Genomic DNA, 56,705 nt, shown 5'->3' with positions numbered 1-56,705 from the left:
GATGATCGGAGCGGGCAGGGAATTGATCCGCACCGCTTGGTATCTGACAGCGCTTCCGGGACTGGCGATCGTCTTTACCGTGCTGGCGCTGAACCTGATCGGTGACGGCCTCAACGACGCGCTCAACCCGCGCTTCTCACAGGAGCGATAGAGATGGCGGCTCCTTTGCTCAGGATCGACAATCTGACGGTTCGCTTCCCGACCGCCGAGCCGGTCAGCCGGCTGAGCTTCGAGGTCGGTGAGGGCGAGACGCTGGCGATCGTTGGTGAATCAGGCTCCGGCAAGTCGCTGACCGCGCTCGCCCTGATGCAGCTTCTGCCGCGCTCGGCGAAAATACCCAATGGCAGGATCGAATTCGCCGGCAAGGATCTGCTCGGTCTCGACCAGAAGGCTATGCGGAGCCTGCGCGGACGCGAGATCGCCATGATCTTCCAGGAGCCGATGACGTCGCTCAATCCGGTGCTGACCATCGGCCGGCAGATCACCGAGGTGCTGACGCTGCACGAAGGCATACGCGGCAAGGCAGCGCGGAACCGTGCCATCGAGCTTCTCAATCTGGTTCGCATTCCCGATCCGCAGCGGCGCATCGATGACTATCCGCACCAGCTTTCCGGCGGCATGCGCCAGCGCATCATGATTGCCATCGCCGTCGCCTGCCGGCCGCGCCTGCTGATTGCCGACGAACCGACGACGGCGCTCGACGTGACCATCCAGGCGCAGGTGCTCGACCTGCTCGATACGCTGCGCCGCGAACTGTCGATGGCTGTCATGCTCATCACCCACGATCTTGGTGTCGTCGCACAATGGGCCGACAAGGTCGTCGTCATGTATGCCGGCCGCAAGGTTGAGCAGGCGCTGCCGGACGCACTGTTCAGAACACCCCTTCACCCCTATACGCGCGGCCTGCTGGCGGCGTCGCCGCGGCTGAAGACCAATCTCCACTACCGCGACGCCAGGCTGACGGAGATTCCCGGCAGTATCGTCTCGGCCGCCGGCGAAAAAGGCTGCCCGTTCCGCCCGCGCTGCGCGGTGGCGCGCGACAGCTGCGCCCATTTCGTACCCGACCTCGTCGAGGTGAGCGAGGATCGTCTAGTCGCCTGCCCCTACAGCTTCATTCCGGAGGTTGCGCATGGCGCTGCTCTCGGTCTCTGACCTTTCCACCCATTTCCACGCCCAGGGCGGCACGCTGCGGGCCGTCGATGGCGTATCCCTCGAAGTCGGACGCGGCGAGACGGTTGGTCTCGTCGGCGAAAGCGGTTGCGGAAAATCGACGCTAGGCAAGACCATCATGCGGCTGGTCGACCCGACTAGCGGCAGGATCGAGTTCAACGGCACCGACATCACCGTTCTCGACGCGCGCCGGCTGAAGGCGGCGCGCCGTAATATCCAGATGATCTTCCAGGATCCGTTCGCATCGCTCAATCCGCGCCACACGATCGGCGACATCCTGACAGCACCACTGAAGGTCCATGGCATCGGCAACACGGCCGAGCGGCGCACCATCGTCGAGGACATCATCGAGCGTGTCGGTCTGCCGAGGGATTCGCTTGGCCGCTACCCGCATGAATTTTCCGGCGGGCAACGCCAGCGCATCGGCATCGCCCGGGCGCTGATCCTCAATCCGGAACTGGTTGTGTGCGACGAGCCGGTGTCGGCGCTCGACCTTTCGATCCAGGCGCAGATTCTGAACCTGCTGGTCGACATGAAACGTCAGCTCGGCCTGTCCTATCTCTTCATTTCGCACGATCTATCAGTCGTTCGCTATTTCGCCGACCGGGTGCTGGTTATGTATCTCGGACGCATTGTCGAAAGCGCCGACAATGCGGCGCTGTGGACCTCGCCAAAGCATCCCTACACGCGCGCGCTGATGGATGCCGTGCCGGACCCGGCGCGCCGACGTCAGGCCGCGCCGATCCATGGCGATCTGCCAAGCCCGCAGAACATCCCCAGCGGCTGCCGTTTCCATACCCGCTGCCCGCTGGCGACCGATCTGTGCCGTTCGCAGGAACCGGCGTTCCGGGCGATCTCGCCGGGACACCATGTCGCCTGCCACTACGCCGAACCAACCATCAACTGAAATTCAACGGAGCAGAAAAATGTCCGACTACCGCTATCTTGGCCGCAGCGCCCTGAAGGTTTCGCCGCTCAGCCTGGGCACGATGATGTTCGGCGGGCCGACCGAGGAGACGGTCGCGCATCGCATCATCGACAAGGCGCGCGAGCAAGGCATCAACTTCATCGACACCGCCGACGTCTACCACAACGGCAAGTCCGAGGAAGTCGTCGGTCGCGGCATCAAGGCGACGCGCGATCATTGGGTCGTGGCGACCAAGTTCGTCAACTCGCATGACAAGGGGCCTAATCTCGGCGGCCATTCGCGCAAATGGGTGATCCAGACGGTCGAGAACAGCCTGCGGCGCCTGGGAACAGACTATATCGACCTGTTCTACTTCCACCGCGCCGTCTTCGATGCGCCGCTGGAAGAGCCGGTGCGGGCGATCGCCGACCTGATCCGCCAGGGCAAGCTGCGCTATTTCGGCGTCTCCAACTTTCGTGGCTGGCGCATCGCCGAAGTCGCGCATCTGGCCGATGAACTCGGCATCGACCGGCCGGTAGCCAGCCAGCCGCTCTATAACATCGTCAACCGCACCGCCGAGGCCGAACAGCTGCCGGCGGCCGCCTATTACGGTCTTGGCGTCGTCTCCTACAGCCCGCTGGCGCGCGGCGTGCTGACCGGCAAATACGAGCCGAACCAGGCGCCTGCCGCCGACACGCGGGCCGGCCGTGGCGACAAGCGCATCGCCGAGACCGAGTGGCGCCCGGAATCGATCGAGATCGCCAGGCAGATCGCGGCGCACGCAAAGTCGCGCGGCGTCTCGGCCGCCGATTTCGCGCTGGCCTGGGTGTTGAACAACCGGCTGATCACGGCGGCGATCGCCGGCCCGCGTACCGAGGAACAGTGGGACAGCTATGCGAAGGCATTGGACTTCAGGCTGAGCGCCGAGGACGAGGCCTTTGTCGACCGCCTCGTCACTGCCGGTCATGCCTCAACGCATGGGTTCAATGATCCGAGCCATCCGGTCGAAGGCCGCGTGCCGCGTTCGGAGCCGGCCGCGCCGATCCCGCTGACACGGCCTCTGCGCGCCGCCTGACGGTCGCCGACGAAATGGCGGGGCCGGCGGCCCCGCCCGCGTTTCCAATTGCTTTGGACAGATGAGAGAGCCCATGAATTTCCACGTCGAACGGCTGCGCCAGAACATCGTCGTGCTTTCGGGCAACACCCACAGGCCGTCGAAGTCGCGGACGCTGGCGCATCATCTCGGCGAGGCGCTGCGCGAAAGATTGTCTGTCACAGTAAATTTCCTCGATCTTGTCGATGCCGGCCGTGGCCTGGGTGCTGCGTTTACGCGAAGGGAATTGACGCCGGAGGCGCTGAATGTGGTAAACGCGGTCGAACAGGCCGACGCGCTGATCGTCACGACGCCGGTCTACAACGGCTCCTATGCTGGCCTGTTCAAGCATCTGTTCGACCTCATCGATCCACTGGCGCTCATCGATCGGCCGGTCCTGATCGGCGCGACGGGTGGTGGCCAGCGCCACGCGCTGGTAGTCGAACATCAGCTTCGCCCGCTGTTTGGCTTTTACTCCGCCCTGACGGTGCCGAGCGCCGTCTATGGCAGTGACAGCGACTTTGCCGGCGGCAAGCTCGTAGATTCGCTGGTTCTGGTGCGGGCCGGGCAGGCCGTGGATCAATTCGTTGCCCTGCTTTCAGCGCGCCAGCCAAAGAGCCAACCGGTCCGGGCGGCTTCGGGCTGACGGATAAAGTGCCAAGGCAAGTGCCTGATAGGCGATATATAGCCAAGGCGCGGCCCTTAAGCACTCCGCGTTTTGCGCCTGAATAATCCCGCGGGCGACAGCGTGCCGTCTAAATCCGAATTCTTTTTTAAGCGCGAGCTGATTTTAAGAATTCCATTGCTATCTAAGTCTATAATATCAGTGGACTTTAATCCAACGCTCTTTGAATAGGGCGGGCAGTCGAGGGGTTTGCCCTCTGTTCAAAAGGATTAAGGCTCCATGCGAAAACTTATTTCCGCCGCCCTTGTCGGGCTTGCCATAGCGGCGACATCCGCTGCAGCGCATGCCGACGACAAGAAAGTCGTCATCGCCTACCAGACCGGTGCCAATCCCTACAATCTCGGTATTGCCAATGGCGATCTTGCCAAGAAAACCGGCTGGAACATCGAATACCGCCGCTTCAATTCCGGTGCTGACATCTTTGCTGCCATCGCATCCGGCGACGTCCAGATCGGCGATGTCGGATCAAGCCCGTTCGCCGCAGCCGTCAGCAGGGGCATCGACGTGAAGGCCTTCTACATCTCCTCGGTCTCCCGTGACGGAGAAGCCCTGGTGGTGCGGCCCGATATCAAGTCGCCGGCCGACCTGCGGGGCAAGAAGCTCGCGGCCGCGCCGGTATCGACGGATCATTACCAGCTTCTCGCCGTCCTCAAGCAGGAAGGCATTTCGGAGAAAGAAACCCAGGTCATCGCCATTCCGCAGCCCGAAATCGTCGCTGCCTGGAAGCGCGGCGACATTGACGGGGCCTTCGTCTGGGATCCGGCACTCTCTGAACTCAAAAAGGACGGCAAGGTTCTGCTCACAGCCGGCCAGGTCGCCGACCGTGGCGCGCCGACCTTCAGCGCGCTGGTCGTGACCGGCGATTTCGCCAAGGCCAATCCCGACTTCCTCGGCCAGTATGTCCGGCTGATCGACGGCTACAACACCGCCTACCTGAGCAACCCGGCCGCATGGGGACCGGACTCCGAGAGCGCCAAGCTGATCGCCAAATTGCAGGGCGGCACGGCGGCCGAGAATTCGGAGCAGTTGAAGACAACAGTGGTTCCGCCGCTCGACGAGCAGGTGTCCGACAAATGGCTGGGCGGTGGTGAGAAGAGCGCCGTTGCGAAAATCCTCAAGGACACTGCGGGCTTCCTGAAGGACCAGCACAAGATCACCGCCATCAAGGACAGCTACGCCGCGTTCGCCGATCCGGAATACGCAGACGCTGCCAAGGCCTCCAACTAGAAATCACCTGACGACATTCAGGTTCTGGCTGGCGGAATTCTCGCCAGCCAGACTGCTTGGAGGCCCACCATGCTTCGAATCCGCGATGCCAGCGTGACTTTTCCGGCCTCGGATGGCCAGGACGTACACGCGCTTGATCACGTCTCGCTCGATATCGCTCCAGATTCCATCGTTGTCGCGGTTGGTGCTTCCGGATGCGGCAAGTCGACATTGCTCAACGCGATCGCCGGCTTCCTGCCGCTCACCGAAGGCACGATCACACTGGACGGAAAAGAAATTGTCGCGCCCGGCGGCGATCGTGGCGTCGTCTTCCAGAAAGATACCTTGCTGCCCTGGGCCAATGTGCTGGACAATGTCGCTCTCGGCCTGAAATACCGGGGCGTGCGGCGCGGTGAACGCCATGAGCGATCGAGGCGTCTGCTGGAACTGGTCGGGCTCGCCGATTTCGCCGAAAAGCCGCCCTATGAACTGTCCGGCGGCATGCGCCAGCGCGTCGGCATCGCGCGGGCGCTGGCCACCGATCCGAAGATCCTGCTGATGGACGAGCCGTTCGGCGCCCTCGACAGCCTGACGCGCGAGACGATGCAGCAGCTTCTGGCCTCGGTCTGGGCCAAGACCGGCAAGCAGATCCTGTTCATTACCCATTCGATCGAGGAAGCCCTCACGCTCGGCACCACCATCGTTGTGATGTCGCCTCGACCAGGCCGCATCGTTGCCCGGTTCGACGCCGACTTCGTTCGCGACTTCGCTGAGAGCGGCGACATCGGGCCGATCCAGTCCCACCCGCGTTTCATCGAACTGCGGCAGGAAATCCGCTCGCTCATCCACCAGCCGGAAGGCGCCCGCACAGGAACCTTGCAATGACGCTCGCCGCCAATTCCGGAACCTCTTTTTCGTCTTCGATAGCTCAGCGCGCGCCGTCTCCCAAGACGCGCCGGTCCGCTTCGACAAGCACGCTCGGCATCAGCCTGGTCACCCTGGCGTCGCTCATCGCCTTGTGGTTTTTGGCCACGCGCTTCGGCTGGGCGTCGCCGCTGTTCCTGCCGTCGCCCGCCGAGGTACTGACCCAGTTCAGCGCCGTCTGGGCCGATGGCTATGCCAACGGTACGCTCCTCGAGCACACACTCGCCAGCCTCGGCCGCATCGCCGCGGCGCTCGGTGTCGGCATTTTCCTGGGCATTCCGCTCGGCCTGCTGATGGGACTCAATCGCTGGGTCAAGGGCATCTTCAGCGTTCCGATCGATCTCTACTGGGGTCTGCCGCCTTTGGCCTACCTGCCGCTGCTGATCATCTGGCTGGGCATCGGCGAAACGTCCAAGATCGTGCTCCTGTCGCTGTCGACCTTCGCCCCGATCTGTTTTGCCGCACAGGCCGGCGTCCGGTCGGTGCCGGCCGAACGCATCAATGCCGCGCTGTCGCTCGGTGCGAGCCGGCTGCAACTTTTCACCAGCATCATCCTGCCGTCCGCGTTGCCGGAAATCATGACCGGCCTGAAGATTGCCATCGGCGCCGGATTGTCCACGCTGGTAGCGGCCGAGCTGATCGCGGCCCAGTCGGGCCTCGGCTACATGATCATGTCGGCGGCCAATTTCCTCGCCACCGACGTCGTCTTCGTCGGCCTCATCGTCATCGCCATTCTTGCCTTCGCCTTTACCAGCGGCATGCGCTGGCTGGAGCATCGCCTCATCCCCTGGAAGGGCAAGATCTGACGCTTGCCTAGACATTCCGCAATCGCTGAAGGAAACAATCCGATGTCCAGCAACACCCGTCCGCTCGACCTCTACTGGTATCTGCCGACCCATGGCGATGGACCGTATCTCGGCACGGACGAGCGGCACCGCCCGGCAACCTTCGGCTATCTCAGGGAGATCGCCCAGGCTGCGGACCGGCTTGGCTTCAAGGGCGTGCTCCTGCCGACAGGAACGCGTTGCGAAGACGCCTGGATCGTGGCGGCCGGGCTGATCCCGCTCACCGAACGGCTGAGGTTCCTCGTGGCACTTCGGCCGGGCAGCGGAACACCGGCGCTGTTTGCGCGTCATGCGGCCACTCTGGACCGCATTTCCGGTGGTCGTGTCCTGCTCAATGTCGTCACTGGAGCCGACCCGGCCGATCTCGCCGGCGACGGCAACAAGCTCAGTCATGACGAGCGCTATGCACAGACCGACGAGTTCCTGACGATCTGGCGGCGGATCCTTTCGGGTGAGCCGGCGGATTTCGACGGCAAATATCTTTCCGCCCACGGCACCGACATTTCCTTCCCGCCGGTTCAGCGGCCGCATCCGCCACTCTGGTTCGGAGGCTCTTCGGATGCCGGCATCGCGATCGCCGCCAAGCACGTGGATACCTATCTGAGCTGGGGTGAACCGGTGGACCAGCTTGCCGAAAAGATCGCCCGCGTCAGGGAAGCCGCAGCGGCGCAAGGCCGCATGATGCGCTTCGGGCTTCGCGTTCACCTGATCGTACGCGAAACGGAGGATGAGGCGTGGGCGGCGGCCGACCGGCTGATCAGCCACGTCACCGACGACCTGATCGCCGAAGCCCAGAAGGGATTTGTCCACATTTCGGAATCCGTCGGCCAAAAGCGCATGTCGGCGCTCCATCAGGGCCGACGCGACCGGCTGGTCGTCGGCCCGAACCTGTGGGCGGGACCGGGGCTGGTGCGCGGCGGTGCGGGACGGCCCTGGTCGGCAATCCCGACAATGTTGCCGCGCGCATTCGCGAGTATCAGGAGATCGGCATCGAAACCATCATCGCGTCCGGCTATCCGCATCTGGAAGAGGCGTTCAACGTCGCTGAATTGCTTTTCCCCAAACTCGGCCTGAATGGCGAAGCCGCACCCCAGGAGCGCAGCTGGGACGTCGAGTTCGGACGCCCCAAAGTCACCGCGTCCGCTTCGTGACGACCTGCCGACAGCGTCGGCCAGGGCGATGTCATGTGGCTTCGCGGCGGCGATCGGAGCGAGGCTGCGGCCAGGTCCAATGACACGGCTTTCGGGAAGTCGACCGAGAGCAAGTAGCGTCCTGGCTAACCGCCGGATAAAGTTAGGATAGGCCATATCCGGCCGCTCAAGCGAGCTCGGCTGGCGTTATCCCAGGGAGCCCTCCTGGGATAACTGCTATTGGGGCCGCGGCCGGCCCTCCGACGGCCTCAGGCGGTAACGAGATCGCTCACATCGGCCCCGGCACCATCTTGGTCGGCTGCTCCGGCATCGGGAATGCATAATTGTCGCATTTCACGTCCGGGTTCGTCGGGCTGAACATTCCGAGCGGGTTGTCCTTGAACAGCCAGGCGTGAAGGTCGTAGTGGTGGAACTCCTTCGGGATGAGCGGATAATGCCCCTCCATCGGCCCCTGGAATGTCTGGCCGAAGAGCTTCGGCGGCTCCTTGGTGTCGGGCGTCAAGGGCACGAGCCATTCCGCGCCGACCAGGCGCAATTCGCCGCCGACCGGCTCATAGATCAGCACATTGGGGCGCGTCGGATCCGCGGTCGGGCCGACAGTCGTGACGTTGACGAAATGGATGCCCATCGCGCCCTTCGGGTAGTCCATCGCCCCCTCTACCTTTTCGCCGCTGTAGAAGACGCATCCTACCGTCGATAGATAAAGCTCGCGAATGGCAACCTTGTAGTCTTCATACCTGGACAGCGATTTACGCAGGGCATCGATCTCGGCTTTGTCGGGTTCGGCCGCCCGAGGAGTGGCGGCGTTCAGACACGCGTCAACGAGACCTGCCAAGGTGAGGATACCGACACGCCTGAGGTGAGTTGTTTTCATCATGCATTCCTCCCAGATTTTTTTCTTCTGGCCGTGCAGGACCGAGGCGGCAGTGATGCTGGACGCGCGGCCGTAATTGATCGCCTCATCCCGGTTGGGACTGCGCCGATGCTAATCCTTTCCGCTGATCGGGAGAATTAACCCTGACGACCTAGGCCCGAGAGAGCCGACGGTGCGGAGACGGACGGTCGGGCCCACTTTGGACCCCATGCACTAGCGCCGGCGCAGCAGGCTCCTCATCCGGTTGCGCAGCAGGCGCGCCATGTTGCGGGTTTCGCGGTAGAGGTGAAGCTGCGACGCCGCCTGGCGGGCGGGGCGGTCGGCGTCCGGCGTCAGCCCGATCACCAGCGTGCCCATCGGCTTGCGTTCGCTCCACAGCCGGCTCATCACCGGATGGTCGGGCACCGCGCAGGAATCGGTCATCATGATGTTGGGGTCGTCGAGATGCTGCCTGGTCACCTCGATCATCAGCAGCGTGCCCGGCGAATAGGCAGCGAGCGTCTCGTCATAGGCGGTCTTCCAGGTGTAGGCGACGCCGGCCTCGACGAAGACGACCAGGCAGGCGATGGTGCGGCCGTCGAGCGTCAGCGAATGGATGCGGCAGAGATCCTGCTCGGCCAGCCGGTGCACCGCCTCGCGGGCGAAGGCGGCGCGGTAGCGGTCGATGGCCATGGCGGTGCGTTCGCGGCCTTTCCAGCCGGCAGCCTCCAGCGTCAGGAAATTTTCGATGGCGTGGCGGATCTCGTCAGGCCCGCGCGCCACGACATGCTCCAGCCGGCCGAGGTCGGCGAGGCGGCGTTTCAGGCGGCGGAACTCGCGATAATGGTGCGCGCGCAGCGAAGCTTTCAAATATTCCTCGCCATCGAGCTCGCTTTCGAGCACCTGGCGCTCGGCCTTGCCGGTGGTGACCAGCGTTAGGCCGCGCATTTCGGCGACGCTGGCGAGCAGGCTCGCCACCGGGCCATCCAGCCTTATGTCGGGCAGGACGAAGACCTTCGGCAGCTTGAGATGAGGCCTCGACAGCATCGCGAAGAAATCCTCGATGACGCCGATCGGATCGTCGCGGTCGACCAGGGGCGTGCCGATCGGGCCGAACGGGCTCGACCAGGTGCGCATGACTGGAACCCCGAGCGGCACCACCGGCCGCTCGACCGAGAACGGCACCAGCAGGCGCAGCCGGTTGCGATACTGGTCACCGTCGCGGATGACGGCCAGCCGCACCTCGCGGTCCTCCAGCCTGGGCATGGCCGGCGCCAGGAAGCGCGGATTGAAGAAGACGTTGGGCTCGATCGTGCGGGTGCAGAGATAGTCGAGCTCCTCGACCAGGTCGAAGCCGGCGGAGGCCGGATAGATGGCAAGCTTGCGCTCGGGCCGGTTGTTGGCGAGGATCTCGACATGGGCGGGGTCGGCTTCGCGGGCAAGCCCGGCAAGGCCGGACACCATGGCGCCGGCCGGGCCGCCGCTGGTTTCCTCGAGCAAGGGGACGGCAGCCATCAGGCGGCTCCTTTGGCGGGCACGAAAATGACCATGACGATGCCGAGCTTGCGCCAGACCGTGAAGGACAGCGCGCCGGCCTCGAAGATCATGGCGAAGACGGTGGCCATCGCTGCGCCCCACAGACCGAAAAGCGGGATCAGCACGACGCTAAGCGCGATGTTGAAGGCCAGCGTCATGGCATAGACAGCGGCACAGATATTCTGGTTGCCGCTCATGGTGAGCAGGCTTTCGCAAGGGCCGACGGCGGCCCGCGCGACGACGCCGAGCACCAGCAGGAACAGCAGCGGATAGCCGGCGGAAAATTCCGGGCCGAACAGGGTCAGCATCGGCTCGCCCAAGGCCAGCACCAGCAGCGCCATCGCCAGCGACGGCCAGAAAGTCCACGACACGGTTTCGCGGGCGAAGGCGGCGAGCTTTTGCGGCTCGCCATGGGTGAACTGCGCATAGCGCTGGGCGACGCCGGCCTTGACCGCGAAATAGACGAAATGCACCAGCGCCAGCGTCTTGACCGTGGCGAAATAGACGGCGACGTCGTTGGGATCGAGATAGGCGCCGACCATCAGCACGTCGGCATTGGTGAGCAGGAAGAAGAAGCTCTCGACCAGGAAGATCGGCAGCGAGACGATGAACCATTGGCCGAAATGCAATTTCATCGGTCCGGCTGGAATTCTTTTGTCGATGCGCGACGTCACGCCGATAAGCTGGCCGAGCGTGGTGGCGTAGGTGGCGGCGATGGCGGCGAAGATCGCCGTTCTGGCGTCCGGCGCATAGCCCGCCAGCAGCATCAGCGCCATGAACGCCAGGATCAGCAGCGGCCGCACCAGAAAGGTCGGCGACAGCGCAAACAGCGCCCAGGAATTGGCCCGCGCCAGCCCTTGCAGAAGGTCGGACATGGCGATCATCGGCAGGCAGATGATGCCGAGGATGAATGGCACGACATAGTAGTCTTCGATAAAGGGCGACAGTAGCCAGACGCCGAGCGCGCCGAGGCCGGCGATCAGCGTCGAGGCAACCAGCACGAACAGCCGGCTGGCCCGCACGATGCCGCGCAGTTCGGCCAGCATGCCGCGCTCGCGATATTCGGGAATGAAGCGGATGATCGAGGTGTGGAAGCCGAGGCAGGCGAGATTGCCGACGATGACCATCGTCACCCACACGAGCACGAAAATGCCGTATTCGAACGACCCCATCCAGCGCGCCATCAAAACCTGGCTGACGAAGGCGATGACGGCGCTGACGATGCGGACCGAAAAGGCGATCAGCGACATGCGACCGGCCTCGCCGCGCGCGCCGGCGCTGAACAGGACGGCATCGATCAGGCCAAGCAGCGGCCTGATGCGCAGCGCAAGGCGCTGCGGCAGGAACCGCCCGGCTGTCGTCGCCGCGGAAAAGCGCACCCCGATCAAACTCCGTTTTCCGCCAATTTACAGGATGTTGGTGTAGCGGAGACACATTAAGAAACGGTTGGGTGAGCTTTCCTTCGCCCCGTCTCTATACGGGGAGAAGGTGCCGGCAGGCGGATGAGGGGCGGCGCGCTGCTCATATTCATCATTCGCGCAACCCTTTACCCCGCTCGGTAGTGTCTCAGTTTGAAATACGCGGAAGCGCCTATCCCGTTTGCCCCATATGCGAAAACGCCTATATGCTTAGCGGAAAGCATGGCAGCAACAATGGTCTACACTGTCATCTGGTATGGAAGACAGGGCATCGTCGACAAGGTGATCTTCGACGACGAGAAGGCCGCGAAAGATCATGCAACCTCCATGTTCCAAACCCGAAAGGGTGACGATGGAATCGTGTCCGTTGAAGTTCGTAAGGACAACGGCGCTGTCGTTTTTAGCCATGCGGAGAACTAGGAGTGCCCACCGGACCTAAGGCCAGAAGCGCCCCGCCGACGTGATCGGCAACGCCGTCCGCGTCCTGCGCATTGCGACAGGCGAGAAAGCTGACGATGTGATTGACGACGGCAAGGACCCCACTGCCAAGGCCCTTGGCGCAGAGCGGAAAGAAGCGGCCGAGAATATGACGCCAGAGCGTCGCGCTGAGATCGCCAAAAAGGCTGCGGAAAAGCGTTGGGCAATCAGAAATAGCGCTTGCGTGTTAATAATTTAAACCATACGGTATGGTAAGATTCGTTAGCACGGAGCTATCCACATGCCCCAAATGATTCCGACGCGCGTTCTCCGGGAAGAATGGGAGGTTCTACCGCGCCTTGAGTACCTGCAGCTTGAAAGGGCCAAGCTTCTCGTTGCTCGGAACATAGCCGTCGGCCCGGCGGCTGATGCGACCCTATTTTTCCCAGCCAATGCAGCCGGGACGTTCTCTTATCACTATGGCACCTTCTCGCTTCGGAATGAGTTTGTCGGAGCCGATTGGGTTCTTGACCGGACAAATGGTGTCGAAACAATCCGGAATGAGGCAAGGCGCATCAAGATCGTCTTTGCGAACGTCGACATCGCCTGCAGCGATCACCATGACCCGAAGCCGCGTTCCAGCAAGGGAGCTGGCGCGGAGCGCCTTTGCGCGGGCAATGACCTGTTTGGTGGCCTGCCTAGCTATGCTCCGGTCCATCAAGCCGACGAGAAAGGCTGGACTGTATACTACTTGATGGTTGCTCCGGACGGGGCGGCCGAATTGAGTTGTCCCGTTGTGAAGGGCGGTCGATTTACGCATTTTGTGGAGCGGCTTTTCCTCTCGGATGGCAGTGATCTGGATGCAGAGCCGAAGCTGTCGTTTGATAGCGATGATGTCGCCGATGATTTCGACCCGAAGGTTGCTCGCAAGAAGTAATCGTCATGGCATTCAATCCGAAAAGGCTCGTCCTCGCTCGGAAACGACGGCGGATGACAGGTAAAGGACTCGCTGAAGCTGCGGGGTTGTCCCCGATTACCGTTTCGCGCATCGAAAACGGAGAAAACGAACCCGACGAGATGAGCATCGGCAAGCTTGCCACCGCGCTGGACTACCCGGCAACCTTTTTCCACCTGGATGACCCTGACGAGCTTGATACGACAGCCGTTAGCTTTCGCAGTCTTTCAAAAATGAGCGCGAAGGAACGGGATGCGGCGATCAACGCAGGACGCCTGGGTTTGGAACTTAGTGATTGGCTTGAAGAGCAATTCAGCCTGCCCGACACCAACCTTCTCGACTTAAGCTATGAAACAGACCCGGAAGTGGCCGCCCGCGCTCTGCGCGGGTATTGGAATCTCGGCGAGAAACCAATCGGCAATATGCTTGGCCTGCTAGAGGTCCACGGCGTGAGGGTTTTCTCTCTGTCGGAAGCAACTAGCTCTGTCGATGCCTTTTCGTTCTGGCGCGACGAGAGGCCTTATATCTTTTTGAACAATTACAAGACGCCAGAGCATAGCATTTTCGATTCTGCCCATGAGCTATGTCATCTGGTGATGCACAGGCACGCTGGTGCGCAACGGTCACGTCTTGCCGAACGCGAGGCAAACCAATTCGCTTCGGCATTCTTGATGCCGGAACACGACGTGCGTTCACGTGTGCCCCGATTCATTACCGTAGATATTATCCTCCGTGCGAAAGCCCGCTGGCGCGTATCTGCGATGGCGATGGCGTATAGGCTTCATTCATTGAGCCTGCTCACGGAGTGGCAATACAAATCAGCCTGCATTGAACTAGGCCGCCGTGGCTATCGAACCGGTGAGCCGAACGGCATCGAGCGCGAAACGTCGGCGGTTTGGCGAAAGATTCTCGCTCATCTTTGGAGCGAGCGCATGACGAAACATGAGATCGCAGCATTGCTGCATCTGCCGCCAGACGAACTAGAGGGATTGATTTGGGGTTTGGCAGGACCGGTCGTTCGACCAGACCGCGACGATATTCTCGCGCCGCTGCGCATCATATGATGTGAGCGCCCGGCGCGAGGCTGTGCGCGACGAAACTCCCGGCCATCGACCTGATCGATGGCGACGGACTATGCGACCTGCTGAAGGACCAGAAGATCGGCGTGCAGGTGAAGATGGTTGAGGAAATGACTGTGGACGAAGCCGCCTTCGCGGGATTTTGGCGGGTCAAGCCTGCGGGACAGCGCCCCCTCTCTGGCCTGGCCTTCGAAGCCCTACAAGCCAAGCAATTGGCTTTTTGTCCGCTGCGCGGACCGCTTCTCACTCCGCTCGGGTGGGTAGGGAGATTGGCCAACCGCGGACGTCCCCGCTGCCCCTCATCCGCCCGTCGGGCACCTTCTCCCCGTAGAACGGGGAGAAGGAAGAGCCCCGTTTACATCCCCTTCATCGCATCACATGAAACATTCGGGTTCATGTCCGCGAACGCGCCGGTCGGGTTGCCCTTCCAGGCCCAGACATGCAGCTCGTAGAACGGGCCGAGGCCATAGCGGTTGGGCGCGCTGTTGAAGTTGAACAGACGTCCGTCGAGCGAGGCCGGGCCTTTCGAGGTGATGTATTCGACCGCCACCAGCTGCAATTTGCCGTCGGCCATCGGCTCGTACATCACGGCTTCGGGCTTGGCGACATCGACCGCGTCATCCTTGAGGTAGCCGGGATTGACGTAGTGGATGCCCATGGCGCCGCCGGTGATGCCGCTGGCGCAGGGAATGGGCGCATAGCCCTCGGCGGTTGCCGCCGCCACATTCTCGAAGCGGCTGTTGGCCGCGCGTACCATGTCGGCCAGCGGATTGCCGTCCTTTGCCTGGGCCGCGGTGGCGGCGATCGACAGGATGGCCAGGGCGGCAAGGCGCCCGGTGCAAAGATTGATGTTCATGTTCTCTCCGGTTGTTTGAGGACGCGCACCGATCGGGTCTGCTCAACGCTGCGGCGTCCGTTGGAATTTTGCGAAACAGGTCGCTCGTCCTGTTTTCATGTCGGCCGCAATGATGCGGCCGGTTGCACGGCTTGTTTCAGCCCGTCCAAACGGCGCGGCGGCCTAATGGTCCCACCAATAATATTCCCAGTATTCGCGCCGCTGCTCACGGTCCGGCAGTCCCATGTCCTGCCTCAGATAATCGTCTTGCGGGGGCAGCCGGCGCCGCCTGCCCAGCAGACGCGAAGGCAGCGCCGCGGCGATCCGCCATAGACGGCCAAGCAGGGAACCGCCGGGGTTTCCCACGACAGGCGCCGGTTCGCCGACCGGCATGCTATCAGGCATGTCGCAATTGCCGCGAATGGCAGTTTGATACTCACCCTTTTGTCCGCCACTTGGGGTTTGCCTGCCATCAACGGTAAAAGTAGGGGTCAAGAACCCGCACCTCCGTGATCTTGTCGACAGGCAGCGAATTCTTCTGGGCGGTGCTGCGGATCGCCTCGGGCGAGGGCGCGTCGTAGATGCAGAAGCTGCGCTTCTTGTCCGGCGACACGTAGGACTGCAGCCAGGTAACGCCCTTTTCGGCATTGCGCATGATGACACCGCCCAGCGCGTCGGCGCCGGCTTCGTTCATCGGCACGTTGAGGCCGTCCGGGAATGTGCGTTCAATCAGATAGCGAGGCATGGAAGCCTTCCTTTCTCCAGTGGGTCACGCCCGGTTTGAGCGCGGCTCGACATTGATCACGCCCGGCAAGAGCGCACATCGGAGCCTTTCCCCATTTTTGGCGGGACGATTCCCTATGTTGGCAGCGTTATGAGCGGGGGATATGTTGGCGGGTCCATCGCGGGTCCGCCTTTTCGGCGAACTCGATCTGCGTGAGCGAATGATGCTTCTGGAACGGCAGAAACAGCTGGAGCGACTCGACGGGCTGCTGGCCGATGCCGGGCGCGGCCGTGGCTGCGTCGCGGTGCTTGCTGGCGAGGCCGGGGCCGGCAAGACCGCGCTTGTCGAGGCCTTCATCGACCGGACTGCGCAAGCCACGCGCATATTCCGCAGCGCCTGCGAGGATCTGTCGATACCCGATCCGCTCGGGCCGCTTTACGATCTGGCGCGGGACGCGCAATGGGCGCTGCCGCAGGCGATCGATCATCGGCAAGGACAGAGGCTGCCGCTGTTTTCGGATGCACTCGACATCTTCGAGACAAAGGCGCAGCCGACCCTGCTGGTGATCGAGGACTTGCACTGGGCCGATGATGCGACGCTCGATTTCGTCCGCTTTCTCGGCCGGCGCATCGCCAACAGGCATCTCTTGCTGCTGCTGACGGCGCGCACCGATCGCAGCGAGGGACAGATGCGGGTGCGCCGCGCGCTCGGCGAGATACCGGCAGGCAGCGTCGCGCGCATCGACGTGCCGCTGCTCAGCGAGTCGGCGGTGCTGTCGCTGGCCGAGGCGGCGGGGCGCGATGGCGATGCCATCTACCGGGCGACGGCGGGCAACGCCTTTTTCGTCACCGAACTGTTGTGCAGCGGATGCGAGGAAAAAACGGCGCTGCCGGCAAGCGTGCGCGACGCGGTTCTGGCGCGGGCCGAGCGCCTGTCGGCCGGCGCCCGCGCGATGCTCGACGCGGTGTCGGTGTTTCCACGCCGGGCCGATGCCTGGGCGTTGCAGGGCCTGTGCGGCGTCGCCAGCGCCGGCCAGCTTGCCGAATGCGTCGCCAACGGCTTGCTGGAGGATCAGGGCGATGGCTATGCGTTCCGGCACGAGATCGCCCGCCGCGCCATCGAGGCGATGCTGACGACGAGCCACCGGCGGCAGTTCAACCAGCGCGCCCTGGCCGCCCTGCTCGAAAACAATGAGGTCTCCACCGGCCGCCTGGTGCATCACGCGGTGGAGGCGCACAATCTGCAGGCAGTGCGCGAGCTGGCCCCGGTTGCGGCGCGCGAGGCCTCCCGCGTCGGCGCCCATCGCGATGCGGCCGGCTTCTATGAAGCCGTGTTGCGGCAGGCCGACGGCCTGCCGGTGGAGGAGCGCACGGCGCTCCATGAGAAATATGCCTTCGAGTGCCACCTCATCGGCAAGATCGACGAGGCCATCGCCGCGCAGGACCAGGCGCGCCGGCTGCATCAGGCCCAGGGGAATACGGCGAAGGAAGGGGATTGCCTCAGATGGCTGTCGCGCTTTGCTTACCTGCTTGGCGACCGCATGGCTGCCGATGCCCTTGGCGAGCAGGCGGTTCAGCTGCTGGAGACCGCGCCGGCCGGGCCGGAGCTCGCCATGGCCTATTCCAACCTCTCGCAACTGGCGATGCTGGCCGAAAGGCTCGACGACACGCTGCGGCTCGGCAACAAGGCGATTGCGCTCGCCGAACAACTGAACCGGCCCGACATCGTCTGCCACGCGCTCAACAATGTCGGCAGCGCCGAGCAGTGGCTGGATCTGGGAAACGGACGGCTGCACCTTGCTCGCAGCCTGGAGATCGCGCTGGAGCAGAATTTTCAGGAACATGCGGCGCGCGCCTTCACCAACAGCGCCTGCAGCGAGATGAACCAGCTCGGCTTCGCTGAGGCGCGGTCGTTCCTCGATCGCGGCATCAACTATTGCGTCGAAAACGACCTCGTCACCTGGCGCGACTATATGCGCGGCGTGCTGGCCCAGTTGCTGCTGCGCCAGGGGCAATGGGAAGAGGCTGCCGGCGAGGCGCTCGAGGTGATCGCCAACGACCAGGCGACGATGCTGGTCCGCTATCCCGCCGTGGTGGCCCTGGCAAAGCTGCGGATACGGCGCGGCGACCCGTCCGCCGAGCCGCTTTTTGCCGAAATGACGCAGTTCCTGGACAAGGGATTGGAATTGCAGCGGCTGGCGCCCTATGCGGCGCTGATGGCCGAACGGGCGTGGCTCGGCCAGGCTGACAAGGATGAGGCGCTCGGCCTGATCGCACTGGCTGAGAGCTTGTCGACGACGCGGGCGGTTTTCGGCGAGCTGGCGACGTGGCGGCAGAAGCTGGCGCCGGACATGGATCCAGGCGATACCGTCGGCATGGCTGCGCCCTACCGGCTGTTGCTCGCCGGCGACTGGCGGGCGGCGGCAGAACTATGGGCCGAGATGAACGCGCCCTACGAACGCGGGCTGGCGTTGGCAGAGGGCGACGAGACCGCGCAGCGCCTGGCGCTGGAGATTTTCGAAAGCCTCGGCGCCAGGCCGGTCGCCGTTCACCTGCGCGATATCATGCGCCGCAACGGCGTCAACGGCATCGCAAGGGGGCCGCGCCAAACCACGCGCGCCAATCGCGCCGGCCTGACCCAGCGCCAGATGGAGGTGCTGCAACTGATCGAGCGCGGCTTTTCCAACAAGCGGATCGCCGAGCACCTGACCATCTCGCCGAAGACGGTCGATCACCACGTCTCGGCGGTTCTGGGCAAGCTGGACGCGGTTTCGCGGGGTGAGGCGACGGCCGCGGCGCGCGATTCGGGGTTGATTTGAGCCTGTCTTCTTCGGGTCGCGATCCTTCGCGCCCCCCTCTGGCCTGCCGGCCATCTCCCCCTCAGGTGGGGAGATTGGCTAATCGCAAACGCTGGCTCTGCCCTTCGGGCACCTACTCCCCGTGAACGGGGCGAAGGAAAGCAGTGCCTTACGCAAACGCCCCATGACAATGCTTGTATTTTTTCCCTGACCCGCACGGGCAAGCCTCGTTGCGGCCGACCTTGCCCCAGGTGGCCGGGTTCTTCGGGTCGCGGTCTTCGGGGGCGACGACGGCGTTGGTCTCCTGGCGGACCAGCACGGCCGTCTCGCCACCTTCGAAATCGTCCTCGCCGGTGAAGCCGTCGATGTGGCTGCCGAACATGTCGGGGGCCTCGGGCGGCGGCGCTTCCGCCGCCTGGCGGACCAGCTCGACGCGCATCAATTGCGCGGTGACGGCCTGGCGCAGATTGCCCAGCATCGCCTGGAACAGCTCGAACGCTTCGCCCTTGTACTCCTGCAGCGGATCGCGCTGCGCATAGCCGCGGAAGCCGACGACCGAGCGCAGATGGTCGAGATTGACGATGTGCTCGCGCCACAGATGATCGAGCGTCTGCAGCACCACGGAGCGTTCGACATAGGTCATCACGTCGGGACCGAAGCGCTCGGCGCGTTCCTTGGCGGCGGCCTCGGCTGCCTGGCTGACGCGCTCGCGGATGTCGTCCTCGGCGATGCCTTCTTCCTTGACCCAGTCCTCGACCGGCAGATCGAGATTGAGGAATTCGGCGATCTCGGCCTTGAGGCCGGCGACGTTCCACTGCTCGGCATAGGCGTTTTCGGGAATGTTCTTGGCGACGATCTCCTCGATGACGCCTTCGCGCATCTCTGTGATGGTCTCGGACAGGCCCTCGCCGTCCATCAGCTCGATGCGCTGCTCGAACACCACCTTGCGCTGGTCGTTCGAGACGTCATCGTATTTCAAGAGGTTCTTGCGGATGTCGAAGTTGCGCGCCTCGACCTTCTTCTGCGCCTTTTCCAGCGCCTTGTTGATCCACGGATGGATGATCGCCTCGTCTTCCTTGAGGCCGAGCTTCTGCAGCATGCCGTCCATGCGCTCGGAACCGAAGATGCGCATCAAATCGTCCTGCAGCGACAGGAAGAATTTCGACCGGCCGGGATCGCCCTGGCGGCCCGAGCGGCCGCGCAACTGGTTGTCGATGCGGCGCGATTCATGGCGTTCGGTGGCCAGCACGTAGAGGCCGCCGGCGGCGAGCGCCTTTTCCTTCAGCCGGGCGATGTCGTCGCGGATTTCCTTTTCCCTGGCTTCGCGCTCGGGGCCGGCCGGCATGTCGCCAAGCTCCTCGGCGATGCGCATGTCGGCATTGCCGCCGAGCTGGATGTCGGTGCCGCGGCCGGCCATGTTGGTGGCGATGGTGATGGCGCCGGGCTTGCCGGCCTGGGCGACGATCGCCGCCTCGCGCTCGTGGTGGCGGGCGTTCAGCACCTCGAAATCCTTGAAACCTTCCTTGCGCAGGCGTTCGGCCAGCTGCTCGGACTTCTCGATGGAAGTCGTGCCGACCAGCGTCGGCTGGCCCTTGGCGCGGGCTTCCTTGATCTCCTTGACGATCGCCTTGTATTTCTCCTCGACCGTCCGGTAGACCTCGTCGTCTTCGTCAATGCGGATGACCGGCAGGTTGGTCGGGATCTCGGTGACGTCGAGATTGTAGATGTTGGCGAATTCCTCGGCCTCGGTCAGCGCCGTGCCGGTCATGCCGGCGAGCTTCTTGTAGAGGCGGAAATAGTTCTGGAAGGTGACCGAGGCGAGCGTCTGGTTTTCCGGCTGGATCGCCACATGCTCCTTGGCTTCGAGCGCCTGGTGGAGGCCCTCCGAATAACGGCGGCCGGGCATCATGCGGCCGGTGAACTCGTCGATGATGACGATCTCGCCGTTGCGCACGATATAGTCCTTGTCCCGCTGGAACAGCCGGTGCGCCTTCAGCGCGTTGTTGACGTGGTGGACGATGGCGACGTTCTCGACGTCATAGAGCGCCTCGCCCTTGAGCAGGCCGGCATCGCGCAGCATGTTCTCCAGCTTCTCGGTGCCTTCCTCGGTGAAGATCGAGGTCTTCTGCTTCTCGTCGATCTCGTAGTCCTGCGGCTGCAGCTGGATGATGAAGGTGTCGATGGTGTTGTACATTTCCGAACGGTCCTCGAGCGGACCGGAAATGATCAGCGGCGTGCGCGCTTCGTCGACCAGGATGGAATCGACCTCGTCGACGATGGCGTAGCTGTGACCGCGCTGCACCATCTGGGCGCGCTCGTATTTCATGTTGTCGCGCAGATAGTCGAAGCCGAGCTCGTTGTTGGTGGCGTAGGTGACGTCGGCGGCGTAGGCGACGCGGCGCTCCTCGTCGGACAGGCCGTGGACGATGACGCCGACCTTGAGGCCGAGGAATTTGTAGACGCGGCCCATCCATTCGGAGTCGCGCGTGGCTAGGTAGTCGTTGACGGTGACGACATGGACGCCATTGCCGGCGAGCGCATTGAGGTAGACCGGCAACGTCGCCACCAGCGTCTTGCCTTCGCCGGTGCGCATCTCGGCGATGCCGCCATTGTGCAGCACCATGCCGCCGATCAGCTGCACGTCGAACGGCCGCATGCCGAGCACGCGGCGGGCGGCCTCACGCACGGTGGCGAAGGCCGGCACCAGGAGGTCGTCGAGACTGGCGCCGTTGGCGATGTCCTGGCGGAATTTGTCCGTGCGGGCCTGAAGCTCGGCGTCGGAAAGCGCCTGCATCTCGTTTTCCATGGCATTGATCGCCTCGACGCGCGGCCGGGTCGATTTGACCCGACGATCGTTGGAGGAGCCGAAAACCTTACGGGCGAGACCGCCGAGACTGACCATCCAATGGCCCTTTCGATAGCATTCCAAGTCACTGCGACAGGCGCCGGCTGGCCCCATCAACTCCACGTGAACGCGGACAAACGCAAAAAGCGCCCGGAAAACGGTTCTGGACGCAAAGTCGTTGGACAGATAAGAGGGGGCTCATTCGATGTCAACGCCGCGCTCGCCCTGTCGACCGCGCCAAATTCCGCCACAATCTTGCTGGTCTGGAAGCCATTCCGCTCTAGCTACCCCGCTTTGGAGATAATCGTAATGTCAGTATTGTTCCGCCGCGCGTCGCTCGCCAGCCTTGGTCTGGCATTCGGGCTATCGGCCCTCTCGCTGTCGCCGCTGATGGCACAGGAGGCCGCCCCTGCCCAGCCGGCAGCACCCGCTCCGGCGGCCAAGCCGGTCGATCCGAACGCCGTGGTCGCCACCATCAACGGCCAGACGCTGACCGAGGCAGACCTTGGGCTTGCCGAGGGCGAGCTGTCACAACAGTTCGCGCAGCTTCCGCCCGAGCAGCGCCGCGCCGCGGCGCTGTCGGCGGCGATCGAAATCCGCGTGATGGCGGCCCAGGCGGTGACCACCGGCCTCGACAAGGATCCCGACTTCCAGCGCCGCATGGCCTTCCTGCAGCAGCGCGCGCTGCATGGCGAAATGGTCGAGAAGGGCGTCGTCGACAAGGTTACCGATGCCGAGGTCCGCGCCCGCTACGACCAGGAAATCGCCAACACGCCGCCCACCAACGAGGTGCACGCCCGTCACATCCTCGTGAAGACGAAGGAAGAGGCAGACGCCATCATCAAGCAGCTCGACGGCGGCGCCGACTTCCAGAAGCTTGCCAACGAGCACACCAGCGATCCAAGCGGCAAGACCAGCGGCGGCGATCTCGGCTGGTTCGGACCTGGCCAGATGGTGCCGGAATTCGACAAGGCGGTGTTTGCGCTGGCGGTCGGCAAATATACCGACCAGCCGGTGCAGTCACAGTTCGGCTGGCATGTCATCAAGGTTGAGGACAAGCGTACCAAGCAGCCGCCGGCGTTCGACCAGGTCAAGGACCAGGCGCGCCAGGCGGTCATCCGCGACAAGTATTTCGCGCTGGTCAAGTCGCTGCGCGCCAACGCCAAGGTCGACATCCCCGATGCGAACCTGAAGAAGACGGTCGACGCGCTGGAAAGCGCCAAATAGGCCAGATTGGGCTACGACAGGGCGCGCTGCCGCCCTGTCGCTTCTATTTGGTAGGGCGAGCGATGATGCGTTAACGCCGCCGCCGGACCGGCGTGGCGTCGCCGGCAGCGTCAGCGACGATGCCTTTCAAGACATAGCCGACCGCCCTGCGCAAGATCGCCTCGTCCTCGTCCAGGCGGTTCGTCAGAAGGTGCGCCCAGGCAAACGAGGCGATCAGGTCGGCGACGACAGTGGCATCGACATCGGCTGCCACCTCTCCCCTTGCCTTGGCGCGTTCGACCATCTGGCCGGTATGGACACGACGCCCTCTTGCGTATTCGGCGAGGGCGGCGGCGGCTTTTTCGTCCGACTGCGCCTCGGCAATCAGCGATCTGAACACGCTGCCCGACGATGTATCGCGCCAGTGCGCGAACAAGCTCTTCAGGAAGCCGACGAGATCCTCCGCAAGGTTCCCGGTATCGGGATTGTCGACGCGCTTTTGCCGTTGATAAACGTCGAGCAGCAAGGCGGCCTTGCTTGGCCACCAGCGATAGATCGTCGGTTTTCCGGCGCGTGCGCGGCGCGCCACCGCCTCGATCGAGAAGCCGGAATAGCCGGCTTCGACCAGTACCGCCTCGGCGGCATCGAGAATGGCATCGGCGCTTTCCGGGCTGCGCCGTGCGCCAGCCGACTTGCGCCCGGGATCGGTGATTTCGCCCATCTCTTCTTCCTTACCCGCGATTTCGCCAGCCATCATATACAACTCTTGACGAAACGGAACGATCCGTTTCATATGTAACGGAACGTTCCGTAACGATAAGGAGAGTTTGATGAACTCGACCGCCGTGACCCGCTTTTCGCGCCTGCGCTTCGCCCTGCTGGTGCTGCTCGGCGTGTATCCGCTGATCACTGCCATTTTGTACGTGGTTTTTCCGCTGACGCAGGAATGGCAAATCTGGCAGCGCACGCTGGTCATCGCGCCGCTGATGGTCTCGATCATGATCTGGGGGCTGATTCCGGGCGTGCAGCGGGCGTTTCGCGGGTTCATCAACCCAGCGGTCCGCTGATGTTCATTCCAGCGCTTGCGACGTCTCCGAGGCAACGCGCCACGCGCCATCGGCCAGCACGAGTTCCAGCGTCACCCGCGCCTTGCCGGTCAGCCGTGGCGCCAAGTTGTCCTTCGGCACATAGTCGTAGCGCATGGCGAAAACCACGTCGGCACGGTCCTGGCCGTGCGGCGTCACCTCAAGGCTGCCGGGCTCGAGGCCGAACGACCACGATGCCCATTGCGCGAACCAGTCGGTCTTGACCTTGACGATTGCCTCGCTGTCGTAGCGCGTACCGTAGATGGTGGCCGACGCACCGTAGAGCCGCTTGACGGTTTCGCGCATTCTCCTGGCATCAGGCGCCAGATAGTCCTGGCGCAGAAACTGCTCGATGGCGCTCTTGTCGCCGACGGAGCGTTCGAGCGCAGCCACCTGCGACGCGGGAGCCGGGCTGACAGGCGGTTTCGGTTGCTGGGCAGTGTCTGCGCCCGGAACGAATTCGAAACGCTCGAGCAGCGACCCCTGCTCCCAGGGACGCTGCGCCTCGCGCGTTGCAGAAACGACGTCGCGGCGCACCGCGATCATCATGTCGTTGATGCTCTGTCCGGGCTCGGCCATATGCCGCAAAAGTGCGGCCGCAAACGGCGAGTTGCGCCCCGTCCCGTCCATTGCGACAGCGCCGGGCGCTGTCGAGAAGGCGATGAACGAGCCGCGCGTCGACTCGAACTGGGCAAGGCCGGCGAGAGCCGTCGCCGAGCGCGTCGTGGCGCTGCGGCTGAGGCTTCGGGCAAACGGGTTGTTGCGGCAGGCATCGAGAAAGACCAGGCTGACTTTGGTCTGCTGCTCCATGATGTCGAGAACCTCGTCGATCGGCACCGCCTCGAGCTGCAGCTTGACCGGCATGTCCAGCCGGGCGTCGACCGGCACGATGAAGTTGCGCCCGTCGACCTGCAGGCCGTGGCCGGCATAGTAGAACAGTCCGGCACCGGCGCCTTGCAGCGCATCGGAGAATTCGCCGATCTTGCGTTCGAGCTCGCGCTTGCCGAGATCGTTGCCTTCGATCACCTCGAAGCCGATGGCGCGCAGCTTGTCGGCGATATCGAGCGCATCGTTGACGGGATTGGCCAGCGTGCCGGCTTCGGCGTAGCTGCCGTTGCCGACCACAAGCGCCACGCGCCGCGCCGTCTGCGCATCGGCGCGCAGCAGCAGAAAGCCCAGAAACGCCAGTGCCAAGACCACAAGCCTGCCCATGGGGCAGGATCATAGCGCTATCGGTCGCAGCGACGCCAACAAATTTGCAACAGCCTGCTTGCTGCATGAGGCGGTGTCAGGCTTCCGGCACCCTTAACGGCTGTGAAACGCCTTGCGCCAGCGCGTGCTATCGGGCAAACCGGCGTTCCTTTCGCGATTTTTCCCGCCCGGGGTCTTCCATGTCCACACAGGTTTCGCCGCTCGCGCCGAAGAAATATGCCAAGATGCCGGTGATCGAGGGCGTGCGCATCGCCACCGCCGAGGCCGGCATAAAATACAAGAACCGCACCGACTTGCTGGCCATGGTGTTCGACGCCGGCACCACCGTCGCCGGCGTGTTCACCAGGTCGAAATGCCCGTCGGCGCCAGTTGATTTCTGCCGGCAGAACCTCGTGGCTGGCAAAGCACGCGTGCTGGTCGTCAATTCCGGCAATGCCAATGCCTTTACCGGCCAGAAAGGCCGCGCCTCGACGGCACTCACGGGCGAGGTGGCGGCGAAAGCGGCCGACTGCACAGCGGGCGAGGTGTTCCTGGCCTCGACTGGCGTGATCGGCGAACCGCTCGACGCCGGCAAGTTCAGCCATCTGCTGGCCGGTCTCGTCAAGGACGGCAAGCCGGAATTGTGGACCGAAGCCGCCAAGGCGATCATGACCACCGACACCTATCCCAAACTGGCGACCGCGACGGTCAAGCTCGGCGATGCCGACGTCACCATCAACGGTATCGCCAAGGGGGCCGGGATGATCGCGCCCGACATGGCGACGATGCTTTCCTTCATCGCCACCGATGCGCCGATCGCAGCACCCGTGCTGCAGGACCTCCTGACGCGCGGCACGGCCAAGACCTTCAACGCGGTTACCGTCGATAGTGACACCTCGACCAGCGACACGCTGCTGATGTTCGCCACGGGTGCTGCCGCCAGGTGCGGCGCGCCGGCAATTTCCGACCCCAAGGATCCGCGCCTCGGCGCCTTCCGCCGTGCCCTCGGCAAGGTGCTGAAATCGCTGGCACTGCAGGTGGTGCGCGACGGCGAGGGCGCCCGCAAGCAGGTCGAGGTCACCGTCACCGGGGCCAAATCGGCCCGCTCGGCCAAGCGCATCGCGCTGTCGATCGCCAATTCGCCGCTGGTCAAGACGGCAGTCGCCGGCGAGGACGCCAATTGGGGCCGCGTCGTCATGGCCGTCGGCAAGGCCGGCGAACCGGCCGACCGCGACCTTCTGTCGATCTGGTTCGGCGACAACCGCCTGGCCTATCAGGGCGAGCGCGACGCCGCCTATTCCGAGGAGGCGACTTCGGCGTATATGAAGCGCGACGACATCCGCATCCGCGCCGATATCGGCATCGGCCGCGGCAAGGCGACGGTGTGGACCTGCGATCTCACCAAGGAATATGTCGCCATAAACGGCGATTATCGGAGCTGATGGCGTTGGCTTCCAGACATCCGGCAAGCGTGTTGGCGATCGTGCGCCGCTATGAGGCGGCCGGCTTTCGCGCCTGGCCGGCGGCCGCCGTCCATTATGACGGCACCTGGGTGGTTCGGCTGACGGCCGGCCACCCGGCCAAGCGGCTGAACTCGGTCAATCCGCTCGATCCGGGCGACATCCAGCACATTGCCGAGCGCATCGGCCGCGCCAGCCGCCGCTTCGAGGCCTATGGCAGGCCGCTGACCTTTCGCATCTCGCCGCTGTCGGGGCCTGATCTTTCGAAGTACCTCGACAGCGAAGGCTGGAGCACGTTCGCGGAGTCGCTGGTCATGCGGCTGCCGCTGGCGGACGCCGCGCTCGACGACGCCATGGACCAGATTCCGTTGAAGGACATCAGCCGTTTCATCGGCGCGGCGCTCAAGGTGAGCGGCTCGGATGTGTCGCTGCGGCCGGGCCTGTCGGAGATCATCGGCGCCATCCAGCCGGAGGCCGGGCTGTTTGCGCTGGAGGCCGGCAGCGAACCGCTGGCAACGTTGATCTGCGTGCATGACGGCGACCTTGCCGGCCTGTTCGAGATCGCCACCGACAGGTCGGTGCGCAACCAGGGCCATGGCCGCCATCTCATCCGGTCGGCGCTGAAATGGGCGCGGCTGCGCGGGGCGCGGGAAGCCTGGCTGCAGGTCGAGGCGGACAACGCGCCGGCGCTGGCGCTCTACCGTTCGCTCGGATTCGACGAAGTCTATCGCTATCGCTATCGCCGGCCACCCGGCGCATGAGCGGCTTGGATACGATCGGCAAACGCCTGCTCCTGGTCGCGGCCTGCGCGCTGGTCGATGCCGACGGGCGCGTGCTTTTGGCGCAGCGGCCCGAAGGCAAGCAACTCGCCGGCCTGTGGGAGTTTCCGGGCGGCAAGGTCGAGCCCGGTGAGACGCCGGAACAATGCCTGATCCGCGAATTGTACGAGGAGATCGGCATCGAAACCGACATCCCTTGCCTGGCGCCACTCACCTTCGCCAGCCATTCCTACGATGATTTTCACCTGCTGATGCCGCTGTTCGTCTGCCGTCGATTCCGCGGCATTGCCCAGCCGAAGGAAGGCCAGGTGCTGAAATGGGTGCGGCCGCGCCAGATGCGCGATTTTCCAATGCCGCCGGCCGATGCCCCGCTGATCCAGTTCCTCATCGATCTGCTGTAACGGCCGACCTGCCGTAAATCGGGCAGCGCCGCAACGCGCTGGCAGCAGCGTTAATGAAAGATTTATCTGACCGTGAAAAATTGACGCTAGGCGGTTACGCCGATTCCACCGCTGGGGAGCGATTTGCATGAGCCTTGAAAAGGACTGGGACTCGCCTTGGCCCGACCGCCTTCCTGGCGCCGCCAATGCCGGCATGGGAATATTGCGCATCGCCCTCTTGTTCGGCTCGGCCGCGGTGGCTCTGGCCTTGATCGCGACGCCCTACCTCGACAGCCGGACCCGCTCGCAGTTTGCCCGCGACGGGCTTGATACGATGAGCACCGGCTCGATCGCACAGCGCGATAGCTATACGCTACGCAAGAGCGTGCTGCAGCCGCTGCCCAGTTCGGTCTGCGTTATACGGGCCGATGGCAGAAGCAGCGGCGACTGCTGACTCCTCAACAGATCTCTAGGATTCGGCTGTTTCCTAGAATGCAGCTGGTTCACCGCGCGTTAAGCCTGTCGCATTAACCTTTCTTAACGGGTCGGCGCTAGGTTCGGGCAAGAGGGATAGGCGCCCATGAAAATGTTGCTGCAACGATTTTTAGAAGACGAGAGGGGTGCGACGGCTATCGAATATGGTTTGATCGTCGCCGTTCTGTCGCTTGCCATTGTCGCTGGTATTGGCCAGGCTGCCGGCGCCATCCAGTGGTTGTTCAGCGACAACAGCAGCAAGCTTGCCAACGCTTTTGCACAGTGACCCGCTTAGCTTTTGCGTGGGATACGCTTAGCTTCTGCGCAAGGATCCGCTCAGGGGCCGCCGGGGTTTTCCAGGATTGTCTTCAGCGATATTTTTGCGGAGCCCGGCTTCAGCGGCTTTTGCTGAGAGGCATCGGGCGCCCAGCCTGACATCCAGACCACCGAGAAACTCGCCCTGACGCGGCCATCGGCATCCGAAAACCGCTCCGCATAGATTTCGGCGGCGCGCGCGAACAGCGCTCGCGTGCCCGGCCGCCTGCTGCGGTCGACAAGCGCGCTGGTCTCGCCCATGGCGCGCAGATCGGCGATCAGACCAAACAGCGAATCGTAGCGCACCGTGATCGTCTCGACGTCGGCAACCGGCAACGCCAGGCCGGCGCGCTGCAGCAGCGCGCCGGCGTCGCGGACGTCGGTGAACGGGATCACACGCGGGCTGGCGCCGCCATAGAGCTCGGTCTCGGCGGCAAGCAGGCTTTCGCGCAGCTCGGAGAGCGTGCCTGTGCCGGCGAAGGCGCCGAGGAAAAGCCCGTCCGGCTTCAGCGCCCGGCGGATCTGCACCAGCATGCCGGGAATGTCGTTCATCGCCTGCAGCGACAGCAGCGAGACTGCGAGGTCGAGGCTTTCCGGCTCGAATGGCACGGTTTCCAACGGCGCCAACAGTCCTGGCTGGCCACCCAGGAAAGCGGCGTCGGCCTCGACGCGCACGTTTTCCGTCACCTTGCCGCTTTCGGCGAGCACCTCTGCTGCTGCCGGCGTCTGGCAAAACAATGAGGCCGCCTTGCCGAACCTGCGTTCGACGGCGCCGAGCCGGTCGGCAAGATCCTCGGCCGCCCGCCGCATGAGGAAATCCGCGCCGGCGATGGGACGGGCCATTGCCCGGCGCTTGCGCGCCAGCCAGAGCGAGGTGTCGATTACGGGCTGCAATGGGCAGGTCCTTGTGCTTCGCTCTCTGATATAGTGATGCCGAGGACCAACCACGTGGCCGATCCGATGCCAGAGATCAAGCGTATTGCGATCAAGAGCATTGCCCGAAAGGCGTTGGGCTGGCCAGCGCGCCTCTTGTTCCCGCCGGTCTGTGCCGGCTGCCGCCGCCATGTCTCGCAGCCCGGCGTGTTGTGCGGCGCCTGCTGGCCGAAACTCAGGTTGCTGGAACAGCCATGGTGCCCGGTGATGGGCACGCCGTTCACCCACAGTATGGGTGAGGGTTTCCTTTCGGCGGAGGCGATAGCCGACCCGCCGCCGTTCGAGCGCGCGCGGGCGGCGGTCGCCTATTCCGGCGTTGCCCGCCAGATGGTGCAAGGGCTGAAATACCAGGACCGCACCGATCTGGCGCCGTGGATGGCGCGCTGGATGCTTCGCGCCGGTGCCGAACTCATCGCCGAGGCCGACGTGGTCGTGCCGGTGCCGCTGCACTGGCGGCGTTTCTTCCGACGGCAGTTCAACCAGTCGGCGGAACTGGCACGGGCGGTGGCGCAGCTCGGGGAGCGGCCTTTCGCGCCATCAGCCATCAGGCGCATCAAACTCACGCGCCAGCAAGTCGGGCTGGAGCGGCGGGAACGCGAGGAAAATGTTCGCGCCGCATTCAAAGTGCCTGATGAGGCGGAGATCGAAATCGCCGGCCGCCGGGTGCTGTTGATCGACGATGTCTACACCACCGGCGCCACCGTCCGCGCGGTCGCCAGGGCATTGAAGAAGGGCGGTGCCGGCGCGGTCGACGTACTGACCTTCGCGCGTGTGCTGCCGGGGGACTTTCGGGCCGACGAATCGGCGCCTATATAGCCTAGATGACAGCGGAACGAGGCAGGGTTGCTGACCGATGGTCGATGTGACGATCTACACGCGGATGATGTGCGGCTATTGCACCGCGGCCAAGCGGCTGCTCGACAGGAAGGGTGTGACCTACACCGAGCACGACGCCTCCTTCTCGCCGGAGCTGCGCCAGGAGATGATCTCCCGGGCTCACGGCCGTTCCACCTTTCCGCAGATATTCATCGGCGACACGCATGTCGGCGGCTCCGACGATCTCCACGAATTGGAGGCGGAAGGACGGCTGGACGGATTGCTCGCCAACGGCTCGGCCAGATAGGGACATGACGATGGGTGGTTTCAAGGCGGCGGCGATCCAGATGCGTTCGGGAACCAGCCCGGAGCGCAATGCGGTCGATCTGGAACGGCTGGTGCGCGAGGCGGCAGGCCTTGGCGCGAGCTACATCCAGACCCCGGAAATGACCGGCGCGCTGATCCGCGACAGCCAGGCGCGGGCCGCTTCCTTCACCTCCGAAGACAAGGACGTCATCGTCTCGATTTCGCGGAAGCTGGCCAAGGAGCTCGGCATCTTCCTGCATATTGGCTCGACCGCCATTCTGCGCGCCGACGGCAAGCTCGCCAACCGCGCGCTTTTGTTCGGGCCGGACGGCGCAATCCTTGCCGTCTATGACAAGATCCACATGTTCGACGTCGATCTCGACAATGGCGAGAGCTGGCGCGAATCCGCCGCTTATGAGCCGGGCACCGAGGCTGTCGTCACCGAAATCGAGGGCGCGAAGCTAGGCTTTGCCGTCTGCTACGATCTGCGCTTTCCGCAGCTGTTCCGTGCCGAGGCGCTGGCCGGCGCCGATCTGCTTTCGGTGCCCGCAGCCTTCACCCGCCAGACCGGAGAAGCGCACTGGCACGTGCTGCTCAGGGCGCGCGCCATCGAGAACGGCGCCTATGTCGTCGCCGCCGCGCAAGGCGGCGTGCATGAAGACGGCCGCGAAACCTATGGCCATTCGCTGATCGTCGATCCCTGGGGCCGCATCGTCGCCGAAGCTGCCCATGACGAGCCGGCGGTGATCGTCGCCGAGATCGACCCGGCGCAGTCAGTCGCTGCGCGCAAAAAGATACCGAATCTCAAGAACGCACGCGATTTTGCCGTAAACGCCGGTTCGGCGGAGGCAATGCCGCTCAGGGGTGCCGCCTCTTGATCCGCTTTTCCCTGATCTGCGAACACGAGCACGAATTCGAGGCCTGGTTCCGCAGCAACGACGATTTCGACACACAGAAGAGGCGCGGTTTCGTCGATTGCCCGGCCTGCGGCTCGCACAAGGTCGAGAAGGCGCTGATGGCGCCTGCCGTCTCCACCGGGCGCAAGCGCGAAAGCATCGCGCTGGCCATGGGCGAGGCGCAAAAGCAGGCGCTGGCGCAGCTCAAGGCCATGGCCGACAAGGTGCGCGAGAACGCCGATTATGTCGGCGACAAATTTGCCGAGGAAGCGCGCAAGATCCATTTCGGTGAAAGCGATCCGCGCGGCATCTATGGCGAGGCGACGCTGGACGAGGCCAAGAGCCTCGCCGAAGACGGCGTCGAGTTCATGCCTATTCCAAGTTTCCCCGACGACCGCAACTGAGGAAAGTCTTGCCCCATCCGGAGAAGACTGAAAAGCGGCGTGGTTCAGAGATAGTGATCCGTGTTTTCAGCTGGTTGGCTATAAAGTCGATCGACAAGAGAACGATCGATGGGTTGCCAGTTTTCTATAATGGCGAGAGCGGTGGGAAAGATGCAGATAAGGTTGCCGCCGCGCTGCGATTGATTCAAGAATTTGACCCTGTTCGATACAGCCGTCTGGTCCGCGATCTCAAACGGATCTGGATCACAATCAATCCAGGTGCCGCTGCGCAATTTGTGAAATCGACTTCGACTTGCGAGCTTGATCGGCGATTTGTTCTAGGCGAGCACACGCTGACCGACCAGATCGCCAGCGCGATAGTGCATGAGGCGACGCATGCGCGTCTCCATCAGCGAGGCATTGGCTATAAGGAGGAATTGCGCCACCGGGTGGAATGGGTTTGCATGAGACGTGAACTGGCTTTTGCGGCGAAACTGCCGGACGGGGCGAGTATTCGTCAATGGGTCGAAGCTCGACAAACGGAACCCTCGGATTTTTCCAATGTAGCGATGAATGGTCGGCAAATTGATAGCGCGCGTGATGCCTTGCTCCATCTCAATGCTCCAGGTTGGCTGGCAGACTTGATCGTCTTTTTCGCCCGGCGGCGATATCAGAGGCGTATCAGGCGACAAGAAGCTGAAGCGCATTTCGACAAGCGAAAATGATGCTCCGTTTCGCTTGTGGGGATTCGCTTCCGCCCAGAGCGGCGATGCCGCCGCCCCCTGCACAAGCGTCCGCAATTTCAGGCCGAGCAGCAAGGATGGGCCTCGCGGGTAATCGTTTTGCTGCTTCTTTCATGCCCACTGCCTGACGGGCTTGCTTCACTTGACGGGCTTGCTTCCGCATAGGCTGCAAACTGGCGTTCAAGCGCCTTGACTGCACTGCTGCGCCAGCCCTCCGCCACGGATTCCGACATGGGATCGGGGAAGATTTCCTCTTCGCCGTTCTCCACGCCGTTCAGGATTGCCCGCGCGACAGACTCCGGAGAAGCCTTCGCGATGTCCAGGCCCCGTGTCATGTCCGTGTCCACCGGGCCGGGAAGGACCCTGTGGACGCTGACACCCCGTCCGGCCAGGAGCGTGCGCAACGACTGCGACAGCGAGAACGAGGCCGCCTTCGAGACCGAGTAGGCCGGACTGAACGGCACGGCGGCAATCGAGGCCAGCGACAGAATGTTGACGATGGCTCCCCGCGACCGGGCCAGCAACGGCAGCAGAGCCTGGGTAACGTCGTACGAGCCGAAGAGGTTTACGGCGAGCTGTTGTTCGAGCACACGACGGTCGCTGAGGTCATCGAAGGGCGATACGCCGGCGTTGTTGATGAGAATATCGAGAGCATCGATCTTCTCGACCGCCTCCCGGATCTGCGCAGCGTTGGTCACATCCATGGTCAGGGACGTCACACGCCGGTCCGGATGAGCCATCGGTTGGCGGCTTGCGGCGAAGACGCGCTTTACGCCTCTGCTCAGGGCTTCCTCGACCAGTGCCCGACCGATGCCCCGATTGGCTCCAGTCACCAGGATGGTTGTACCTTCGATCTTCATTGCGTCTCTCCTAATGCTTATCGTTGTGTTCGAGCCCAGTGCACAGTCTAGCCGCGACTCAAGGTTGGCGCGCCGCAACTCAGGTTGGCTACAGTCGCCGTTGTCGATACGACTGGTTGGTGAGATGGACTTAGCGCCGGATGTCGAAGCCATGGGAGTGACAAGTGTGACGGGATTCCGATGGACTCGCTGATCACGGCCGCGGCGCATGCGCTTGCGGCGGGCGATCCGCTCGGCGCCTTGAAGCGGGTTGCGCTGCGCGACGATGCGCCGGCACTGGCGTTGCGCGGTATCGCGATGGCGCAGCTTGGCGACCTGGTTCGGGCGAAGGTTCTTCTCAAGAGGGCGGCGCACGCATTCAGCCCGAGGGAGGCCGTGGCCCGCGCGCGGTGTATCGTCGCCGAGGCCGAGATCGCGCTCGTCTCGCGCGACCTTGCCTGGCCGGCCAAGGCACTCGACGCCGCACGGGCGACGCTTGAAAAGCATGGCGACCGCGTCAACGCCGCGCATGCGCGCAACCTCGACGTTCGGCGCCTGCTGCTGATCGGCCATCTCGACGAAGCCGAGCGCAGGCTGGACGGCTTCGATCCCTCGCCGCTGCCGCCGGCATCGCGGGCCGCCCACGAGCTGGCTGTCGCCGGCATCGCCATCCGCCGCTTGCGGACCGGCCCTGCGCGCGCCGCGCTTGGCCTGGCGGCGCGGGCGGCGCGCGCGTCCGGCATCCCCGCGCTGATCGCGGAGGTGGAGAGCGCATCGCTGGTGCTGGACACGCCGGCCGCACGCCTTGTCGCGCGTGGCGGGGAACGGCCCCTCCTGCTCGATGAAGTCGAAGCGCTCCTGGCGTCGGGGGCGCTCGTGGTGGATGCATGCCGCAATGTCGTGAGGGTCGCAGATACGGTCGTCTCGCTGGCGACCCGCCCGGTGCTGTTCGCGCTGGCCCGCGCGCTGGCCGAAGCCTGGCCGGGGGACGTGGCAAGAGCGACGCTCATTGCGCGCGCTTTCCGCGGAAAGGACGCGGACGAATCACATCGCGCACGATTGCGCGTCGAAGTCGGGCGGCTTCGCGCGGAGCTTCGGAGCTTGGCGGATGTGAGCGCGACGAAGCGGGGCTTTGCGCTGGCCCCGCGCCGCGCAGGTGAGGTCGTCGTGCTGGCGCCACCCGTCGAAGAAGAGCGTGCCGCCGTGCTCGCCTTCCTCGCCGACGGCGAGTCTTGGTCGAGTTCGGCCCTGGCGATTGCGCTTGGAGCCAGTTCGCGTACCGTGCAGCGAGCGCTCGAGCAGCTCGCCCAGGCCGGCAAGGTGCAGTCGTTCGGCCGCGGACGGGCGCGTCGCTGGATGACCCCGCCGCTGACGGGTTTCCCGACAATCTTGTTACTCCCCGGCCCACTGCCGGGCTACTAGGATGGAATTATGGAACGATCCGCAGCCGAAATCCTTCGAGAATATGGACCCTTTCCGGGTGTCGACCACGTGGACGGCGTTACCTTCGACGGTGAGCATGTCTGGTTTGCCTCAGGCGACAGATTGAACGCCTTCGATCCGGCGAGCGGCAAAGTGGTGCGCTCGATCGACGTCGCGGCACACGCCGGAACGGCCTTCGACGGCCAGCACCTCTATCAGATCGCCGAGGATCGCATCCAGAAGATCGATCCGAAGAATGGCCAGGTGCTGGCGACGATCCCGGCGCCCGGCAATGGCGGTGATTCCGGGCTCGCCTGGGCCGAAGGAACACTCTGGGTCGGGCAGCATCGGGGCCGAAAGATTCATCAGGTCGATCCCGAGACAGGGGCAATTCTTCGCACCATCGTTTCCAACCGCGTCGTCACCGGCGTCAGCTGGGTCGACGGCGAGCTGTGGCATGGCACCTGGGAGGGTGAGGAGAGCGATGTCAGACGGATCGATCCTGAAACGGGAAAGGTCCTTGAGAAGCTCGATATGCCGCCGGGAACAGGCGTGTCGGGGCTCGAATCCGATGGCGGCGACCAGTTTTTCTGTGGCGGCGGAAACAGCGGCAAGATCAGAGCTGTTCGCCGGCCCAAACGAGGCTCGGCGACCAGGATTTAAGCTTTCCACCCTCTCGGCCGGCCCTCTTGGCCGCCCTGGGTTAGCCTAGGCTCGCTATCAATTTTTCGAGCAGGCGTGCGAGCATGATCTGCTCCGGGCGTGCTAACCCAGAAAGTATCTGGTGCTCGTTGGCGACGTGAGCGGTAACCGCCTCGTCAATCAACGCCAGACCCTTTTTAGTCAGTTGCACGACAATGCCGCGGCGATCGTCGGGGTGCGGCCCGCGCTTGATCAGACCGGATTTCTCGAGCCGATCGAGGCGATTGGTCATCGCGCCCGACGTTACCATCGTCGCCTCGTAGAGAGCCGTCGGCGTCAGCGCGTATGGCGGCCCGGAACGACGCAGCGTCGCCAGCACATCGAATTCTCCGGATTGCAGCCCGTAACTTGCAAACAGCGGCGCCAGCCGCTCTCGTGCGATCAGCGAGGCGGCCTCGTTCAACCGTCCGAGCACGGCCATCGGCGAGACATCGAGATCCGGCCGTTCCTTTTTCCATTGCCCGATCGCTTTTGCTGCGCGATCCATGTCTCTCACCGTTATGTATCTTGACGTGAAGAATCTTTACCTTATCTTACCTCAGCTTGCGATATTGGCCAAGTGCCGCGAACGGGCGACGGGACGGTGCGATGAAATTTCTCTGGGACTCGGCGCTTGGCCTTCTGGTCGTCACCGGTGGACTGCTCGGCCTGACGCTGCCGTTCGGCAAGATCGCGACGGCGGCCGGCGTGGCCGCCATGGTCTGGGCCTTCGTCATCTCGCTTGGTGCCGGCGGCGTGCTTTTGTGCGCATTGCTGCTCAACGGGAAGCGCATGCGGCTTACGCCGCACAGGCTGCGCTATTTCTTCGTCACCGCGGCCGTCTCATATGCAATCCCCAATCTGCTGATGTTTTCAGCCATTCCGCATCTGGGCGCCGGCTACAGCGGCATCATGTTCACGCTGTCGCCGGTCGTCACGCTGGTGTTCTCGATGCTGCTCGGCGTCAGGCGCCCGACCATGCTGGGTATCGTCGGCATAGTCGTCGGTTTCGTCGGCGCAGTCATGGTGGCGGTGACGCGCGGCGAAGCGGGCCAGCCGGCCGAATTTTTCTGGGTTGCGATGGGCCTGCTCATCCCGGTCAGCCTCGCCGCCGGCAACATTTACCGCACCGTCGACTGGCCCGAAGGCACCGGCCCGATCGAGCTCGCCGTCGGCAGCCATCTGGCAGCAGCCTTGATGCTGGTTGCCGGCATTCTGGTCCTGCTTGGCGGCAATGCATTCGGCTCGCTCGGCGGCGTGCCGCTGGTCGCCGCGGCACAGGTGGCATCAGCCTCGGCGATGTTCGCCTTCTTCTTCCGCCTGCAAGCGGTCGGCGGCCCGGTCTATCTCAGCCAGATCGGCTATGTCGCGGCGGCGGTCGGGCTGTTTGCCGGGACGCTCTTCCTCGGCGAGCGCTATCAACTGCTGACCTGGGCCGGTGCCGTCATCATCACCGCCGGCGTGTTCATCACCACCAAGGCGCAAAGCCAGAGGCCATAGGGGCCAGAAGGCGTAAGCTTCAGACGGATGCCTTCTCCGCCAGCACCATGTAGTTGACGTCCATGTCCTTCGAGCGCTGCCAGCGGTCGGCGAGCGGGTTGTAGGTGACGCCGGTGCGGTCGATGACGGTCAGACCGGCGCCGGCAAGCGCCTTTTCCAGTTCCTCGGGGCGCACCAGCTTGCCGAACTGGTGGGTGCCGCGTGGCAGCCAACGCAGCACATATTCGGCGCCGATGATGGCCAGGCCCAGGGCCTTCAGCGTGCGGTTGATGGTGGCGACGAACATGATGCCGCCGGGCTTGACCATCTCGCCGCATTTGGCCAGAAACAGATCGACATTGGCGACATGCTCGACCACTTCCATGTTGAGGATGACGTCGAATTTTTCGCCGGCATCGGCAAGGTCTTCCGCGGTCGTGGCGCGATAATCCACGCTCACGCCGACTTCCGCCGCATGCAGCTTGGCCACTTCAATGTTGGTGGCGGAGGCATCGGCGCCGACCACTTCGGCGCCAAGCCGCGCCATCGGCTCGCACAAAAGCCCGCCGCCGCAGCCGATGTCAAGGAAGCGCAGGCCTTCGAACGGCCGTGCCGCACGCGGATCGCGGCCGAAGCGGGCCGCCACCTGGTCGCGGATATAGGCAAGCCGGATCGGGTTGAACTTGTGCAACGGGCGGAACTTGCCGTTCGGGTTCCACCATTCGGCGGCAAGGGCGGAAAAGCGTTCCACCTCTCCGGCATCGATCGTCGATCGTCGGGGCTCAGGCATGGCGTGGTCTCCTCGGACGCTAGGAAGTCGGGCGCGAGGCTGCGAATGTCAAGGCGCGAAATTCACCGCCGGCGGTGCGATGCGCGCGATGCCTTCCGGCGCCGCCTTTTGCCGGCTGCATTTGTGTCAGCACGTGTCAGTTGATGGTGTGCCGGAAGGAAACGCCTAGGCTTTGGCGGACGAAGCAGAGACATCGGGTTCGGAGGAGTGCGCAATGATGCGAGCGGTTGCTTCCATTCTTTGGCGCCGGCTTGACCAGGAAGGCCACGACGCTTGCCTTCTGTCGGAAGCGAGTTCCGGGTGGAACCTCAGGGGACACGCGCTTTTCGTCCAGGACGGCGAGCCGTGCAGCATCGCCTACGAGGCGGACTGCGACGCCGATTGGCATACACGATCGGCGCGCGCCGACGGCTTTCTCGGCACGCAAGAGCTGCATTACAGGATCGACCGGCTGACCGAGCGCCAATGGACGCTGAACGGCGAGCATCAAGCGGAAGTCGACGGTCTCATCGATGTCGATCTCGGCTTCACGCCCGCCACAAACCTTTTGGCGCTTCGCCGTTTTGCCCTCGATGTCGGTATGGCGACGCCCGCGCCGGCAGCCTATCTGACATTTCCCGAACTCAGGCTCGTTCGCCTCGAGCAAACCTATCAGCGCGTCGATGCTGCACATTACGCCTATGCCGCCCCGATGTTCGGCTACCACGAGACACTGGAGGTCTCGCCGCTCGGTTTCGTCCTCGACTATCCGCGCCTGTGGCAGGCCATCGTACGGACGGGCTGAACCGCCCGCGTTGGGAGTGCAGCTGGCCGGTGTGGCTTAACGGCAAATTTACGATATTGGCGGTTTCTTAACGTTGGGTCAGTGTTTGGCATTTAGATTGCTGTCCGAGTAGGGGCAGCCCGGTGCGCATAAGAACCTAGATAGTCGCGACATTGTTCAGCGCCGTGGCCTTGATCGGCCTGGTCGGCGGCGTTGCGATCGTCTCGCAGATATCGCTGACCAAATCCGTGGCGCTGGCCGAGGCGACAAGCGTCGCACGGCAGTTGGCCGAAACTATTGCCTTCAGGGCATCGGACGCGCCGCGTTCATTATTCGAGAGACCCGATGCGCTCCGCGAATTCGTGACTTTGCAGCACGGCCGCTCGAAACGCGATCTCGTCATCGTAGACAAGAACAAGGTTATTTTCGCCGACGTTCCAGGAGAAGAGCAAAATATCGGCACGACGTTCGACTACGATCCCGGCAATGAAATCGCCCGGACGATTGACGACGGCGTGCCGCGCAACTTCGTCGAGGCCAGTGCCGACGTGGCCGATCCGATTGACCTGATTGCAGTGCCGATCGAGGATGCACCCGGCAAGATCGCCGGCGCCGTCCTGTTCGAGTATACGCCGCTGCTGCGTGCCGCGCAGCAGCGCACGAACGATATGCTGTGGCTTGTGGGCCTGTGTACCGCTGCAGCCGTGCTGATCGCGGCGGCCTCCGCCTTCCTGTTGTTGCGAGGCTTCAGTAAAGGCCTTGCTGGTCTCAACCGCGGCATCGAATCGCTGGCGCGCGGCGACGCCGGGGCCCGTATCGGCCGCACCTCCGATGACGAGTTCGGACAGTTGGCGCAAGGGTTCGACACCATGGCCTCCGAAATCGAAGCCTCGCGCGCTCAACTTGTCGATCAGAAGGCCTACATCGAAGACATCGTCCAGACCGTTGCCGAAGGCATCGCCGTCATCGACGGCAAGGGTCAGGTCGTGTCCGTCAATCCGGCGGCAGCCGAGATCATCGGGCGGCGCAGCGACAAGGTCGTGGGGCAGGACTGGCAGTCGGCCCTGGATATCCGGGGGCCGTCGGGAGACAAGCCCGCGTCGGGAACATCTCCGGTCGAACTGGCCATGACCACCGGCCGCCGCCACCAGAATGAGGTGAGGCTGGCAAAACCGGATGGGACCTCCTTGCCCGTGGTCGTCAGCTGCAATCCGCTCAACCGCGCCGATGGCGGCATCGTGCTGACGCTCAGCGACATCAGCGACCTGCGCAGTGCCGAGCGGGCGGTGCACGATCGTGCCGAAGAACTGGCGAGGCTCAATCGTGAACTGAAAGAGACATCGGAGGCCACGACCCGCCTGGTCAAGCTCGGCGAACTGCTTCAGGCCTGCGTCACTTTTCACGAGGCATTTTCCGTCGTCGGCTCCGCCATGCCTGATTTCTTCGGCGGATTGAGCGGAACCGTTCATCTGACCAGTGCGTCGCGCAACCTGGTGGAGGAGATGGCGCATTGGGGCACCATCCGGTCGAGCGTCGGCCAGTTCGGACCGGAAGATTGTTGGGCGCTGCGGCGCGGCCAGGAGCACGTCGCCGGTCCAGGCATGCTGACGCCGCGCTGCAACCACATCACCGAAAATGGCGGCCGCGGTTATGTCTGTATGCCTCTAGCAGCGCAGGGAGAGACGCTCGGCATCCTGCATCTGTGCGAGCCGGACGCCGCCGCCAAACCGGAATGGCTGGCCGAACGGCAGCAGATACTGCGCGGCGTCGTCGATACGCTGGCGTTGGCGCTTGCCAATCTGCGTCTGCGCGAAACGTTGCGTCAGCAGTCGATCCGGGATCCCAACACCGGGCTCTACAATCGCCGCTACCTCGAGGAGACCAGCAGCCGCGAGCTCAGGCGCCTGGAACGTGCCGAGCAGCCGCTGACGTTGATCATGCTCGACGTCGATCATTTCAAGCAGTTCAACGATACGTTCGGCCACGAAGCGGGGGATCTCGTCCTCAAGCAGGTGGCCGCCACGCTGGTCGACCATGTCAGGGAAAGCGACGTGGTATCGCGCTACGGCGGCGAGGAATTTGCCTTGATGATGCCGGGAACGTCACTGGCCGATGGCGCCGATCGCGCCGAAGCGTTGCGCAAGGCGATCAAGCAGCTGCATGTCACGCATCGCGGCCGCACGCTCGGCACCATCACCGCGTCGTTCGGGGTCGCCGCCTTCCCGGAGCTTGGCGCCTCATGGGCGGAGGTCGTCAATGCCGCGGATCGCGCTTTGTATCAGGCAAAGGCCGAGGGCCGTGACCGCGTCATCGCCGGAGCGGGTCTCGCCCGTGTCGAGCAACAAAAGCCAAAACTCACCAAGAGCGTGGCTTGAAATCTGGTTGATCGACGGGGCAAGGCGACGGAATCCTCACCGCCTTGCGAAACCGCGATCATTTGGCTAAGGAGGCCGCGCATCGAGCGCCCGGCCACAGCTTGGCGCATTTTTCCGCTTTTCGGCCTCCGGTCCGGCATCCAGTCAAAGGCATTTCGCTTCTATGGCGCGCATCGTGATGAAATTCGGCGGAACCTCCGTCGCCGACATCGCCCGCATCCGCAATGTGGCGCGTCATGTCAAACGCGAGGTCGACGCCGGCCATGAGGTCGCCGTCGTGGTCTCGGCGATGTCCGGCAAGACCAACGAGCTCGTGCAATGGACGCGCGAGGCCTCGCCGATGCACGATGCGCGTGAATATGACGCCGTAGTCGCGTCCGGCGAGCAGGTCACTGCCGGCTTGCTGGCGATCGCGCTGCAGAATATCGGCGTGCATGCCCGCTCCTGGCAAGGCTGGCAGATCCCGATCAAGACCGACAACGCGCATGGCGCGGCGCGCATTCTCGATATCGACGGCGGATTCCTGATCAAGCGCTTCGGCGAAGGCCAGGTGGCGGTGGTCGCCGGTTTCCAAGGCATCGGGCCGGACAACCGGATCGCAACGCTCGGCCGCGGCGGTTCCGATACCAGCGCTGTCGCCATCGCGGCAGCGGTCAAGGCCGACCGCTGCGATATCTACACCGATGTCGACGGGGTCTACACGACCGATCCGCGCATCGAGCCGAAGGCGCGGCGGCTGGCCAAGATTTCGTTCGAGGAAATGCTCGAAATGGCCTCGCTCGGGGCCAAGGTCCTGCAGGTGCGCTCGGTCGAGCTTGCCATGGTGCACAGGGTGCGTACTTTCGTGCGGTCGTCCTTCGACGATCCCGATGCACCCGGAATGGGGGATTTGCTCAATCCGCCGGGAACGCTTATTTGCGACGAGGAAGAGATCGTGGAACAGCAGGTCGTCACCGGAATTGCCTATGCCAAGGACGAAGCGCAGATTTCGCTGCGCCGTGTCGGCGACCGGCCGGGCGTCGCCGCCGGCATTTTCGGGCCGCTGGCCGAGGCCAACATCAACGTCGACATGATCGTCCAGAACATTTCCGAGGACGGCAAGTTCACCGACATGACCTTCACCGTACCATCCGGCGACGTCGACAAGGCGCTCGCCGTGCTCGAGCGGCTGAAGGCGACGATCGGCTACGACGTGGTGCAGTCGGAAGCCGGCATGTCGAAGGTGTCAGTCATCGGCATCGGCATGCGCAGCCATGCCGGCGTCGCCGCTACCGCCTTCAAGGCGCTGGCCGACCGCGCGATCAACATCCGCGCCATCACGACGTCCGAAATCAAGATTTCGATCCTGATCGACGGTCCCTATACGGAACTAGCAGTTCGCACTTTGCATTCCGTGTACGGTCTGGATAAGCAGTAGCAGACTGCATCGGCCCGAAAATCGGCGGCAATTTTCGGAAGGCCGGATCGAAAGCCTTGGAGCGGCCTTTATGCGTCCAATTGGACGCACGGCGCTCTAATTGAGTTGTTGCGTTTGTGCCGCTGTGCAGGGCAACCTGCACCGGTTGAAATGCTATTGGAGGAAGAAGCCGCGATGCGTGATTCGGCCAGTGGCCCGCGCGTTTTGCTGAAACGGCTCCGCGAGCTCATGCAAGAGCCGCTGGAGCCGCAGGAGCGGCTTGACCGAATCGTACGCGACATCGCCTCCAACATGGTTGCCGAGGTCTGCTCGCTCTATGTGCTGCGCGCCGATTCGGTGCTCGAACTCTACGCCACCGAAGGCCTGAACCCGAACGCCGTCCACCTGGCGCAGCTCAGGCTGGGCCAAGGCCTGGTCGGCACGATCGCGGCCTCGGCGCGGCCGCTCAACCTCTCCAATGCACAGGAGCATCCTGCCTTCGCCTACCTGCCGGAGACAGGGGAAGAAATCTATAATTCCTTCCTCGGCGTGCCGGTGCTGCGGGCAGGGCGGACACTCGGCGTCCTGGTCGTGCAGAACAAGACCATGCGCCATTATCGCGACGACGAGGTCGAGGCGCTGGAAACAACGGCGATGGTGATCGCCGAGATGATCGCCACCGGCGATCTGGAGCGGCTGACAAGGCCCGGCCTCGAGCTCGATCTGCGCCGCCCGGTAAGCTTTACCGGCCTGTCCTTCAACGAAGGCGTCGGTCTCGGCCATGTGGTGCTGCACGAGCCGCGCATCGTCGTCACCAATCTTTTCAACGAGGACAGCGAGGAAGAGGTCAGGCGGCTCGACGCGTCGCTCGGCTCGCTCAGGCTCTCCATCGACGACATGCTGGAGCGCCGCGACGTCGCCTTCGAGGGCGAGCATCGCCAGGTGCTCGAAGCCTATCGCATGTTCGCCAACGACCGCGGCTGGGTGCGCCGGCTCGAGGAGGCGATCCGCAACGGCCTGACGGCCGAAGCGGCGGTCGAAAAGGTGCAGAGCGACATGCGTGCCCGCATGCTGCACATGACCGATCCGTATCTGCGCGAACGGATGAGCGATTTCGACGATCTCGCCAATCGGCTGCTGCGGCAGCTGATGGGGCGCGGACCGGAGGACGTCGCGGCCTCGCTGCCCAAGGACGCCATCATCGTCGCCCGCTCGATGGGTGCTGCGGAGCTGCTCGATTATCCCAGGGACAAACTGCGCGGGCTGGTGCTGGAGGACGGCGCGGCGACCAGCCATGTCGTCATCGTGGCGCGGGCGATGGGCATACCGGTCGCCGGCCAGATGAAAGGCGCCGTTTCCATGGCGGAAAACGGCGATGCCATCATCGTCGACGGCGAGGAAGGCGCGATCCATCTGCGCCCGCAGCCCGACCTCGAGGCGGCCTATGCCGAGAAAGTGCGTTTCCGCGCGCGGCGGCAGGAGGTCTACCGCGAGCTGCGCAAGAAGCCGTCGGTGACTAAGGACGGTGTCCAGGTCGACCTTCTGATGAATGCCGGGCTGGCGGTCGACCTGCCGCAACTGGCCGAAGCGGGCGCGGCCGGCATCGGCCTGTTCCGCACCGAGCTGCAATTCATGGTCGCCTCGACCTTTCCGCGCGCGGAAGCCCAGGAGCGCTTGTACCGTGACGTGCTCGAGGCGGCGCGCGACAAGCCGGTGACGTTCCGCACCATCGATATTGGCGGCGACAAGGTGCTGCCCTATTTCAAGGGCTCGATCCAGGAGGAAAATCCGGCGCTCGGCTGGCGCGCTATCCGCCTGACGCTCGACCGGCCTGGATTGCTGCGCACCCAGATCCGCGCGCTGCTCAAGGCGTGCGGCGGGCGCGAACTGAAGCTGATGCTGCCAATGGTGACGGAACTCGGCGAGATCGCGCAGGCGCGCGAGATCATCGATCGCGAGGTGCGGCATTTGTCGCGCTTTGCCCATCATTTGCCGACCAGCCTGAAGCTCGGGGCGATGCTGGAGGTGCCGTCGTTGCTGTTCCAGCTCGACGAACTGATGAAGGCGGTCGATTTCGTCTCGGTCGGCTCGAACGACCTGTTCCAGTTCGTCATGGCGGTGGATCGCGGCAACACCCAATTGTCCGACCGCTTCGACCCGCTGTCGACGCCGTTCCTGCGTGTTTTGAAGCAGATTGCCGACGCCGGGGCGCGCAACCATACGCCGGTGACCCTGTGCGGCGAACTGGCCGGCAAGCCGATTTCGGCGATGGCGCTGATCGGCCTTGGCTACCGCTCGATCTCGATGTCGCCAGCATCGATCGGCCCGGTCAAGGCGATGCTGACGGAACTGCCGCTCAGCGAGTTGGAAGCGTTCTTCGACGACAATCTGATGGCGCCGGCGCATGGCCTGCCGATGCGGGCGCTGCTGCAAGCCTTTGCCGACGACCGCTCTATACCGCTATAGACTTCGCCATGATCAACCTGCCCCGCGACCGTATGGATCAAGTCGTCAAGCGTTTCGACATGCTCGAAGCGCAGATGTCGGCCGGGCCAGCGCCGGACGCCTATGTCAGGATGGCCTCCGAATATGCCGACATCCAGGAGATGGTGGCAAAGATCAGGGCGCTGCGCGCCGCCGAGCACGAACAGGGCGATCTGGAGGCGATGCTCGCCGACAAGGGCACCGACGCCGAGATGCGGGCCTTGGCTGAGGCCGACCTGCCAGGGGTCAAGCATCACATCGAGGCGCTGCAGAAGGACATCCAAATCCTGCTGTTGCCCAAGGATGCCGCCGACGACAAGAACGCCATCCTCGAGATCCGCGCCGGCACCGGCGGCGACGAGGCGGCGCTTTTCGCCGGCGACCTGTTTCGCATGTACGAGCGCTATGCCGCGGCGCATGGCTGGCGTTTCGAGACGGTGTCGGCCAGCGAGGGTGAGGTCGGCGGCTACAAGGAAATCATCGCCACCGTTTCGGGCAAGGGCGTCTTTGCCCATCTGAAGTTCGAATCCGGCGTGCACAGGGTGCAGCGCGTGCCGACGACCGAGGCGGGCGGACGCATTCATACCTCGGCGGCGACGGTCGCGGTGCTGCCGGAAGCCGAAGAGGTCGACATCGACATCAGGGCCGAAGACATCCGTATCGACACGATGCGCGCCTCGGGTTCCGGCGGCCAGCACGTCAACACCACCGATTCGGCCGTGCGCATCACCCATCTGCCGACCGGCATCATGGTGGTGCAGGCGGAAAAGTCGCAGCACCAGAACCGGGCGAAGGCCATGCAGATCCTACGCGCCAGGCTCTACGACCTCGAGCGCAGCAAGGCGGACGAGGAACGTTCCGAATCGCGCAAGTCGCAGGTCGGCTCGGGCGACCGCTCGGAACGCATCCGCACCTATAATTTTCCGCAGGGTCGCGTCACCGATCATCGTATCAACCTGACGCTCTATAAGCTCGACCGGGTGATGATGGGCGAACTCGACGAGATCATCGACGCGCTGATCGCCGATCACCAGTCGAAGCTGCTCGCCGATATCGGCATCGATGGCTGACAGCCTGCCCGCCACGCTGGCGCCGCTGCTGCGGGAGGCGCGAAACCGGCTCACCGCAGCCGGGATCGCGGATCCGGCGCTCGATGCCAGGCTGATCGTCGAGCATTTTTCCGGCACCAGTCGCACGCAGGCCATCGCCGATCCCGGGCGCGCTGTCGATACGGACGTGACGGCGGTAATCGAAGCCGCCTTGCGGCGGCGCATCGCCGGCGAGCCGGTACACCGAATCCTTGGCTACCGCGAATTCTACGGCTTGCGCCTTTCGCTTTCGCCGCAAACGCTGGAGCCGCGGCCGGATACCGAAACGCTGGTCGAGGCTATACTGCCCTTCGTCAAGGCAATGGCGGCACGCGAGGGCTGCTGCCGCATCCTCGATCTAGGGACCGGTACCGGTGCCATCGCGCTGGCGCTGCTCAGCGCCGTTCCGGCCGCGACCGCCACCGGCGTTGACATTTCGCAGGAGGCGCTGGCCACAGCCATGCGTAATGCCGGGGAATTGGGGCTCGCCGGCCGGTTCACGCCGCTCAAATCCGACTGGTTTGAAAAAGTTTCTGGCCGGTACCATGTAATTGTCGCAAACCCTCCCTATATACCCTCAGACGACATTGGAAATCTGCAGGACGAGGTCCGCGGTTTCGATCCACGCCAGGCCCTCGATGGCGGTGTGGACGGTCTGAGCCCCTACAGGAAGATCGCCGCGGGAGCGGCAGCGTATTTGGAAGTCCAAGGCAGGATTGCGGTCGAGATCGGCCATACGCAGCACCAACAGGTTACGGAGATATTCTCCGCGGCCGGGTACCGTTCGGTCGGGGTGTTTCGTGATCTCGGCGGAAACGACAGAGTTCTTGTGTTCGAACGGTGAAAGCCGTGATGCAGTGCGAAAAAAGCGCTTGGCAATACCGGGGAATGCGGCTAGGGTCGCCTTAACCGGATGAGACGAAGCAGGCAGTGCTCTTAGCGATTCGGTTTTCCTTGGAAATAGCTGCCTTCTTGCGCAAACGACGCCCAAGCTTCGTGCGGGAATCGTCCGGCAAGTGAAGTAACCGGAACAGGATGGCACGTGGCGCCAACGCAATTGATGCGGGCGAACGCCGGTGAAGGAACGAAACGGCTGGCCGCATGAGCGCCTCCGTTCGTGAAGAGTTTTTCGAAAATTTCAAAGTGAAGAGAGTCTAATGAGGCCACAACAGCAAAACAGGCGCATGCGCGGTCGCAACAACAATGGCGGCGGCGGCAACAACAATAACAACAACAACCGTAAGGGGCCTAATCCCCTGACGCGCAACTACGAGAGCAACGGCCCGGACGTGAAGATCCGCGGATCGGCTCAGCAGATTGCCGAGAAGTACGCAACCCTTGCCCGTGACGCGCAAAGCTCCGGCGACCGGGTGATGGCGGAAAACTATCTCCAGCATGCAGAGCACTATAACCGCATCATCGCAGCCGCTCAGGCGCAGATGCCGATCCAGAACGCGCAGCAGAATCGCGATGATTTCGACGATGACGGCGACGAGGATCGCGACGAGTTCGACAATGCCGGCAACAACAATGCCAACGAGGCATCGGCTTCGGCCAATCACGGTGCCGGCCCGCAGCCGGTCATCGATGGCACGCCGGCCGAGCTGGCGCTGAACCAGGAAAACAGCCGCGACAATCGGGGCGGCCGCGACAACCGTGACGGCCGCGACAACAATGGCGGACGCCACCGTGACCGTCGCCCCAATGGCGGTTACGGCCAGAACGGCCAGCGCGGCGAGTATGGCGCGCGCGGCGAGCAGCAGGGTGGACAGCGCGTCGAACAGCCACGGCGCGACGAGACGCCGGCGCAGGCGGAGCCCGTACCGGCCGCTGAGCCGGTCTTTGTGAGCGAGCCCGCACCGCAATTCCAAAACCTTTCGCCGGCGGGTCTCGCCGCCCAGGCCGAGATCAACGAAGCCGCGGCCGAAAACAGCCCGGCACGCCGCCCCAGGCGTCCGCGCCGTCCGCGGCTCGATGTCGAACAGGCAAATGGCGGCAACGACAACGCCGGCCCTGACAGTGCCGAGACAAGCAGTGCCGAGACAAGCAATGCCGAGACTGGCAATACCGACGCTGGCAATGTCGATGCAGCGCCGGCTGAAGGCCCCGGCGGTCAAGCTGTGATCGCAGACGTCGAGAATTGATCGGAAAAACGTTCAGCCGATCTTAGCGCATCCTTTACCCTGGACGGCGGAGAGAAATCTCCGCCGTTTTTGTTTTGCGCGCTCGGAATATTATGCGTTCGCCAGTGTCGAGGCGTCTTGAGGGTCCGTGGTTTGCGTCCCATATCTTGCGTGAACAGGATCCGGCTCGAACGGGCGGGTCCGTCACCGCAATCTGATCCGGTGCCGCGAAGCGGGCCGGTGACGGAAGGAGACAGGCATGAATCTTGAAAAATATTCCGAGCGCGTGCGCGGCTTTATCCAGTCCGCGCAAACCATGGCGCTTTCCCGCAATCACCAGCAATTCACCCCCGAGCATATCCTCAAGGTCCTTGTCGATGACGACGAGGGCCTGGCTGCGTCGCTGATCGAGCGCGCCGGCGGCAATGTCCGTGACGTCAAGCTCGGCGTCGAAACGGCACTGGAGGCAATGCCCAAGGTCGAGGGCGGCAATGGCCAGCTCTATCTGGCGCAGCCGCTGGCAAAGGTGTTTTCGACCGCCGAGGAACTGGCCAAGAAGGCCAGTGACAGCTTCGTTACCGTCGAACGGCTATTGCAGGCGCTGGCCATGGAAAAATCGGCCAAGACCGCCGACATCCTGTCCAAGGCGGGTGTCACGCCGCAGGCGCTGAACCAGGTCATCAACGACGTACGCAAGGGTCGCACTGCCGATTCGGCGAGCGCCGAGCAGGGCTACGACGCGCTGAAGAAATACGCGCGCGACCTGACGGCGGACGCCCGCGCGGGCAAGCTCGATCCGGTCATCGGCCGCGACGACGAAATCCGCCGCACCATCCAGGTGCTGTCGCGCCGCACCAAGAACAACCCAGTGCTGATCGGCGAACCCGGCGTCGGCAAGACGGCGATCGCCGAAGGGCTGGCGCTGCGCATCGTCAATGGCGATGTGCCGGAATCGCTCAAGGACAAGCAGCTGATGGCGCTCGACATGGGGTCGCTGATCGCCGGCGCCAAATACCGCGGCGAGTTCGAGGAGCGGCTGAAGGCGGTGCTTTCCGAAGTCACGTCTGCCGCCGGCGGCATCATTCTGTTCATCGACGAGATGCACACGCTTGTCGGTGCCGGCAAGGCGGATGGCGCCATGGACGCGTCGAATCTGCTGAAGCCGGCGCTCGCCCGCGGCGAACTGCATTGTGTCGGCGCAACCACGCTCGACGAATACCGCAAGCATGTCGAGAAGGATGCGGCCCTTGCCCGCCGCTTCCAGCCGGTCTTCGTCAATGAGCCGACGGTCGAAGACACTGTCTCGATCCTGCGCGGCCTGAAAGAGAAATACGAGCAGCACCACAAGGTGCGCATCTCGGATTCGGCACTGGTCGCGGCCGCAACCCTGTCCAACCGCTACATCGCCGACCGCTTCCTGCCGGACAAGGCGATCGACCTGGTCGACGAGGCCGCGTCGCGGCTCCGCATGCAGGTCGATTCGAAGCCCGAGGCGCTGGACGAGATCGACCGCCGCATCATGCAGCTCAAGATCGAGCGCGAGGCGCTGAAGGTCGAGAAGGACGATGCCTCGAAGGACCGGCTCGCGCGGCTCGAGAAGGAGCTCTCGAACCTCGAGGAGGAATCGACCGAGCTGACCTCGAAATGGCAGGCCGAGAAGCAGAAGCTCGGGCTCGCCGCCGACCTCAAGAAGCAGCTCGACGAGGCGCGCAACGAACTTGCCATCGCCCAGCGCCAGGGTGAATTCCAGCGCGCCGGCGAACTTGCTTACGGCAAGATCCCGGAACTCGAAAAGCAGCTGAAGCAGGCTGAAGCCAGGGATGGCAAGGCCGGCATGGTCGAAGAAGTGGTCGGCCCCGATCACGTCGCCCATATCGTCTCGCGCTGGACGGGGATCCCGGTCGACAAGATGCTGGAAGGCGAGCGTGACAAGCTGTTGCGCATGGAAGACGAGATCGGCAAGCGCGTCGTCGGCCAGGGCGAGGCTGTGCAGGCGGTGTCGAAAGCGGTGCGCCGGGCCCGCGCGGGTCTGCAGGACCCGAACCGGCCGCTCGGCTCGTTCATGTTCCTCGGGCCGACGGGCGTCGGCAAGACCGAACTGACGAAGGCGCTGGCCAGCTTCCTGTTCGACGACGAGAGCGCGATGGTGCGCATCGACATGTCGGAGTTCATGGAGAAGCATTCGGTCGCCCGGCTGATCGGCGCGCCTCCCGGCTATGTCGGCTACGAGGAAGGCGGCGCGCTGACCGAAGCGATACGGCGCCGGCCCTATCAGGTCGTGCTGTTCGACGAGATCGAGAAGGCACATCCTGATGTCTTCAACGTGCTGCTGCAGGTGCTGGACGACGGCCGGCTGACCGACGGGCAGGGCCGCACGGTCGACTTCCGCAACACGCTGATCATCATGACGTCCAATCTCGGCGGCGAATATCTGGTCAATCTCGGCGAGGACCAGGATGTCGACGTCGTGCGCGACGAGGTGATGAATGTCGTCAGGGCTTCGTTCCGGCCGGAATTCCTCAACCGCATCGACGAGGTGATCCTGTTCCACCGGCTGCGCCGCCAGGATATGGGCCAGATCGTCCAAATCCAGCTCAAGCGGCTGGAAAACCTGCTTGTTGACCGCAAGATATCGCTTTCGCTCGATCAGGAGGCGATCGACTGGCTGGCGGCCAAGGGTTACGACCCGGCCTATGGCGCGCGGCCGCTGAAGCGGGTGATGCAGAAGGAATTGCAGGACCCGCTGGCGGAAAAGATCCTGCTCGGCGAGATCCTCGACGGCTCAACCGTCAAGGTCACCGCCGGCTCCGACCGCTTGAACTTCCGCTCGAAGCCCGCGGTCGTGGCAACCGAGGCGGCTGCCTGAGCTCAAGCCAAGAGCTTGTTCCATCCCGATCGAATCGGGATGGAATTCCTATCTTCAATCTCGACCATGATCCTTTCCGAAAAACCGGCATACCCTTTTGTTACGCCGGCCTTCGGTTCATGGTCCAACATCACTGGCGGGGCGCAGATGACGCTGGACGACTATAACAGCTTCTGCGCCTCGCTGCCTTCGGCGACCCATGTCGTGCAGTGGGGCGGCGCCCATGTCTGGAAGGTCGGCGGCAAGGTCTTCGCGATCGGCGGCTGGAGTGAGGGCAAGGAGCCGTTCGTTACCTTCAAATGCTCCGACATCGCCTATGACGTGCTGAGGGAGCAGCCGGGCCTTCGGCCTGCGCCCTATCTTGCCTCACGCGGCATGAAATGGATCCAGCGCCAGACCGGCGAAAGCATGGATGATGGCGCGCTGAAGGATTACCTGCGCGAAAGCCACCGTCTTGTCGTGCTGAAGCTGACGAAGCAGGCGCGCAAGGAATTGGGACTCGCTGCCGGTTAATCGGTCAGAAATCCGCCATCTTCATGCCCGGTTCATATTGGAACCTTATCGTTGGCAACTGATTTGCTGGCGAAGGGGTTCGCCTACCACATCGGCCCGAAATCGAGTTTTGATTTTCGCAAAGCACGATGCGGAGATTTAAAGCGTTAGAGCGTCCTTTGCGCGTCGAAAAAGACGCGCGGCGCTTTGAAGAGACAATGCCGGCGGCGGCAATTACGGACCGGAGAATTTGGCCATCATGTTGCGCACCATCTTCACCCTTTCAGCGCTTGCTGCCGGGCTGCTGGCGTCGAATGCGATGGCCTCGCCAATAGTGGATACCGCGCCACGGGTGGTTCGTGCCGCCAATGGCGGCGGCATTCTTGTCGCCCAGAACGGCAATCTCGATATCTACTACGATGCCAGGGGAAACCGCGTCATCGTCGATGCGGAGACCGGCAAGGTCATCGCCATCCAGCCGCCGCAGACCAGGCTCGACCGCCGCGCCTTGCGCCGCGAGCGCTTGCGCAACCTCGGACCGGTCGAGGACGACCGCTATTATCTCGACGACCCGCAGGACATGGCGCGCTATCGCCGCAGGCAATTGGAAGACGAGGGCAGGATCATCGTGCCGCCGGCCGACGACTACGACCTTAATGGCGACAATTCGGTGGAAGCCTTCCCCGAAGCGCCACGGGATGACGGCTACGGCAACGATTATCCGGAGGCAGCGCAGCCGGTGAGGCCGCGCACCATCGAGCGCCAGCCGCTCAACGAGGCCTCGATCGAGCCGGTCGAGCCGACGGTGCCGAACGAGCAGGCGGCCTTACCGCCAGACACAGCCCCGCCGCCAAGCACTGGCGGCAAGACGGCGGTCGACCCGTCGCTTGCGCTCGGCGCCCGCGAGGACGTGGCGGCACTGCAGGTGCTGCTCGACCGTGCCGGTGCATCGCCCGGCGTCATCGACGGACGCTTCGGCTCGAATGTCGACAAGGCGCTCGCCGCCTATAATGAGATCACCGGCAGCAATCTGAAATCGACCGACGCAATCGGCATCCAGGCGGCCCTGGCGCAATCCGGCGGCGATGCCTTCGCCTCATATACGATCACGCCCGAGGATGCGGCCGGTCCCTATGTCGCCTCGATACCGGAGGACTACAGCCAAAAGGCCCAGCTCGATCGGATGGGCTACACGTCGGTACCCGAAGCGCTGGCCGAGCGCTTCCATATGGATGAAACCTATCTGAACAAGCTCAATCCGGACGCCAATTTCAATCGTCCGGGCACCATCATCAAGGTCGCCAATTTCGGCAGGCTGGTGGCGACGCCGGTGGCGCGCATCATCGCCGATAAGTCCAATAAGCAGGTCCGCGCCTATGATGCGGCGGGCAAGCTGGTCGCAGCCTATCCGGCGACTATCGGCTCGTCCGACACGCCGTCGCCGTCCGGCACGCATGCGGTGTCGCGTGTCGCATTGGACCCGAACTACACCTACAACCCGAACATCAATTTCAAGCAGGGCGAAAACGACAGGATCCTGACCATCCCGCCGGGGCCGAACGGCCCGGTCGGCTCGGTCTGGATTGCGCTGGACAAGCCGACCTACGGCATTCACGGCACGCCGGATCCGTCCAAGATCGGCAAGACCGAAAGCCATGGCTGCGTGCGGCTGACCAATTGGGACGCGCGCGAGCTTGCCAAGATCGTGACGCCCGGCGTTACGGTGGAGTTCGTCGAGTAGGGCATGTTGATATTCAGGTGATGCCGGCCAGCAAACGGCGGCTTCCTCCGCTTCCGGTGCTCACGTACCCAAAAGTACGCTCCGCTCCGGTTCTCGGAAGCCACCATTTTCGGCTCGGCCTGACCTGAATCTCAACACACCTAAAGCGGACAGGCGTCGCTCCATTCACCCGATGACCTTGCGCAGCAGTGGCGCGCGCAGCGCTGCGGCATAGATCAGCTGCACCACCAGGATGAAGCCGACGCTGAGCAACGGGCTGATCAGGCAGAGTGCAGCGCCGACGGCCCACAGGATCTGTGCCTTGACGATGCGCAGATAGACCGTTCGGGTGGTCTCCGCGTCGACACCTTCGGCCAGAAATCCGTTTTTGTCCGCGTAGCGCCAACTGGCGAGCAGCGTCAGTCCGAGCATCAAAAGATTGAACCAGTAGACGAGCACCGCAGTCCTGAATTCGAGGAAGTCGGCGAGAAGGTCGGTCGAGAACGGCAGCAAGGCGATAAAGCCAAGGAAGCAGAGGTTCAGCGTGGCAAGCCGCCGGTCGGATTTTGCAATCAGCCCGTGTTGCGCCTGCTGGCCGAACCAGAAGATGGTCAGCGTCAGGAAGCTGAGCGCATAGGTCAGGAAGCGCGGCGCCAGTGCTGTGATCGCTGTGATTAACTCGCGTTCGGAATGCACCGTTTCATGCGCCGGCACCCTGATCTCGAGAACGATCAGGGTGAGCGCGATGGCGAACACGCCGTCGGTGATGCCGACGACGCGCCCGCGTCCTTCCGCCGAGGGTTCGAGCGGTCGTTTCATGCGGTATTTCCCCCTTGCCTGTAGCGCTGCGAGAAGCTTAGCACGGCACTTGCCGTTTGCACCCTGAGCGGCGTGATCCTGCCTGTGTGGCCAGGTTGGACCTGGTTTCAACGAGAACAGTCTGCTGGCCGGTTGTCGCCGGCGCGCCGGCGATCTAGGTAAGGCGGCATGCACACGCCAACCAAAGTCGGTACCGGCGCCGTTCCCCTGACCGGCTCACTTCCCGCCGATACGTTCTGTCCGCAGGCGCAGCGGCGGTTCGTGCTGATCGCCGCGATCCTGGCTTCTGCGCTCGGCTTCATCGACGGGTCGGTCCTGGCCATTGCGACGCCGGCGATCCGCGTCGACCTCGGCGCCAGCCTCGCCGAGGCACAATGGATTTCCAATGCCTACGCATTGACACTCTCAGCCCTCATTCTCGTCGGCGGCGCCGCCGGTGATCGCTTCGGCCTGCGCCACTCCTTCGTCGCCGGCATCGTCCTGTTCATTGCCGCCTCGCTTGCCTGCGCGCTGGCGCCTGACCCGGCGGTGCTTATTGCGTTTCGGGCTATCCAGGGTGTCGGAGCGGCCATCATGGTGCCGGGCAGCCTGGCCATTATCGCCAAAGCCTATCCGAAAAAGGAACGCGGCCGGGCGATCGGCATCTGGGCCGCAGCATCAGCACTGACGACGGCGCTCGGCCCGGTGCTGGGCGGCTTCGTGCTGTCGGCGTTCGGCGACGGCATCTGGCGGGCGATCTTCGCCATCAATCTGCCGCTCGGCCTTATCTCGGTCTATCTTCTGCTGGCCAAGGTCCCTGCCGACGCGCCGGCGGAAAAGCGCAGCCTCGATCTCGGCGGCGCTGCACTCGCCATATTGGCGTTCGGAGCTCTCGCTTACGGTCTGACCTCGATGAGCGGCGACGGGGAGGGGCTGATGTCCGGCCCGAGTATTGCCGCCGGTGCGGTTTTGCTCGTCGTGTTCATCGTCTTCGAGCGCCGGCGGCGCGAGCCGATGATCGATCTGTCGTTGTTTCGGATCGGCGCGTTCGCGGGCGCCAATGTGGCGACCTTCTTCCTTTATTTCGCGCTGTCGGCCAATCTGTTCTATCTGCCGATGCTCATGATCGCCGGATGGGGGCTGAGCGCGGCCGAGGTCGGTTTCATCTTCTTGCCGCTTTCGGCATTGATCGCAGTGTTGTCCGGACCGGTCGGCCAGTGGTCCGACCGCATCGGGCCTCGCTTTCCGATCTCCAGCGGCAGTCTGGTTGTGGCTCTTGCCTTTGCCGGACTTGCCTTGCTGGCCTATTGGGGCATCCACAATTTCTGGATCGGGGTATTCCCGCTGATGGCATTGATGGGGCTCGGCATGGCGCTGGTGGTATCGCCGCTGTCGACCGCCCGGATGACGGCGGTCGAGGACAAGGATACGGGTGCGGCCTCGGGCATCAACAACGCCGTCTCGCGCATCGGCGGCCTGATTGCCGTGGCGGCGATGGGATCGCTGGCGGCCTGGGTCTATGCTGGCGTGCTCGGCACCGCTGCCGGCTCCGGCATTCCGGGTTTCGGCGAACCGCCGCCAGCCGGCCTGGCGCCCGGCCTCGATGCGGCACGACTTGCCGCCAGCGACGCGGCATTCGCCGCCGTTGCCGCGGTGACCGCGGTGCTTTGCCTGCTTTCGGCAATCGCCGCGTGGACGACGGTTTCCGGCGAGCGGCTGCCATGGGCGCGCGACACGGCGAATCAGCACGGCTGACGACGAAAAACGTCGGCTCAGCCTTCGATCTTGGCGCTCGCGACCTTCAACTGATTGCTGTCTTCCTGCTTGAGCAGGTCGTCGATGCGTTCGCGCTCGCGCTTGAAGGCGACGAGGTCGTCGCCCTTCAGCGTCTTGCCGACCGGTAGGCGGACGCGCATCGAATCGACCTTTGTGCCGTTGACGATCAGTTCGTAATGAAGATGCGGACCGGTGGAGAGGCCGGTTGAGCCGAGATAGCCGATAACCTGACCCTGGCGAACGCGAACACCCGGCTCGATGCCTTTGGCAAAGGCGCTCTGGTGATTGTAGGACGTCTCGTAGCCATTGGCGTGACGCAAGATGATCTGCTTGCCATAGCCACCGGCCCAGCCGGCTTTTTCGACGACGCCGTTGCCCGCGGCAATGATCGGCGATCCCACGGGAGCTGCCCAGTCGGTGCCGGTATGCATTTTCACATACCCCAAAATGGGGTGGCGCCTGGCACCGAACCCTGACGTAAATCGGCCATTGGGCAACGGATTGCGCAGCAGAAACTGCTCGGCGCTGCTACCATTTTCGTCGAAGTAGTCGGTGCTGCCGTCCTGCATCTGGAAACGGTAGAAATTTCGCGTCGTGCCGCCGAAAGTCGCGGAGACGTAAAGCAGCTCGGATTCGTCAGACGCCTGGTCGTCGCCATCGGGCTGCGAGAACAGCACTTCGATGCGGTCCGTGGGATTGAGGCGCGACTGAAAGTCGACACTGGATGCCAGCAACTTGATCAGTCGTTGCGTCATCGCCTTGGACATGCCGTAGGAATAGGCGGTGCGGTAGATGCCGTCATAGACGTTCGGCAGATTGCCGCGCACTACGGGCGCAGGCGAATCGTCGAACGCCGTCAGCAATTCGGGATTTGGCTCCGGCTCCTGCGCCGGCACGTACTGGTCGTGGTCGTCGAGTGCGATGGTGACGATGTGCTGGGTCCTGTCGTACACGCTGGTGCGAACGATCTTGGCGGCGTCGCCATGGACCTCAAGCCCAACGCGCAGCACGGTTCCTGCCTTGAGGGCCGTCGCATTCAGCAATTTGGCGATCGCCTCGGCCATTCCGGTGGCATCCTCGCCGGTATAGCCCGAATCAGCGAAGGCCTCGGCAATGTCGAGATCCTTGGTGAAGGGGATGATTTCCTCGGCGAAAGCCGGCGCCTGGTCGTCGATGGCGGCACGCGGCGACACCGAGACGTTTTCC

The 56,705-nt window shown here is 63.7% G+C and carries 54 protein-coding genes and 1 pseudogene (2 of these 55 running past the window's edge); 40 read left to right on the top strand and 15 right to left on the bottom strand.

The genetic code is table 11. From position 1 onward, the window contains the following. The 9 genes and pseudogenes from NKI08_RS06940 to ssuD all read left to right on the top strand — a co-directional run. Positions 1-151, top strand: partial view of an ABC transporter permease gene (locus NKI08_RS06940; RefSeq protein WP_352471358.1) — the final stretch only. Its footprint begins 848 nt before the window's first position; the window shows 151 of its 999 coding nt (coding positions 849-999); the start codon falls outside the window, past its left edge; the stop codon is at positions 149-151. A gap of 2 nt (positions 152-153) precedes the next feature. Next, positions 154-1,152, top strand: coding sequence for an ABC transporter ATP-binding protein (locus NKI08_RS06935; protein WP_352471356.1), 999 nt, complete (start codon positions 154-156; stop codon positions 1,150-1,152). Beyond that, positions 1,130-2,077 (top strand): ABC transporter ATP-binding protein, encoded by a 948-nt coding sequence (locus NKI08_RS06930; protein ID WP_352768011.1) that lies wholly within the window; start codon positions 1,130-1,132, stop codon positions 2,075-2,077. The genes NKI08_RS06935 and NKI08_RS06930 overlap by 23 nt, the downstream gene beginning before the upstream one ends. 19 nt (positions 2,078-2,096) lie before the next feature. Beyond that, positions 2,097-3,152, top strand: a complete 1,056-nt coding sequence (locus tag NKI08_RS06925; RefSeq protein ID WP_352623097.1) for an aldo/keto reductase — start codon at positions 2,097-2,099, stop codon at positions 3,150-3,152. 73 nt (positions 3,153-3,225) lie between these two features. Continuing rightward, the gene (gene msuE / locus NKI08_RS06920; RefSeq protein WP_352768009.1) at positions 3,226-3,816 is read left to right on the top strand and encodes an FMN reductase; all 591 of its coding nucleotides are present in this window, start codon (positions 3,226-3,228) and stop codon (positions 3,814-3,816) included. 258 nt (positions 3,817-4,074) lie between these two features. Beyond that, a complete protein-coding gene (gene tauA, locus NKI08_RS06915; RefSeq protein ID WP_352542464.1) occupies positions 4,075-5,082 on the top strand; it encodes a taurine ABC transporter substrate-binding protein in 1,008 nt (335 codons plus the stop codon). 69 nt (positions 5,083-5,151) lie between these two features. Next, complete coding sequence (locus tag NKI08_RS06910; protein ID WP_352471351.1) at positions 5,152-5,946, top strand: taurine ABC transporter ATP-binding protein; 795 nt, start codon at positions 5,152-5,154, stop codon at positions 5,944-5,946. Continuing rightward, entirely contained in the window at positions 5,943-6,791 is an 849-nt protein-coding gene (locus NKI08_RS06905; RefSeq protein WP_352542466.1) for an ABC transporter permease subunit, read from the top strand. The genes NKI08_RS06910 and NKI08_RS06905 overlap by 4 nt, the downstream gene beginning before the upstream one ends. A 42-nt stretch (positions 6,792-6,833) precedes the next feature. Then, positions 6,834-7,981, top strand: a pseudogene (gene ssuD / locus NKI08_RS06900) (FMNH2-dependent alkanesulfonate monooxygenase). Positions 7,982-8,249: 268 nt separating this feature from the next. On the opposite strand, the gene NKI08_RS06895 reads toward ssuD, so the two are convergent. The 3 genes from NKI08_RS06895 to NKI08_RS06885 all read right to left on the bottom strand — a co-directional run bounded on the left by NKI08_RS06895 (position 8,250) and on the right by NKI08_RS06885 (position 11,749). Continuing rightward, a complete protein-coding gene (locus tag NKI08_RS06895) occupies positions 8,250-8,858 on the bottom strand; it encodes a hypothetical protein (protein ID WP_352768005.1) in 609 nt (202 codons plus the stop codon). A 210-nt stretch (positions 8,859-9,068) separates the two neighbouring features. Next, entirely contained in the window at positions 9,069-10,349 is a 1,281-nt protein-coding gene (locus tag NKI08_RS06890; RefSeq protein ID WP_352768002.1) for a GNAT family N-acetyltransferase, read from the bottom strand. Beyond that, a complete protein-coding gene (locus NKI08_RS06885; RefSeq protein WP_352767999.1) occupies positions 10,349-11,749 on the bottom strand; it encodes a lipopolysaccharide biosynthesis protein in 1,401 nt (466 codons plus the stop codon). The genes NKI08_RS06890 and NKI08_RS06885 overlap by 1 nt, the downstream gene beginning before the upstream one ends. Positions 11,750-12,022: 273 nt before the next feature. Between NKI08_RS06885 and NKI08_RS06880 the strand changes: the two genes are divergently transcribed. From NKI08_RS06880 to NKI08_RS06865, 4 genes are read left to right on the top strand one after another with little or no spacing between them, the layout of a single operon-like run. Further along, on the top strand, positions 12,023-12,208 hold the full coding sequence (locus tag NKI08_RS06880; protein ID WP_352767996.1) for a hypothetical protein: 186 nt from the start codon (positions 12,023-12,025) through the stop codon (positions 12,206-12,208). Positions 12,209-12,248: 40 nt separating this feature from the next. Then, positions 12,249-12,464 carry an RNA-binding protein gene (locus tag NKI08_RS06875; protein ID WP_352683016.1) on the top strand — a complete coding sequence of 72 codons (216 nt, stop codon included), beginning with the start codon at positions 12,249-12,251 and terminating at the stop codon, positions 12,462-12,464. A gap of 42 nt (positions 12,465-12,506) precedes the next feature. Then, positions 12,507-13,142: a hypothetical protein gene (locus NKI08_RS06870; RefSeq protein ID WP_352767993.1), complete on the top strand. Its 636-nt coding sequence runs from the start codon at positions 12,507-12,509 to the stop codon at positions 13,140-13,142. Between the two features lie 5 nt (positions 13,143-13,147). Next, a complete protein-coding gene (locus NKI08_RS06865) occupies positions 13,148-14,224 on the top strand; it encodes a helix-turn-helix domain-containing protein (protein ID WP_352743845.1) in 1,077 nt (358 codons plus the stop codon). Positions 14,225-14,594: 370 nt separating this feature from the next. Here NKI08_RS06865 and NKI08_RS06860 read toward each other — a convergent pair whose 3' ends face one another. From NKI08_RS06860 to NKI08_RS06850, 3 genes are all read right to left on the bottom strand, one after another. Further along, positions 14,595-15,095, bottom strand: coding sequence for a hypothetical protein (locus tag NKI08_RS06860; protein WP_352767990.1), 501 nt, complete (start codon positions 15,093-15,095; stop codon positions 14,595-14,597). Between the two features lie 162 nt (positions 15,096-15,257). Then, complete coding sequence (locus tag NKI08_RS06855) at positions 15,258-15,479, bottom strand: hypothetical protein (protein ID WP_352743846.1); 222 nt, start codon at positions 15,477-15,479, stop codon at positions 15,258-15,260. A 67-nt stretch (positions 15,480-15,546) separates the two neighbouring features. Continuing rightward, the gene (locus tag NKI08_RS06850; protein WP_352767987.1) at positions 15,547-15,819 is read right to left on the bottom strand and encodes a DUF4242 domain-containing protein; all 273 of its coding nucleotides are present in this window, start codon (positions 15,817-15,819) and stop codon (positions 15,547-15,549) included. Between the two features lie 142 nt (positions 15,820-15,961). Here NKI08_RS06850 and NKI08_RS06845 point away from each other — a divergent pair, with 142 nt between their 5' ends. Further along, positions 15,962-18,616, top strand: coding sequence for a helix-turn-helix transcriptional regulator (locus NKI08_RS06845; RefSeq protein WP_352767985.1), 2,655 nt, complete (start codon positions 15,962-15,964; stop codon positions 18,614-18,616). 148 nt (positions 18,617-18,764) lie between these two features. On the opposite strand, the gene secA is transcribed toward NKI08_RS06845, so the two are convergent. After that, positions 18,765-21,497: a preprotein translocase subunit SecA gene (gene secA / locus NKI08_RS06840; RefSeq protein ID WP_352767982.1), complete on the bottom strand. Its 2,733-nt coding sequence runs from the start codon at positions 21,495-21,497 to the stop codon at positions 18,765-18,767. 252 nt (positions 21,498-21,749) lie between these two features. On the opposite strand from secA, the gene NKI08_RS06835 reads away from it, so the two are divergent. Continuing rightward, entirely contained in the window at positions 21,750-22,667 is a 918-nt protein-coding gene (locus NKI08_RS06835; protein ID WP_352456658.1) for a peptidylprolyl isomerase, read from the top strand. 70 nt (positions 22,668-22,737) lie between these two features. Here NKI08_RS06835 and NKI08_RS06830 read toward each other — a convergent pair whose 3' ends face one another. After that, positions 22,738-23,367, bottom strand: coding sequence for a TetR/AcrR family transcriptional regulator (locus NKI08_RS06830; RefSeq protein ID WP_352768448.1), 630 nt, complete (start codon positions 23,365-23,367; stop codon positions 22,738-22,740). 109 nt (positions 23,368-23,476) lie between these two features. Between NKI08_RS06830 and NKI08_RS06825 the strand changes: the two genes are divergently transcribed. Next, complete coding sequence (locus NKI08_RS06825; RefSeq protein ID WP_352471336.1) at positions 23,477-23,713, top strand: putative antibiotic biosynthesis monooxygenase; 237 nt, start codon at positions 23,477-23,479, stop codon at positions 23,711-23,713. Positions 23,714-23,716: 3 nt separating this feature from the next. On the opposite strand, the gene NKI08_RS06820 is transcribed toward NKI08_RS06825, so the two are convergent. Continuing rightward, positions 23,717-24,943 carry a caspase family protein gene (locus tag NKI08_RS06820; protein ID WP_352767978.1) on the bottom strand — a complete coding sequence of 409 codons (1,227 nt, stop codon included), beginning with the start codon at positions 24,941-24,943 and terminating at the stop codon, positions 23,717-23,719. Positions 24,944-25,122: 179 nt separating this feature from the next. Here NKI08_RS06820 and argJ point away from each other — a divergent pair, with 179 nt between their 5' ends. The 5 genes from argJ (at position 25,123) to NKI08_RS06795 (ending at position 28,301) form a co-directional block, all read left to right on the top strand. Then, entirely contained in the window at positions 25,123-26,364 is a 1,242-nt protein-coding gene (gene argJ, locus NKI08_RS06815) for a bifunctional glutamate N-acetyltransferase/amino-acid acetyltransferase ArgJ (RefSeq protein WP_352767975.1), read from the top strand. Then, positions 26,364-27,143, top strand: a complete 780-nt coding sequence (locus NKI08_RS06810; protein ID WP_352677708.1) for a GNAT family N-acetyltransferase — start codon at positions 26,364-26,366, stop codon at positions 27,141-27,143. The genes argJ and NKI08_RS06810 overlap by 1 nt, the downstream gene beginning before the upstream one ends. Beyond that, positions 27,140-27,562, top strand: a complete 423-nt coding sequence (locus tag NKI08_RS06805; protein WP_023677979.1) for a (deoxy)nucleoside triphosphate pyrophosphohydrolase — start codon at positions 27,140-27,142, stop codon at positions 27,560-27,562. The genes NKI08_RS06810 and NKI08_RS06805 overlap by 4 nt, the downstream gene beginning before the upstream one ends. A 127-nt stretch (positions 27,563-27,689) precedes the next feature. After that, positions 27,690-27,995, top strand: a complete 306-nt coding sequence (locus NKI08_RS06800; RefSeq protein ID WP_352708223.1) for a hypothetical protein — start codon at positions 27,690-27,692, stop codon at positions 27,993-27,995. Positions 27,996-28,121: 126 nt separating this feature from the next. Then, positions 28,122-28,301: a Flp family type IVb pilin gene (locus NKI08_RS06795; protein ID WP_023677981.1), complete on the top strand. Its 180-nt coding sequence runs from the start codon at positions 28,122-28,124 to the stop codon at positions 28,299-28,301. A gap of 50 nt (positions 28,302-28,351) precedes the next feature. Here the strand turns inward: NKI08_RS06795 and NKI08_RS06790 are convergent, their stop codons facing one another. Next, positions 28,352-29,224 carry a methyltransferase domain-containing protein gene (locus NKI08_RS06790; protein WP_352708224.1) on the bottom strand — a complete coding sequence of 291 codons (873 nt, stop codon included), beginning with the start codon at positions 29,222-29,224 and terminating at the stop codon, positions 28,352-28,354. Positions 29,225-29,278: 54 nt separating this feature from the next. On the opposite strand from NKI08_RS06790, the gene NKI08_RS06785 reads away from it, so the two are divergent. The 5 genes from NKI08_RS06785 to NKI08_RS06765 are packed head-to-tail and all read left to right on the top strand — an operon-like array spanning position 29,279 to position 32,389. Next, on the top strand, positions 29,279-30,079 hold the full coding sequence (locus tag NKI08_RS06785) for a ComF family protein (protein ID WP_352708226.1): 801 nt from the start codon (positions 29,279-29,281) through the stop codon (positions 30,077-30,079). Positions 30,080-30,116: 37 nt separating this feature from the next. Further along, positions 30,117-30,386 (top strand): glutaredoxin 3, encoded by a 270-nt coding sequence (gene grxC / locus NKI08_RS06780; RefSeq protein WP_023677983.1) that lies wholly within the window; start codon positions 30,117-30,119, stop codon positions 30,384-30,386. Between the two features lie 10 nt (positions 30,387-30,396). Further along, positions 30,397-31,263: a carbon-nitrogen hydrolase family protein gene (locus NKI08_RS06775; protein WP_352677702.1), complete on the top strand. Its 867-nt coding sequence runs from the start codon at positions 30,397-30,399 to the stop codon at positions 31,261-31,263. Beyond that, positions 31,260-31,685: a DUF1178 family protein gene (locus NKI08_RS06770; protein ID WP_352577149.1), complete on the top strand. Its 426-nt coding sequence runs from the start codon at positions 31,260-31,262 to the stop codon at positions 31,683-31,685. Before NKI08_RS06775 ends, NKI08_RS06770 begins: the two co-directional genes overlap by 4 nt. Positions 31,686-31,693: 8 nt before the next feature. Beyond that, positions 31,694-32,389, top strand: a complete 696-nt coding sequence (locus NKI08_RS06765) for a hypothetical protein (protein ID WP_352767968.1) — start codon at positions 31,694-31,696, stop codon at positions 32,387-32,389. Between the two features lie 77 nt (positions 32,390-32,466). On the opposite strand, the gene NKI08_RS06760 is transcribed toward NKI08_RS06765, so the two are convergent. After that, entirely contained in the window at positions 32,467-33,267 is an 801-nt protein-coding gene (locus NKI08_RS06760) for an SDR family NAD(P)-dependent oxidoreductase (RefSeq protein WP_352767965.1), read from the bottom strand. 180 nt (positions 33,268-33,447) lie between these two features. On the opposite strand from NKI08_RS06760, the gene NKI08_RS06755 reads away from it, so the two are divergent. Together NKI08_RS06755 and NKI08_RS06750 are read left to right on the top strand one after the other, a co-directional pair. Continuing rightward, the gene (locus tag NKI08_RS06755) at positions 33,448-34,668 is read left to right on the top strand and encodes a helix-turn-helix domain-containing protein (protein WP_352767962.1); all 1,221 of its coding nucleotides are present in this window, start codon (positions 33,448-33,450) and stop codon (positions 34,666-34,668) included. A gap of 9 nt (positions 34,669-34,677) precedes the next feature. Next, complete coding sequence (locus NKI08_RS06750; protein ID WP_352471321.1) at positions 34,678-35,331, top strand: Vgb family protein; 654 nt, start codon at positions 34,678-34,680, stop codon at positions 35,329-35,331. A gap of 40 nt (positions 35,332-35,371) precedes the next feature. On the opposite strand, the gene NKI08_RS06745 is transcribed toward NKI08_RS06750, so the two are convergent. Beyond that, a complete protein-coding gene (locus NKI08_RS06745; protein WP_352453076.1) occupies positions 35,372-35,857 on the bottom strand; it encodes a MarR family winged helix-turn-helix transcriptional regulator in 486 nt (161 codons plus the stop codon). A 101-nt stretch (positions 35,858-35,958) separates the two neighbouring features. Here NKI08_RS06745 and NKI08_RS06740 point away from each other — a divergent pair, with 101 nt between their 5' ends. Next, positions 35,959-36,849 (top strand): DMT family transporter, encoded by an 891-nt coding sequence (locus NKI08_RS06740; RefSeq protein ID WP_352471318.1) that lies wholly within the window; start codon positions 35,959-35,961, stop codon positions 36,847-36,849. A gap of 19 nt (positions 36,850-36,868) precedes the next feature. Here NKI08_RS06740 and ubiG read toward each other — a convergent pair whose 3' ends face one another. Then, a complete protein-coding gene (gene ubiG, locus NKI08_RS06735) occupies positions 36,869-37,618 on the bottom strand; it encodes a bifunctional 2-polyprenyl-6-hydroxyphenol methylase/3-demethylubiquinol 3-O-methyltransferase UbiG (RefSeq protein WP_023675148.1) in 750 nt (249 codons plus the stop codon). A 214-nt stretch (positions 37,619-37,832) separates the two neighbouring features. On the opposite strand from ubiG, the gene NKI08_RS06730 reads away from it, so the two are divergent. The 10 genes from NKI08_RS06730 to NKI08_RS06685 all read left to right on the top strand — a co-directional run bounded on the left by NKI08_RS06730 (position 37,833) and on the right by NKI08_RS06685 (position 52,946). Beyond that, the gene (locus NKI08_RS06730) at positions 37,833-38,402 is read left to right on the top strand and encodes a putative glycolipid-binding domain-containing protein (RefSeq protein ID WP_352619600.1); all 570 of its coding nucleotides are present in this window, start codon (positions 37,833-37,835) and stop codon (positions 38,400-38,402) included. Between the two features lie 152 nt (positions 38,403-38,554). After that, positions 38,555-40,756: a sensor domain-containing diguanylate cyclase gene (locus tag NKI08_RS06725; RefSeq protein WP_352767957.1), complete on the top strand. Its 2,202-nt coding sequence runs from the start codon at positions 38,555-38,557 to the stop codon at positions 40,754-40,756. Positions 40,757-40,919: 163 nt separating this feature from the next. Further along, on the top strand, positions 40,920-42,173 hold the full coding sequence (locus NKI08_RS06720) for an aspartate kinase (protein ID WP_352471486.1): 1,254 nt from the start codon (positions 40,920-40,922) through the stop codon (positions 42,171-42,173). A gap of 174 nt (positions 42,174-42,347) precedes the next feature. Further along, a complete protein-coding gene (gene ptsP, locus NKI08_RS06715; RefSeq protein WP_352767955.1) occupies positions 42,348-44,618 on the top strand; it encodes a phosphoenolpyruvate--protein phosphotransferase in 2,271 nt (756 codons plus the stop codon). 8 nt (positions 44,619-44,626) lie between these two features. Further along, a complete protein-coding gene (gene prfA, locus NKI08_RS06710; protein WP_352491802.1) occupies positions 44,627-45,706 on the top strand; it encodes a peptide chain release factor 1 in 1,080 nt (359 codons plus the stop codon). Next, positions 45,699-46,568 carry a peptide chain release factor N(5)-glutamine methyltransferase gene (prmC, locus tag NKI08_RS06705; protein ID WP_352491801.1) on the top strand — a complete coding sequence of 290 codons (870 nt, stop codon included), beginning with the start codon at positions 45,699-45,701 and terminating at the stop codon, positions 46,566-46,568. The genes prfA and prmC overlap by 8 nt, the downstream gene beginning before the upstream one ends. A 340-nt stretch (positions 46,569-46,908) precedes the next feature. After that, entirely contained in the window at positions 46,909-47,868 is a 960-nt protein-coding gene (locus tag NKI08_RS06700) for a DUF4167 domain-containing protein (RefSeq protein ID WP_352767952.1), read from the top strand. A 238-nt stretch (positions 47,869-48,106) separates the two neighbouring features. Beyond that, positions 48,107-50,713 carry an ATP-dependent chaperone ClpB gene (gene clpB / locus NKI08_RS06695; RefSeq protein ID WP_352767951.1) on the top strand — a complete coding sequence of 869 codons (2,607 nt, stop codon included), beginning with the start codon at positions 48,107-48,109 and terminating at the stop codon, positions 50,711-50,713. Between the two features lie 147 nt (positions 50,714-50,860). Further along, on the top strand, positions 50,861-51,226 hold the full coding sequence (locus tag NKI08_RS06690; RefSeq protein ID WP_352456638.1) for an MmcQ/YjbR family DNA-binding protein: 366 nt from the start codon (positions 50,861-50,863) through the stop codon (positions 51,224-51,226). Between the two features lie 238 nt (positions 51,227-51,464). Further along, positions 51,465-52,946, top strand: coding sequence for a L,D-transpeptidase family protein (locus tag NKI08_RS06685; protein ID WP_352767949.1), 1,482 nt, complete (start codon positions 51,465-51,467; stop codon positions 52,944-52,946). Between the two features lie 165 nt (positions 52,947-53,111). Here NKI08_RS06685 and NKI08_RS06680 read toward each other — a convergent pair whose 3' ends face one another. Beyond that, complete coding sequence (locus tag NKI08_RS06680; protein WP_023675159.1) at positions 53,112-53,744, bottom strand: TMEM175 family protein; 633 nt, start codon at positions 53,742-53,744, stop codon at positions 53,112-53,114. A gap of 168 nt (positions 53,745-53,912) precedes the next feature. On the opposite strand from NKI08_RS06680, the gene NKI08_RS06675 reads away from it, so the two are divergent. Continuing rightward, positions 53,913-55,478, top strand: a complete 1,566-nt coding sequence (locus tag NKI08_RS06675; RefSeq protein WP_352767947.1) for an MFS transporter — start codon at positions 53,913-53,915, stop codon at positions 55,476-55,478. Positions 55,479-55,495: 17 nt separating this feature from the next. On the opposite strand, the gene NKI08_RS06670 is transcribed toward NKI08_RS06675, so the two are convergent. Next, on the bottom strand, positions 55,496-56,705 hold the 3' portion of the coding sequence (locus tag NKI08_RS06670; RefSeq protein ID WP_352475052.1) for a M23 family metallopeptidase. 749 nt of this gene lie beyond the right edge of the window; 1,210 of the gene's 1,959 nt are visible here — the last part of the coding sequence; the start codon falls outside the window, past its right edge; the stop codon is at positions 55,496-55,498.

The sequence above is a fragment of the Mesorhizobium sp. M0768 genome (assembly GCF_040320195.1).
Classification (GTDB): domain Bacteria; phylum Pseudomonadota; class Alphaproteobacteria; order Rhizobiales; family Rhizobiaceae; genus Mesorhizobium.
Note: the sequence above shows the minus strand (reverse complement) of the source record. Positions and strands in the feature narration are given on the sequence as shown.

Bases quoted from the DNA above. Each gene is read 5' to 3' on its own strand.
- NKI08_RS06935 (WP_352471356.1), top strand. From the start codon at position 154: ATGGCGGCTCCTTTGCTCAGGATCGACAATCTGACGGTTCGCTTCCCG.
- NKI08_RS06930 (WP_352768011.1), top strand. From the start codon at position 1,130: ATGGCGCTGCTCTCGGTCTCTGACCTTTCCACCCATTTCCACGCCCAG.
- NKI08_RS06925 (WP_352623097.1), top strand. From the start codon at position 2,097: ATGTCCGACTACCGCTATCTTGGCCGCAGCGCCCTGAAGGTTTCGCCG.
- msuE (WP_352768009.1), top strand. From the start codon at position 3,226: ATGAATTTCCACGTCGAACGGCTGCGCCAGAACATCGTCGTGCTTTCG.
- tauA (WP_352542464.1), top strand. From the start codon at position 4,075: ATGCGAAAACTTATTTCCGCCGCCCTTGTCGGGCTTGCCATAGCGGCG.
- NKI08_RS06910 (WP_352471351.1), top strand. From the start codon at position 5,152: ATGCTTCGAATCCGCGATGCCAGCGTGACTTTTCCGGCCTCGGATGGC.
- NKI08_RS06905 (WP_352542466.1), top strand. From the start codon at position 5,943: ATGACGCTCGCCGCCAATTCCGGAACCTCTTTTTCGTCTTCGATAGCT.
- NKI08_RS06895 (WP_352768005.1), bottom strand. From the start codon at position 8,858: ATGATGAAAACAACTCACCTCAGGCGTGTCGGTATCCTCACCTTGGCA.
- NKI08_RS06890 (WP_352768002.1), bottom strand. From the start codon at position 10,349: ATGGCTGCCGTCCCCTTGCTCGAGGAAACCAGCGGCGGCCCGGCCGGC.
- NKI08_RS06880 (WP_352767996.1), top strand. From the start codon at position 12,023: ATGGTCTACACTGTCATCTGGTATGGAAGACAGGGCATCGTCGACAAG.
- NKI08_RS06870 (WP_352767993.1), top strand. From the start codon at position 12,507: ATGCCCCAAATGATTCCGACGCGCGTTCTCCGGGAAGAATGGGAGGTT.
- NKI08_RS06865 (WP_352743845.1), top strand. From the start codon at position 13,148: ATGGCATTCAATCCGAAAAGGCTCGTCCTCGCTCGGAAACGACGGCGG.
- NKI08_RS06860 (WP_352767990.1), bottom strand. From the start codon at position 15,095: ATGAACATCAATCTTTGCACCGGGCGCCTTGCCGCCCTGGCCATCCTG.
- NKI08_RS06855 (WP_352743846.1), bottom strand. From the start codon at position 15,479: ATGCCTGATAGCATGCCGGTCGGCGAACCGGCGCCTGTCGTGGGAAAC.
- NKI08_RS06850 (WP_352767987.1), bottom strand. From the start codon at position 15,819: ATGCCTCGCTATCTGATTGAACGCACATTCCCGGACGGCCTCAACGTG.
- NKI08_RS06845 (WP_352767985.1), top strand. From the start codon at position 15,962: ATGTTGGCGGGTCCATCGCGGGTCCGCCTTTTCGGCGAACTCGATCTG.
- secA (WP_352767982.1), bottom strand. From the start codon at position 21,497: ATGGTCAGTCTCGGCGGTCTCGCCCGTAAGGTTTTCGGCTCCTCCAAC.
- NKI08_RS06835 (WP_352456658.1), top strand. From the start codon at position 21,750: ATGTCAGTATTGTTCCGCCGCGCGTCGCTCGCCAGCCTTGGTCTGGCA.
- NKI08_RS06830 (WP_352768448.1), bottom strand. From the start codon at position 23,367: ATGGGCGAAATCACCGATCCCGGGCGCAAGTCGGCTGGCGCACGGCGC.
- NKI08_RS06825 (WP_352471336.1), top strand. From the start codon at position 23,477: ATGAACTCGACCGCCGTGACCCGCTTTTCGCGCCTGCGCTTCGCCCTG.
- NKI08_RS06820 (WP_352767978.1), bottom strand. From the start codon at position 24,943: ATGGGCAGGCTTGTGGTCTTGGCACTGGCGTTTCTGGGCTTTCTGCTG.
- argJ (WP_352767975.1), top strand. From the start codon at position 25,123: ATGTCCACACAGGTTTCGCCGCTCGCGCCGAAGAAATATGCCAAGATG.
- NKI08_RS06810 (WP_352677708.1), top strand. From the start codon at position 26,364: ATGGCGTTGGCTTCCAGACATCCGGCAAGCGTGTTGGCGATCGTGCGC.
- NKI08_RS06805 (WP_023677979.1), top strand. From the start codon at position 27,140: ATGAGCGGCTTGGATACGATCGGCAAACGCCTGCTCCTGGTCGCGGCC.
- NKI08_RS06800 (WP_352708223.1), top strand. From the start codon at position 27,690: ATGAGCCTTGAAAAGGACTGGGACTCGCCTTGGCCCGACCGCCTTCCT.
- NKI08_RS06795 (WP_023677981.1), top strand. From the start codon at position 28,122: ATGAAAATGTTGCTGCAACGATTTTTAGAAGACGAGAGGGGTGCGACG.
- grxC (WP_023677983.1), top strand. From the start codon at position 30,117: ATGGTCGATGTGACGATCTACACGCGGATGATGTGCGGCTATTGCACC.
- NKI08_RS06775 (WP_352677702.1), top strand. From the start codon at position 30,397: ATGGGTGGTTTCAAGGCGGCGGCGATCCAGATGCGTTCGGGAACCAGC.
- NKI08_RS06760 (WP_352767965.1), bottom strand. From the start codon at position 33,267: ATGAAGATCGAAGGTACAACCATCCTGGTGACTGGAGCCAATCGGGGC.
- NKI08_RS06755 (WP_352767962.1), top strand. From the start codon at position 33,448: ATGGACTCGCTGATCACGGCCGCGGCGCATGCGCTTGCGGCGGGCGAT.
- NKI08_RS06750 (WP_352471321.1), top strand. From the start codon at position 34,678: ATGGAACGATCCGCAGCCGAAATCCTTCGAGAATATGGACCCTTTCCG.
- NKI08_RS06745 (WP_352453076.1), bottom strand. From the start codon at position 35,857: ATGGATCGCGCAGCAAAAGCGATCGGGCAATGGAAAAAGGAACGGCCG.
- NKI08_RS06740 (WP_352471318.1), top strand. From the start codon at position 35,959: ATGAAATTTCTCTGGGACTCGGCGCTTGGCCTTCTGGTCGTCACCGGT.
- ubiG (WP_023675148.1), bottom strand. From the start codon at position 37,618: ATGCCTGAGCCCCGACGATCGACGATCGATGCCGGAGAGGTGGAACGC.
- NKI08_RS06730 (WP_352619600.1), top strand. From the start codon at position 37,833: ATGATGCGAGCGGTTGCTTCCATTCTTTGGCGCCGGCTTGACCAGGAA.
- NKI08_RS06720 (WP_352471486.1), top strand. From the start codon at position 40,920: ATGGCGCGCATCGTGATGAAATTCGGCGGAACCTCCGTCGCCGACATC.
- ptsP (WP_352767955.1), top strand. From the start codon at position 42,348: ATGCGTGATTCGGCCAGTGGCCCGCGCGTTTTGCTGAAACGGCTCCGC.
- prfA (WP_352491802.1), top strand. From the start codon at position 44,627: ATGATCAACCTGCCCCGCGACCGTATGGATCAAGTCGTCAAGCGTTTC.
- prmC (WP_352491801.1), top strand. From the start codon at position 45,699: ATGGCTGACAGCCTGCCCGCCACGCTGGCGCCGCTGCTGCGGGAGGCG.
- NKI08_RS06700 (WP_352767952.1), top strand. From the start codon at position 46,909: ATGCGCGGTCGCAACAACAATGGCGGCGGCGGCAACAACAATAACAAC.
- clpB (WP_352767951.1), top strand. From the start codon at position 48,107: ATGAATCTTGAAAAATATTCCGAGCGCGTGCGCGGCTTTATCCAGTCC.
- NKI08_RS06690 (WP_352456638.1), top strand. From the start codon at position 50,861: ATGACGCTGGACGACTATAACAGCTTCTGCGCCTCGCTGCCTTCGGCG.
- NKI08_RS06685 (WP_352767949.1), top strand. From the start codon at position 51,465: ATGTTGCGCACCATCTTCACCCTTTCAGCGCTTGCTGCCGGGCTGCTG.
- NKI08_RS06680 (WP_023675159.1), bottom strand. From the start codon at position 53,744: ATGAAACGACCGCTCGAACCCTCGGCGGAAGGACGCGGGCGCGTCGTC.
- NKI08_RS06675 (WP_352767947.1), top strand. From the start codon at position 53,913: ATGCACACGCCAACCAAAGTCGGTACCGGCGCCGTTCCCCTGACCGGC.